This window comes from Specibacter sp. AOP5-B1-6, assembly GCF_052376555.1.
GTDB lineage: Bacteria > Actinomycetota > Actinomycetes > Actinomycetales > Micrococcaceae > Specibacter.
Genome location: NZ_JBQSVT010000016.1, coordinates 1 through 57,671 on the forward strand (window position 1 = coordinate 1; position 57,671 = coordinate 57,671).

General features: G+C 62.9%; 42 protein-coding genes and 1 pseudogene (1 of these 43 running past the window's edge). 27 read left to right on the plus strand and 16 right to left on the minus strand.

The annotated features are described in order from the left end of the window. Positions 1-56: 56 nt before the first annotated feature. Together ACT3TS_RS10015 and ACT3TS_RS10020 are read right to left on the minus strand one after the other, a co-directional pair. Positions 57-635: an Rv3235 family protein gene (locus tag ACT3TS_RS10015; protein WP_444531366.1), complete on the minus strand. Its 579-nt coding sequence runs from the start codon at positions 633-635 to the stop codon at positions 57-59. Positions 636-721: 86 nt separating this feature from the next. Beyond that, positions 722-1,528, minus strand: coding sequence for a LysM peptidoglycan-binding domain-containing protein (locus ACT3TS_RS10020; RefSeq protein ID WP_444531367.1), 807 nt, complete (start codon positions 1,526-1,528; stop codon positions 722-724). Positions 1,529-1,703: 175 nt separating this feature from the next. On the opposite strand from ACT3TS_RS10020, the gene ACT3TS_RS10025 reads away from it, so the two are divergent. Continuing rightward, a complete protein-coding gene (locus ACT3TS_RS10025; protein ID WP_444531368.1) occupies positions 1,704-2,264 on the plus strand; it encodes a hypothetical protein in 561 nt (186 codons plus the stop codon). Between the two features lie 140 nt (positions 2,265-2,404). Here the strand turns inward: ACT3TS_RS10025 and ACT3TS_RS10030 are convergent, their stop codons facing one another. Beyond that, complete coding sequence (locus tag ACT3TS_RS10030; RefSeq protein WP_444531369.1) at positions 2,405-2,623, minus strand: helix-turn-helix domain-containing protein; 219 nt, start codon at positions 2,621-2,623, stop codon at positions 2,405-2,407. Positions 2,624-3,112: 489 nt separating this feature from the next. Between ACT3TS_RS10030 and ACT3TS_RS10035 the strand changes: the two genes are divergently transcribed. The 4 genes from ACT3TS_RS10035 (at position 3,113) to ACT3TS_RS10050 (ending at position 12,099) form a co-directional block, all read left to right on the plus strand. Then, complete coding sequence (locus ACT3TS_RS10035; protein ID WP_444531370.1) at positions 3,113-3,754, plus strand: hypothetical protein; 642 nt, start codon at positions 3,113-3,115, stop codon at positions 3,752-3,754. Further along, complete coding sequence (locus ACT3TS_RS10040) at positions 3,751-5,586, plus strand: AAA family ATPase (protein ID WP_444531371.1); 1,836 nt, start codon at positions 3,751-3,753, stop codon at positions 5,584-5,586. Before ACT3TS_RS10035 ends, ACT3TS_RS10040 begins: the two co-directional genes overlap by 4 nt. 57 nt (positions 5,587-5,643) lie before the next feature. Next, a complete protein-coding gene (locus ACT3TS_RS10045) occupies positions 5,644-10,512 on the plus strand; it encodes an NAD-glutamate dehydrogenase (protein ID WP_444531372.1) in 4,869 nt (1,622 codons plus the stop codon). A gap of 108 nt (positions 10,513-10,620) precedes the next feature. Beyond that, positions 10,621-12,099, plus strand: a complete 1,479-nt coding sequence (locus ACT3TS_RS10050) for a sensor histidine kinase (protein WP_444531373.1) — start codon at positions 10,621-10,623, stop codon at positions 12,097-12,099. A gap of 158 nt (positions 12,100-12,257) precedes the next feature. On the opposite strand, the gene ACT3TS_RS10055 is transcribed toward ACT3TS_RS10050, so the two are convergent. Beyond that, entirely contained in the window at positions 12,258-12,506 is a 249-nt protein-coding gene (locus tag ACT3TS_RS10055; protein ID WP_038469266.1) for a WhiB family transcriptional regulator, read from the minus strand. A 267-nt stretch (positions 12,507-12,773) separates the two neighbouring features. Here ACT3TS_RS10055 and ACT3TS_RS10060 point away from each other — a divergent pair, with 267 nt between their 5' ends. Then, positions 12,774-13,253, plus strand: coding sequence for a hypothetical protein (locus ACT3TS_RS10060; protein ID WP_444531374.1), 480 nt, complete (start codon positions 12,774-12,776; stop codon positions 13,251-13,253). 11 nt (positions 13,254-13,264) lie between these two features. Here the strand turns inward: ACT3TS_RS10060 and ACT3TS_RS10065 are convergent, their stop codons facing one another. Beyond that, entirely contained in the window at positions 13,265-17,629 is a 4,365-nt protein-coding gene (locus ACT3TS_RS10065) for an FtsK/SpoIIIE domain-containing protein (protein ID WP_444531375.1), read from the minus strand. Between the two features lie 316 nt (positions 17,630-17,945). On the opposite strand from ACT3TS_RS10065, the pseudogene glf reads away from it, so the two are divergent. The 5 genes and pseudogenes from glf to ACT3TS_RS10090 form a co-directional block, all read left to right on the plus strand. Continuing rightward, positions 17,946-19,133 (plus strand): annotated as a pseudogene (glf, locus tag ACT3TS_RS10070) (UDP-galactopyranose mutase); the annotation flags it as partial. Beyond that, entirely contained in the window at positions 19,130-21,121 is a 1,992-nt protein-coding gene (locus tag ACT3TS_RS10075; RefSeq protein WP_444531376.1) for a glycosyltransferase, read from the plus strand. The pseudogene glf and the gene ACT3TS_RS10075, both read left to right, overlap by 4 nt. Beyond that, positions 21,122-21,991, plus strand: a complete 870-nt coding sequence (locus tag ACT3TS_RS10080) for an ABC transporter permease (protein ID WP_444531377.1) — start codon at positions 21,122-21,124, stop codon at positions 21,989-21,991. 1 nt (position 21,992) lies between these two features. After that, complete coding sequence (locus ACT3TS_RS10085; RefSeq protein ID WP_444531378.1) at positions 21,993-22,757, plus strand: ABC transporter ATP-binding protein; 765 nt, start codon at positions 21,993-21,995, stop codon at positions 22,755-22,757. 186 nt (positions 22,758-22,943) lie between these two features. Next, positions 22,944-24,866 (plus strand): DUF6541 family protein, encoded by a 1,923-nt coding sequence (locus ACT3TS_RS10090; protein WP_444531379.1) that lies wholly within the window; start codon positions 22,944-22,946, stop codon positions 24,864-24,866. Positions 24,867-24,983: 117 nt separating this feature from the next. Here the strand turns inward: ACT3TS_RS10090 and rfbA are convergent, their stop codons facing one another. Continuing rightward, entirely contained in the window at positions 24,984-25,847 is an 864-nt protein-coding gene (gene rfbA / locus ACT3TS_RS10095; protein WP_444531380.1) for a glucose-1-phosphate thymidylyltransferase RfbA, read from the minus strand. Between the two features lie 142 nt (positions 25,848-25,989). Between rfbA and ACT3TS_RS10100 the strand changes: the two genes are divergently transcribed. The 3 genes from ACT3TS_RS10100 to ACT3TS_RS10110 all read left to right on the plus strand — a co-directional run bounded on the left by ACT3TS_RS10100 (position 25,990) and on the right by ACT3TS_RS10110 (position 31,373). Beyond that, positions 25,990-27,168 carry an acyltransferase family protein gene (locus ACT3TS_RS10100; RefSeq protein ID WP_444531381.1) on the plus strand — a complete coding sequence of 393 codons (1,179 nt, stop codon included), beginning with the start codon at positions 25,990-25,992 and terminating at the stop codon, positions 27,166-27,168. A gap of 481 nt (positions 27,169-27,649) precedes the next feature. Then, positions 27,650-29,143, plus strand: a complete 1,494-nt coding sequence (locus ACT3TS_RS10105; protein WP_444531382.1) for a hypothetical protein — start codon at positions 27,650-27,652, stop codon at positions 29,141-29,143. Between the two features lie 550 nt (positions 29,144-29,693). Then, the gene (locus tag ACT3TS_RS10110) at positions 29,694-31,373 is read left to right on the plus strand and encodes an acyltransferase family protein (protein WP_444531383.1); all 1,680 of its coding nucleotides are present in this window, start codon (positions 29,694-29,696) and stop codon (positions 31,371-31,373) included. A 78-nt stretch (positions 31,374-31,451) separates the two neighbouring features. Here the strand turns inward: ACT3TS_RS10110 and ACT3TS_RS10115 are convergent, their stop codons facing one another. The 7 genes from ACT3TS_RS10115 to ACT3TS_RS10145 all read right to left on the minus strand — a co-directional run bounded on the left by ACT3TS_RS10115 (position 31,452) and on the right by ACT3TS_RS10145 (position 37,536). Next, positions 31,452-32,540, minus strand: coding sequence for an NAD-dependent epimerase/dehydratase family protein (locus ACT3TS_RS10115; protein WP_444531384.1), 1,089 nt, complete (start codon positions 32,538-32,540; stop codon positions 31,452-31,454). 52 nt (positions 32,541-32,592) lie between these two features. Continuing rightward, entirely contained in the window at positions 32,593-33,480 is an 888-nt protein-coding gene (locus ACT3TS_RS10120; protein ID WP_444531385.1) for a glycosyltransferase family 2 protein, read from the minus strand. Positions 33,481-33,530: 50 nt separating this feature from the next. Next, complete coding sequence (locus tag ACT3TS_RS10125; RefSeq protein ID WP_444531386.1) at positions 33,531-33,953, minus strand: DUF2304 domain-containing protein; 423 nt, start codon at positions 33,951-33,953, stop codon at positions 33,531-33,533. A 3-nt stretch (positions 33,954-33,956) separates the two neighbouring features. Further along, a complete protein-coding gene (locus ACT3TS_RS10130; RefSeq protein WP_444531387.1) occupies positions 33,957-34,706 on the minus strand; it encodes a glycosyltransferase family 2 protein in 750 nt (249 codons plus the stop codon). A 76-nt stretch (positions 34,707-34,782) separates the two neighbouring features. Further along, positions 34,783-35,778: a glycosyltransferase family 2 protein gene (locus ACT3TS_RS10135; RefSeq protein ID WP_444531388.1), complete on the minus strand. Its 996-nt coding sequence runs from the start codon at positions 35,776-35,778 to the stop codon at positions 34,783-34,785. Further along, positions 35,771-37,006 (minus strand): hypothetical protein, encoded by a 1,236-nt coding sequence (locus ACT3TS_RS10140; protein WP_444531389.1) that lies wholly within the window; start codon positions 37,004-37,006, stop codon positions 35,771-35,773. The genes ACT3TS_RS10135 and ACT3TS_RS10140 overlap by 8 nt, the downstream gene beginning before the upstream one ends. A gap of 44 nt (positions 37,007-37,050) precedes the next feature. Next, positions 37,051-37,536 carry a hypothetical protein gene (locus ACT3TS_RS10145; RefSeq protein WP_444531390.1) on the minus strand — a complete coding sequence of 162 codons (486 nt, stop codon included), beginning with the start codon at positions 37,534-37,536 and terminating at the stop codon, positions 37,051-37,053. Between the two features lie 336 nt (positions 37,537-37,872). On the opposite strand from ACT3TS_RS10145, the gene rfbB reads away from it, so the two are divergent. The 9 genes from rfbB (at position 37,873) to ACT3TS_RS10190 (ending at position 48,863) form a co-directional block, all read left to right on the plus strand. Beyond that, complete coding sequence (rfbB, locus tag ACT3TS_RS10150; RefSeq protein WP_444531391.1) at positions 37,873-38,871, plus strand: dTDP-glucose 4,6-dehydratase; 999 nt, start codon at positions 37,873-37,875, stop codon at positions 38,869-38,871. A 2-nt stretch (positions 38,872-38,873) separates the two neighbouring features. Continuing rightward, positions 38,874-40,283 (plus strand): sugar nucleotide-binding protein, encoded by a 1,410-nt coding sequence (locus ACT3TS_RS10155; RefSeq protein ID WP_444531392.1) that lies wholly within the window; start codon positions 38,874-38,876, stop codon positions 40,281-40,283. 11 nt (positions 40,284-40,294) lie between these two features. Further along, positions 40,295-41,314: a UDP-glucose 4-epimerase GalE gene (gene galE, locus ACT3TS_RS10160; RefSeq protein ID WP_444531393.1), complete on the plus strand. Its 1,020-nt coding sequence runs from the start codon at positions 40,295-40,297 to the stop codon at positions 41,312-41,314. Positions 41,315-41,523: 209 nt separating this feature from the next. After that, positions 41,524-43,491 carry a DUF6541 family protein gene (locus ACT3TS_RS10165; RefSeq protein WP_444531394.1) on the plus strand — a complete coding sequence of 656 codons (1,968 nt, stop codon included), beginning with the start codon at positions 41,524-41,526 and terminating at the stop codon, positions 43,489-43,491. Positions 43,492-43,636: 145 nt separating this feature from the next. Continuing rightward, positions 43,637-44,926, plus strand: coding sequence for a nucleotide sugar dehydrogenase (locus tag ACT3TS_RS10170; protein ID WP_444531395.1), 1,290 nt, complete (start codon positions 43,637-43,639; stop codon positions 44,924-44,926). A gap of 43 nt (positions 44,927-44,969) precedes the next feature. Next, positions 44,970-45,581 carry an acyltransferase gene (locus ACT3TS_RS10175; RefSeq protein WP_444531396.1) on the plus strand — a complete coding sequence of 204 codons (612 nt, stop codon included), beginning with the start codon at positions 44,970-44,972 and terminating at the stop codon, positions 45,579-45,581. Beyond that, positions 45,578-46,669, plus strand: coding sequence for a DegT/DnrJ/EryC1/StrS family aminotransferase (locus ACT3TS_RS10180; RefSeq protein ID WP_444531397.1), 1,092 nt, complete (start codon positions 45,578-45,580; stop codon positions 46,667-46,669). The genes ACT3TS_RS10175 and ACT3TS_RS10180 overlap by 4 nt, the downstream gene beginning before the upstream one ends. A gap of 2 nt (positions 46,670-46,671) precedes the next feature. Then, positions 46,672-47,664: a Gfo/Idh/MocA family oxidoreductase gene (locus ACT3TS_RS10185; RefSeq protein WP_444531398.1), complete on the plus strand. Its 993-nt coding sequence runs from the start codon at positions 46,672-46,674 to the stop codon at positions 47,662-47,664. Beyond that, a complete protein-coding gene (locus tag ACT3TS_RS10190) occupies positions 47,664-48,863 on the plus strand; it encodes a glycosyltransferase family 4 protein (protein WP_444531399.1) in 1,200 nt (399 codons plus the stop codon). The genes ACT3TS_RS10185 and ACT3TS_RS10190 overlap by 1 nt, the downstream gene beginning before the upstream one ends. 79 nt (positions 48,864-48,942) lie before the next feature. On the opposite strand, the gene wecB is transcribed toward ACT3TS_RS10190, so the two are convergent. Continuing rightward, positions 48,943-50,007, minus strand: a complete 1,065-nt coding sequence (wecB, locus tag ACT3TS_RS10195) for a non-hydrolyzing UDP-N-acetylglucosamine 2-epimerase (RefSeq protein WP_444531400.1) — start codon at positions 50,005-50,007, stop codon at positions 48,943-48,945. 9 nt (positions 50,008-50,016) lie between these two features. Further along, positions 50,017-51,171: a glycosyltransferase family 2 protein gene (locus ACT3TS_RS10200; RefSeq protein WP_444531401.1), complete on the minus strand. Its 1,155-nt coding sequence runs from the start codon at positions 51,169-51,171 to the stop codon at positions 50,017-50,019. A gap of 69 nt (positions 51,172-51,240) precedes the next feature. Here ACT3TS_RS10200 and ACT3TS_RS10205 point away from each other — a divergent pair, with 69 nt between their 5' ends. From ACT3TS_RS10205 to ACT3TS_RS10215, 3 genes are all read left to right on the plus strand, one after another. Further along, positions 51,241-52,350, plus strand: coding sequence for a glycosyltransferase (locus ACT3TS_RS10205; RefSeq protein ID WP_444531402.1), 1,110 nt, complete (start codon positions 51,241-51,243; stop codon positions 52,348-52,350). A gap of 60 nt (positions 52,351-52,410) precedes the next feature. Next, on the plus strand, positions 52,411-53,532 hold the full coding sequence (locus ACT3TS_RS10210) for a glycosyltransferase (protein ID WP_444531403.1): 1,122 nt from the start codon (positions 52,411-52,413) through the stop codon (positions 53,530-53,532). Positions 53,533-53,625: 93 nt separating this feature from the next. Continuing rightward, complete coding sequence (locus tag ACT3TS_RS10215) at positions 53,626-54,876, plus strand: glycosyltransferase (protein WP_444531404.1); 1,251 nt, start codon at positions 53,626-53,628, stop codon at positions 54,874-54,876. Here the strand turns inward: ACT3TS_RS10215 and ACT3TS_RS10220 are convergent, their stop codons facing one another. Then, positions 54,877-56,697, minus strand: coding sequence for an ABC transporter ATP-binding protein (locus tag ACT3TS_RS10220; protein ID WP_444531405.1), 1,821 nt, complete (start codon positions 56,695-56,697; stop codon positions 54,877-54,879). A gap of 161 nt (positions 56,698-56,858) precedes the next feature. On the opposite strand from ACT3TS_RS10220, the gene ACT3TS_RS10225 reads away from it, so the two are divergent. After that, positions 56,859-57,671 carry the 5' portion of a hypothetical protein gene (locus ACT3TS_RS10225; protein WP_444531406.1) on the plus strand. The gene runs 153 nt beyond the window's last position, so the window shows 813 of its 966 coding nt (coding positions 1-813); its start codon is at positions 56,859-56,861; the stop codon falls past the right edge of the window.

Below are 57,671 nucleotides of genomic sequence, written 5' to 3' on the forward strand. Positions count from 1 at the left end.
GGGACTGGACCGGAACAAATCCGGTGTGTTGGACCGGAAAGCCCGCGAGACAGGATCTACCCAATTTGCAGGGCCGTGACTTTCCAGAGACCGCCGTTGAGTTCAAAGCGCATGGCGATGGCGCGGAAACGTGTCTTGTCCGCAATCACCACTGCGGCCTCAAAAATCCCAGGGGCGACTGCGCTGCAATGAACTGAGTGGATTTGGGGCTGGTGGTGCAGGGTGCGTACATTGTCGGCACTGGGATCGTGGCTGCGGCGACGGAATTCAGCCTTGTACGCCTCGGCGTGCAGGCGCGCGCGAGTGGTCAGGGCGCTCAGACACATGGTGTCCAGCCATCGGGCCAGCTGCTGCACCGAGCGGGCCCCGCTGAGCACTTCAAGGACGGCCTGGGCCACCTTGCACGACATCGACCCCACCACCGCACGCTCTGCAGCCTCTGGATCCAAGACGCCAACGGTGCCAGACACGGCATTGCTGCGATCCGGTCGCTGGCGCTTCACGCGTTCGTTTCGACCGGGCAGCTTCACGACGTCTCCGCCATGGGCGGTTTCAAATCCGGGGCCCGCGGGTTGGACGGGCTTGACCACCAGCAGGGTGGGGGTGCCTGCTGCAGAAATGGCGGGGGTGCTCATTGGGTGCTCCTTTGCGTTCCTAAAACGTTCTTGCCGGCCGAACGGAGACCAAGCTCGTGCCGCTCCGCGGTTCCGGAATCATTCAGCTATCGGCCTGCCGGTGCGTGGAGGATTTGGCCTGGCAGGATGAAGTTGGGGTTTGCCCCGATCGTCTCCCGATTCGCCTTGTACCAGCCCGGCCAGGCCAGTGCGACGTCGACATCGCTTGAGTACGGTCCCAGGGCAGCGGCCACGATGCTCCACAGGCTGTCACCTTTTTTCACAACCACGTCCGTCGGACCGCTGCCGCCGCCAGCTGCGGTGGGGTTCGGACCGGACCGTGTGGAAGGGCGGAGAACAAGGTCGGGAGCAATGTCAGGTGCGTGTGGGATCCACTGCGGCTCCACCGGCGCGGAGGGAACGGCCGGCAGGACGTCCTGCGTGGCGCCCCCGTTGCCGGTGGGCAGGCTTTGGGCGCCGCTTGATTCGGTGCCGGCAACTTTTGCCGGGGCCGTGGCCACGGAATCGGCGTGCCACTGCGGGTCAATGCCGGGCCCCTCAGCGGCGCCGGCCAACGGAGCAGCCAGCAGGTTCAGCCCCAGCACGGCCGTGACCACCCGCCGCATGAAGGCTGGCGACCAAGCCTCGGCGAATGCGGCAAGCCGGACAGCCCCCAAAGACTGCGCCGCGCCTGAGATGCAGGCACAGGCAAAGGCCAGCAACCACCAGCTGAGCAGTCCGATTCCTGCACCTGCAGCAGTCACACCCAGCAATTCAGGCAGGTTGAGCCCGGGAGATGCTCCGGTGCCGCTCCAGCTCAGACGCAATACGGAGGAGCCGCTGAAGACCAGCGAAGCGCCAAGGAAAAGGATCGCGGCCGCCATGCCCACATCTGCACGAGTTTGCCGTTTCATCTGCATCTCCTTTGAACGATTTAGAGATTATTTGACATCGATTGTATCTGTATAACCTATTTTGAACCCGTTGAGTGAGCCCTGTCCATAGCCTTGCGAAAGATTGTGGACAGCTCGTGGCAGCGCCCCAACGCCGCCGCTTGACTGGGCGGCTGCCCGCGCCTAGCGTGACGCCATGCGATGGGATCTGCTCTTTGGCGACTTGGAAGCCCAGATGCATGCCGCCACGCAGCAGGAACTGGAACGTCAGATCAACGAGCTGGCCAGAATGGAAGCCTCTCAACTGACCTTGGCCCAGGCATTGCGCGGTGCCGTGGGCGGGCAGCTTTCACTTGTCATGTGCAATGGCACGGCGTTTCATGGTGAGGTTCGCAGGGTGGAACCGCAGTGGGTGCTGGTGAATGAAAGCAACCGTTCAGTCCTGCTGCCCCTGACAATGATCCTGCGAGTACAGGGCTTGGGTGCCCAACGGGCCACGGCGGCGTCGAAAGTCCCTTACACGCTCGCGGCAGCACTGCGAATTCTCGCCCGCAACAGGTCGATGGTCGTCCTCGATTTGGACAGCTCCCGCCCGGCCACCTTGCGCGGAGTGCTTGACCAGGTGGGTGCCGATTACGTGCAATTGATGCAATTGGCCGACGGCGTCAGCCGGGACCGCGAAAACCGGCAGGGCAGCGTTGTGGTCCCCATGAATCAACTGGTGTCAGTGGCATCTTCGACGGACAACGAGTTCTGAACCCTGCTGGAACGACGCAAGCCGCACGGGCTGCCGGCAACCCTGAAACCATTTCACGCCGGCACCAATTCACGCCGGCACCAATGGGCAGCGCCGATGGACCAACCGCTCGGACCAACTGCCCGACTTGACTGCGCGGCTTAACTGCGTGGCGTCGGGCTCTCGGCGGCCAGCATTGCCCTGGCCACTGCGTGACGGTCGTCAATGAACTGCTCAAACTTTGCTTCATCCACGCGCCACTGGCCGCGGCCGCCGATTTGGAAGGCGGGCAGCTCACCGCTGTGCACAAGCGCATAGCATGCTGCGGCTGAGATTTGCAGCTGTTCGGCAACGTCGGCCAATGTCAGAAATCGAGGCATGCAATCATTATCTCCCTTTTGAGCTCATTTGACGAGCTTTGTCGTGCATATCCACAGCCTCCACGCGATCGAGGCTGCAGACACTCGAGCCAGCCGCAGATGCTCGCTCAGTTGAGGGGCTGTTTTGGCGACGCGTCGCTCGGATACGGGCCACCGGGGGCGTTTCATTTCGCCGTAATTGCCCTGAGCCGCGAGACCCCGTCAAGGGCCGGAGCGCTGCAAAGGTCTCAAGCTTGCTCCGGACACTGCATGTGCGGCACCAGCTCAAATATGATGGGCCGCAACACAGCACTTGTCCACAGATTCGGCCCATTTCGGTCCAAAGGCTATCAACCCGGGGCGATCAGCGGTAGAACTGGAAGACGGCAGCAACGACACGTGGCTGCCCACACTGGACGCGGGGCTGGCCGCCCCAAAGCTGCCGGCCGGCACCACTCGGACGATGCCGGCCGGCACCACGTGGCGGCGGGTTCCCAAAGTGGAGGAACTATGGCTATGGATGCGCAGGGGCCTGCCCCTCGATTAAGCAAGCCGTCGTGGAAGGACCCGCGGCTCTTGATCGGCATCCTGCTTGTCCTTGCCGCCGTCGCGGGGGTGGTGGCCCTGGTTGGAAGTGCGGGCAAGACCATGCCCGCCTATGTGGCCAAGGATGCCTTGGTGGTCGGCCAAAAGATCACCGCCGACTCATTGACTGTGGTCCAAGTCCAGCTGGGGGACGCGGACGGCAAGTATCTCGACCCCAACGACCCCCTTGACGACACGGCCGTGGCCATCCGCATCGTGCCCAAGGGCGAGCTTGTAGCCCGCTCCAGTGTGGGAAAAACCGACGCCCTGGACCGCAAGCCCGCATCGGTCAGCATCGACGAAGCCCTGCCCAAGGAAGTTGTTGTTGGTTCCCATGTCGACGTGTGGGTTGCCTTGCCGGACGAGCGCAACGGCTATCAGGTGCCGATCCTCATGCTGCCCGGCGCGGAGGTTGCTGCGCTGAACGTTTCCGCCTCATCGCTGGGATCGGGCAAGAACATGCAGCTGATGGTTCTCGTCACCGACACGCAAATGCCCAAATTTCTTGGTGCCGTCGCCAACAAAGCCAAAGTCTCGGTGGTGTGGAATCCCGGAGCTGCGCCGTGAAGCAAATAACGGTTGTTTCGGTGGGGGACACGGCAACTGGCGTCATTGCGGCGCTCGCGCAGCAGCCCGGGGAGCTGCGGATTGTGCGCCGCTGCCCGGCGCTGGCGGACCTTCTTGCCGCCTGCCAAAGCGGTCTGGCACAGATGGCATTCGTCGCCGACGACGCCGGTGACCTGACGGCGACACTCGTCGACAGGCTTGCCGCGGTGGGCGTCAGTGTTGTGGCCGTGGCGGGTTCCCCGGCCGAGGCGCAAAGGCTGCGTGGCATCGGGGCATCCGCTGTCACCGGGTCCGTCACGGCTGAGGCGCTGGGCGTGGTGGTCCGCGCGGCCGTCGAAGGGCGCAGGCACCCGCGGCAGGCCGGGTTTTCCGTCCCTTCCCCCGGCGCCCGTTCCGTGGAGCAGGATCCGTTGCTGAAGTTCGACGCCGGAGCCGGCCTTTCGCCCGAAACCGGCACCTCCGCTGCCCGCCCGGCAGGGGATGACCAAGGCGCCGCCCCGGCGGCGGCCGGAAGCGGCGGCACAGACGCCTCCGGGAGTCCGGCGGCAGGAGTTGCCGGTTCCCCGAAGCAGAGGTCCTTGAAGCGTGCACCTTTGAAACGGACACCAAGACAGGGAAAAGCCGCTTCTGCTGCCGCGTCTGCTGCCGGGCCCATTGCTGCCGTGGCTTCAGCAACAGCAGCTTCAGATGCCGGCGGCAGCGGGTTGGCGAAGCCAACCGTGAAGAACGACGTTGCGGCTGGGAACGCAGCTGCCTCCGGCGGGACAGCGGCAGGAATGCCCGGCCAGCAGCTGCGCACGGGGAAACCAGTGGGCCTGCGGGCAAAGATTGCAAGCAGCCTGCATCCGGGACGCGATACGGCCCCTGCACGCGGCCGTGCCAAACGGCCAAAGTCCAAGAACGCCGCCACGGCCAGTGGGCATCAGCTGCCGGCCGGATACGCTCCCGGCCATGTTCCCGCGGACGGCGGCGGGCCCGGCACCCTTGTGGCGGTGTGGGGGCCCATCGGCTCACCGGGACGGACCACACTGTCAATCAACCTTGCAGCCGAACAAGCTGCCGCGGGCCGAACGGTCATGTTGATTGACGCGGACAGCTACGGCGCGAGCGTTGCGGCGGCCCTGGGCCTGCTTGACGAGGCGGCGTCATTTGCCCAAGCGTGCCGGGCCGCAGACCAGGGCGCCCTCACCGTTGCACAGTTGGCGAAAACTGCGACCCAGGTGGTGTTTGACGGCGGCACCTTCTCGCTGCTCACCGGATTGACGAGGGCGGACAGGTGGCCGGAATTGCGGGCAGCCGCCGTCGAACGAGTCCTTGGCCTGGCCCGGGAGCTGGCTGGACTGGTCATTGTGGATTGCGGCTTCGCCCTGGAAAATGACGAAGAGCTCAGCTACGACACGGTGGCGCCGCGGCGCAACGCAGCAACCCTGACGGTCCTGGCCCAGGCGGACATCGTGTACGCCGTGGGCAACAGCGATCCCATCGGAATCCCGCGGCTGATTCGCGGGTTGGGCGAACTGCACCAGGCCGTCCCCGCGGCTGCGGTCCGCGTGGTTGTCAACAAGGTGCGGCGCAAGGCTGTGGGCGGTGCCCCGGAGAAGTCCCTGGCACAGGCGTGGGAGCGCTTTGGGCCGGCCCAGGGCATCAGCCATTTTCTGCCTTGGGACCCCGACCTCACCGACAAGGCACTGCTGGAGGGGCGGCTTTTGCTGGAGATAGCAAGCGATGCCCCACTGCGTCGCGCCATCCGCGGGATGGATTGTGCAGGTGACCAACGAAACTCAGATACCGCTGTAACAAACGCCACAGCAAGGGTTGGACTTCAGGGCTAGGCTCAATTGAAGGATCGCAAAGAAGCGGTCGTAAGTCTTTCACGGAGGCGTTAATTCATGTCATTGCACTCACCCAGCCACCAGCCAGTCCGGGACCAGAGCCGGTATGGCGGCCAGTCGTTCCTGAATGACTACTTTGTGCAACTGTCCGAGGAGGACGCTGCGCTTTATGATCCGGAGTTGTTGAATGCCCGGGCACATGCGCACCAGGAGCTGGCGGGCAACCGCACCCCCGGCGAGGCCAATGTGGAAGTTCGCGACGAGCGCGACGCCAGCGTGGTTTTCATCATCACCGACGACATGCCGTTTTTGGTTGACTCCGTCAGCGCTGAACTGGTGCGGCAGAAGCTTGCCATCCACCTGGTCACGCACCCCGTCTTCGTGGTCTCCCGCGACAAGGCAAGCAACGACCTGACGTCCGTGACAAAGGTGCCCTCCCACGCCGGCGTCGCCAGCGGTGACACCTCGGCGATGCCAAACATTGCCCACCTTCTCGGCGACGGTGACAACAGCTCCTTCCTGGAGTCCTGGATCGCCATTGAAATCCCGAAGATTGGCGAGGCCGCCAAGGAAGAGCTGCTGGCCGGATTGGCCAAGGTGCTGGCAAACGTCCGGGCCGCCGTTGAAGACTGGCCGGCCATGCGGGAGAAAGCCCTGAGCCGGGCAGAAATTTTGGCAACAGTTTTGGCAGGGGAGTCCCTGATCGACCTCCGCGAAGCCGAAGATCTGCTGCACTGGATGGAAGCCGACAACTTCACCTTCCTTGGCTACCGGGAATACGATCTGCACAAGCGCGACGGCGAAGACGTCCTGGTGAACCGCGAAGGCAGCGGCCTGGGCCTGCTGCGCGACGGGTCGAGCCACCCCACTGTGCAGCACCTGACGACGACGGGCCGACGCAAGGCCCGTGAGAAGCGGGTCCTCGTCATCACCAAGGCCAACTCCCGCTCCACGGTGCACCGCGGGGCCTACCTTGACTACATTGGCATCAAGTCCTTTGATTCCCAAGGCAACGTCAATGGTGAGCAGCGCTTTATCGGCTTGTTCTCCTCGGCTGTCTACACCGGCTCGGTCCGCAACATCCCGGTGGTGCGTGAAAAGGTCGACGCCGTCCTGCGCCACTTCGGCTACCCGCCCAACTCCCACTCGGGCAAGGACCTGTTCGCAGTCCTTGAGACCTACCCTCGCGACGAGCTGTTCCAGATCGAGGTTGCGGAGCTGATCGAGATCGCCAACGGCATCCTGCGGCTGGCCGAACGCCGTCGTACGCGGTTGTTCCTGCGCCCCGACATTTACGGCAGGTTCATGTCGGCGCTGGTCTACATCCCCCGCGATCGCTACACCACGGCCGTGCGACACCGCATCGAGGAAGAACTCACCCGCACCTTCAACGCCAGCTCCATCGACTTTGAAGCACGCATGAGCGAATCGGCACTGGCCCGCTTGTTTTTCCGCATCCGCCTGTCCAAGGACTTCAAGGTTCCGGCCGACCTGCAGGTGTCCGAACTGGAACAGCGGCTGGTTCGCGCGGCCCGCTCGTGGCCCGAGGGCATTGCCCGGGTGCTGCGCGACTCACACCCGCTGGACGCAGCCGACCGCCTGGTGGCCAAATGGTCCGATGCCTTCCCGGCAAGCTACCGGGTTGATTTTGAGGTGGAGGACGCCCTGGCCGACATCACCCGCTTTGAGGACTTCGACGCCGAGTACAAGGCAGCCATTGCGGCCGGGCTGACACCGGACAGGTGCGCTCCCGGCATGCATGTCTACCTGCCGGCCGGCACGGAGCTGGATGAAGACGCCCGCGTGAAGCTGTACATGGCCCACCCGCAGAGCCTCAGCAAGATCCTGCCGTTCTTCCACAACCTCGGCATCGAAGTTCTCGATGAACGCCCCTTTGAGATTGAAACCGCCGACAAGCGTGACTTCTTCCTTTATGACTTGGGCCTGAAATACCCGGCCGGCGTTGACCCGCTGGCCACCGCGGCATTGCTCACCGACGCCTTTGGCGCTGCCATCACCGGGCTCAGCGAATCGGACAACTTTGACCGCCTGGTGCTGACGGAGGGCATGCACTGGCGCCAGATCGTCATCCTCCGCGCGTACGCCAAGTACCTGCGCCAAATGGGCAATACGAATTCGTTTGGGTTCATCGCGGACACGCTGCTGCACAACGTGGCCGTGACCCGCGGTCTCGTCGAGCTGTTTGAGGCCCGTTTCAACCCGGCTGTTGACGAGGCGGACCGCGCAAAGCTGCAGGATGAGGTTCACGGCCGCCTCAACGAAGCGCTTGAGGGCGTGCCCACCCTTGACGCCGACAGGGTCCTGCGCACCTTTGCCAACCTTGTCGACTCGACACTGCGGACCAACCACTACCGCGGCCGCGAGTACCTGAGCCTGAAGCTGGACCCGTCAACCATCGAGGGGCTGCCGGAGCCGAAGCCCATGTTTGAGATTTGGGTGTATTCCCCCCGTGTTGAGGGCACGCACCTGCGCTTTGGCAAGGTGGCACGCGGCGGCTTGCGCTGGTCTGACCGCCGTGAAGATTTCCGCACCGAGGTGCTGGGCCTGGTCAAGGCACAAACCGTCAAGAACGCCGTCATTGTTCCCACCGGTGCCAAGGGCGGCTTCTTCGCCAAGCAGCTGCCCAACCCGGCCGTTGACCGCGGCGCCTGGATGGCGGAGGGCAGGGAGAGCTACAAGACGTTCATCCGCGGCCTGCTCGACGTCACGGACAACCTGGTGGCCTCCGCCGACGGTGAAGTCGTGGTGCCGCCGGAAAACGTGGTGCGCCACGACTCGGAAGACACGTACCTCGTGGTGGCTGCGGACAAGGGCACGGCCTCCTTCTCTGACACGGCCAATGCCATTTCCGCGGACTACAACTTCTGGCTCGGCGACGCGTTCGCCTCAGGTGGCTCGGTCGGCTATGACCACAAGGCCATGGGCATCACCGCCCGGGGCGCGTGGGAGTCGGTGAAGCGGCACTTCAGCGAGTTCGACGTCGACACCCAGACCCAGGAGTTCACGGCAGTTGGTGTGGGGGACATGTCGGGGGACGTGTTTGGCAACGGCCTGCTCCGGACCCGCCACGTGCGCCTGGTTGCGGCCTTTGACCACAGGGACATTTTCCTTGATCCCACACCGGAAGCCGGCCCGGCCTTTGACGAGCGCCAGCGCCTGTACGACCTGCCCCGCTCGTCCTGGCAGGACTACAACAGGGAGCTCATCAGCGAAGGCGGCGGCGTGTACCCGCGCTCGTTGAAGTCAATTCCGATTTCAGCACAGGTGCGCACGGCACTTGGCCTGCCCGAGGGAACCGTGAAGCTCAGCCCGCCGGAACTGCTCCGTGCAGTGCTGCTGGCCCCCACCGACCTGCTGTACAACGGCGGCATCGGCACCTACATCAAGGCGAGCACCGAAAGCAACGCCTCAGTGGGGGACAAGACCAATGACCCCATCCGTGTTGACGGTGCGGATCTGCGGGTGAAGATCATCGGTGAGGGTGGAAACCTTGGCATGACCCAGCGGGGCCGCGTCGAGGCTGCCCTGCACGGGGTCATCCTGAACACCGACGCCATCGACAACTCGGCCGGCGTCGACTGCTCGGACCATGAAGTGAACATCAAGATCTTCGTTGACCGCATGGTTGCCGCAGGCAAGCTGGACCCGGCTGAACGCACGGCGTTCCTGATGTCGATGACGGATGAAATCGGGCAGCTGGTGCTTGAGGACAACATCGAACAAAACATCCTGCTGCTCAACGACCGCCAGCGGGTTGTCGAGTGGAGCCCCAGCTACGAGCGTTTCATGGACTGGCTGGAAGAGCATGCGGGCCTGAACCGCGAGCTTGAGGCACTGCCCACCAATGCCGAGCTGCGTGAGCGCCTGGCCGCCGGCCAGGGACTCACCTCCCCCGAACTGGCGGTCCTGCTCGCCTACGCCAAGATGGAACTGGCCACCTCGCTGAGCAACAGTGACCTGGCCACGGACCCCTGGTTCAAGTCAACGCTGCGCCGCTACTTCCCGAAGCAGGTGGCCGAACGCTTTGACGCAGAGTTGGACACCCACCCGCTGCGCAAGGAGATCATTGCCACGGTGGTGGCCAACGACATGGTCAACCTTGGCGGCATCACCTTCGCGTTCCGCGCCATGGAGGAATCCTCGGCTGGCGAGGTCGTGGTTGCCAAGGCCTTCGTTGCCCTGCATGAGATCTTTGACTTTGCCTCCATGACGGCGGCACTGCGGGAGCTGCCGCCGTCGTTCCCCACAGAGCAGTGGTGCACCGTCCACCTGGACATGCGCCGCCTCTTGGACCGGGCGGTGCGGTGGCTGGTCAATGAAGGCATTGGCCTGCAGGGCATTGAAGAACTCGTCAACCGGTTCAAGCCGGTTGTTGGCGGGCTGAGCACGCACATGGGCGACTTTTTCCAGGGCGTCGACGTGGAACGCGTGGAGGCGTGGTCCGGCCGGGCCGCCTCCTTTGACATGCCGCCGTCGCTGGCCAGCCGGTGGGCTGAACTCTTCGAAACGTTCCCGCTGCTGGACGTGGCAAAGGTCAGCGAGTCGCTGGACGAACCGCAGGAGGCAGTCGCCAGCGTCTACTACGCGCTGTACAACCGCTACGGTGTGGATGCCCTGCTCGAACGCATTACGGCACTGCCGCGCAATGACAGGTGGCAGGCGCTCGCCCGGGCAGCATTGCGTGACGACCTTTATGCGACAACGGCGGACATGACGCGCAACGTCATGGACAGCACCGCGGACGGCACCCCCACGATGGAGCGGATCGAGGCGTGGGAAACTGCGAACCAGGAGCAGCTGGCCCGTGCAGTGCGCATGTTTGCCGAGGTCAACGAGCTTGAGGAAGACGACATGGCGTCGTTGTCTGTAGCATTGAGGCTCTTGCGTTCAATCGTGCGGCGCTAAACTCGTCGTCGTTCCGCAGTTTTTGCGGTTGCAACTGCACGGTTGCAACAGTTAGTGCGGTGCCCGTTGTCTTCAACGGGCACCGCCACCCACTTTTAAGGAGCCCGCATGGCAGTCTTTGCCGACATGATCAGGGAAAGTTCGGGTCTGGGCCCGGGCGACGCCGAATGGCTGCACTTGCTGGTCGGAGACTGGCAGATGATCGCCGATTTGTCCTTCGCGGACCTGGTGTTGTGGTTCCCGTCCAATGACGGGGAAAGTTATGTGGCCCTGGCCCATGTGCGGCCGTCGACGTCCCACACCATGTTCCATTCGGACTTTGTGGGGGATCGGATCCAGCCGCTCCTTGAGCCGTTGGTGCAGACGGCATGGAAGAGCCAGAACATAGAGCGCTCGCATGAAACAAAGGTGTGGAATTCGGATATGGCCATGCGGGTTGAGGCCATCCCCATGGTCCGCAACGGCCGCACCCTGGGAGTCATCACCACCCACATGGACCTCTCCAGCTCGCGCATGCCGTCCAGGCTCGAGCTGACCTACCGTCAATGCGCGTACGACCTGTTGAAGATGGGCACCCTGGGCCTGTGGCCCGACTTTGCCTCACCGACAGGGTCGCGGCGCGGCGCCCCCCGCGTGGGTGACGGGCTGCTGCGTCTGGACGTTGATGGGATTGTCCAGTACGCTAGCCCCAACGGGGTGTCGGCGTTCCGCCGGCTTGGTGACGGCGAATCCCTCGAGGGACGCTCGCTGGCCGAGGTCACCACGGGGCTGCTCAAGGACAGGCGCATGGTCGATGAGACGCTGCCGCTCGTTGTCACGGGCCGGATGCCGTGGCGGACCGAGATTGAGTCCCGCGGGGTGAGCTTGTCCCTGCGCGCGATTCCCCTCCGTGATGCCACCGAGCGCTTTGGTGCCCTGGTGCTGTGCCGCGATGTGTCGGAACTGCGCCGCCGGGAACAGGAATTGGTGACGAAGGACGCCACCATTCGCGAAATTCACCACAGGGTGAAAAACAACCTGCAGACAGTGGCAGCCTTGCTGCGCATGCAGTCCCGCCGCATGCACAGCGAGGAAGGCAAACAGGGCCTCGAACAGGCCATGCGCCGGGTGGCCACCATTGCCCTCGTCCATGAGACCCTGTCCCAGGGCCTGGCTCAAAACGTTGACTTTGACGAGCTCATCGACAGGCAGTTCAGGATGTCGGCCGAGGTGGCGTCCCCGTCACAGCGGGTGCACACCGAACGTGAGGGTGCCTTTGAGGAATTGCCCAGCGACTTTGCCACCCCGCTGGCGCTGGTGATCAATGAACTGGTGGCCAACGCCGTCGAGCATGGACTGCAGGACCGGGAAGGGACCGTATGGCTCACGGCGCACCGGTACAAGAACGAGTCAGGTGATGACGCACTGACGGTGACCATAGCGGACGACGGGCTGGGGCTTCCGGAAGGGAACATCACCGAGGGGCTGGGGCTGCAGATTGTCCGGACACTTGTCACCAGTGAACTGGGCGGCACCATTGAATGGTCCCCGCGGGAGGGCGGCGGCACGGTGGTCGAGCTGCAGATGGCACTGATCAGCAGGCACTAATTAGCCGGCACCAGTCCCCGAGCACTTCAACTGCACCCGCCGCACGCCGCTGCTCGCAGCGGGGCGCTCGTGGGTGTGGGCCGGAGGAGGGTGGTTGCTTTAAAAGTGGCGGCCCTGCAACAATCATCGATTGTTGCGGGGCCGCCAGGGAAGTGCAGTTAGCTGGCGCGCCGGGCGCGGGCTGCGCGACGCTTCATGGCGCGGCGTTCGTCCTCGCTCAAGCCACCCCAAACTCCCGCGTCTTGTCCGGATTCAATGGCCCACTTCAAGCAGGTGTCGATCACGGGACAGCGACGGCATACGCTCTTTGCTTCCTCGATTTGCAGCAAGGCCGGGCCCGTGTTTCCCACCGGGAAAAACAATTCCGGGTCCTTGTCGAGGCAGGCTGCGCGACTACGCCAGTCCATGCTGATCACTCACTCCTTATTAAAAACTGTAGGCAAACTGCCGCCATCTTGTGAAAAAATTCACTTTTGGCCACATAAGAAAAGGCCCTTATGGGCCCCTTTAGGTCATTGAGTTAAGCGTGTCATGTTAACTCTTCGTAAACAAGGGGTAGGGATGGAAATATTAGCGTATAACCGTGAGCGATACATCACAATGCCTGATTGTTTCGTGTCTGCTGCAGGCAAAATTCACGGCTGCCTTCCGGCAAACTCCGATAGGGTGCAGTTGTGCGAAAAGATCCCCATACTCCCGCCGAAAGACCCTCTTCAGAAGGCGCCGACGCGCTGGAAACGAACCTCCCCGCCGCAGATTTGCCCCGCCCTGCCGGTGTATATGTTGTGGCTGCCGTTGTCGGTCTTGAAGCATTGGCGATGGGCGCCATTGGTGTGTGGTCGATCTTTTCCGCTTTTCTACAGCCGCCACGTTCCATCGCCAGCGCCGTGTTCTTGACAGTCCTGCTGCTGGCCTTGGCAGCCGGTCTGGCCGCCGTGGCTGTCAACGCGTTCAGGGGATTCAGGTGGACCCGCTCGGCGGCATTCGTATGGCAGCTGTTAATGGTGGCCATTGCCATGCCCGCTTTAATGGAGGGCCATATTGCGGTGGGGCTGTTGTTGCTGCTGCCGCCGCTGGCTGCCGCGTTTTTCCTCTTCACGCCAAGAGTCGTGGCCTTCTCGCTGCGCTCCGGGGGCGAAAACAACGTCTTGTAATGCAGCCGGTGTCAAGGCCTCCCCACCTTCACGATTGCCTCCTGCATGGACTGCTGTTCAGTCGGCTCGGTGACATCCGGGAACTGAAACCAGGAGAGTCGGCCGCGGTCAATCAGGACCCCGCGCCCCTGCGGCTCGGCACCCGCTGTATCAAGCCGGACACCGAACAAGTCGGCGTCGCTTGGGCGCTGCGGCCTGAGCACTACTCCTTGCTGGGGTGATCGGAGTCCCCACTCCAGCGGCAGCATCGACAACGCCGGACCGGGGTAGGGGAACACCGCCACTATTGCCGCCCCGGAGGCCAGGCTGCGAGTTGCCTGCTGCAACTCCTCGGGTTTGAGGGAGGCAGCGTCATCCAGCCACACGATTCCGTCTGTCCGTGCCCCTGACTGTTCCGCTGAGCCCGGCGGAAAACGGCCAGTGAAACCGTCGTTAAGAAATGCCATGGCCCGGATAAAGCTAGATTTACCTGTCCCCGGCCCGCCAACCACCGGCAGCACAGTCCCCGGTGCCAAGTTGGTTTCCACCAGCTGCAGACCGTCGCCGCCCACACCCACAACCACTGGTCGTCGTGGTGCTGCCTTGGCAGCGACGGGGAAGCGGCGGCCAGCAGCCAGCTGTAGCATCTGCGCCATGGAGAGGCTCCGCGGCAGGGGAGCGACGTGCAGGGTGTCGGCCGCGCAGCCTGGGGCAGCCCGAGCCGCGCCGGCATCGTTCAGTGTGGATGTGCCGAGTTGGGCGATGTGCATGGTTTCGGCATCCCCGGACGCAGCCTCGGCATTGATGGGCCCGGCAATGGCGGCTCTGCCGGGCATTGGCATGAATCTGGGCAGCCTCGGCCATAGCATTGTGGCTTCCGCGCTGCTTCCGCAGCTGAGAAAAATCCTGTTGGGAATGGCCGCCTGGAATGTGGCCGTGAGGAGCTCGCGGCCGCCGCCAACGGCCACCACCAGGTTTGGCGGACTGAATCGGACCAGCTCGGAAATGGTCTCCTCGGCGTCGTGCCACGGGCCGGACCGGAACGCTGTCACCCAGCGGCCCCAGTCGGTAATGCAGAGGACCAACGTTGCTGTGCCGCTTCTAGCAGTCTCGGCGAGCCGGTGCGCCAGGTGCGCGGCCGTCCGCAGGTGTTCCGGCGTCAGGGAACTGCCCACCCATGGGCTGCCGGCGAATGAACCGAGCGACCCGTCGCCGTCGAGCAGGTACAACAGGCGCGGGACGGACTTTGGCGAGCCGGCGGTATTTGCGTTGGCACCCAGGAGTTGGCCCACCATCAGGGCAATGGCAGCCGACGTCTCCGCTGCGGTGCCAAAGCAGGCCAGATGCGAATGCAGCTCCGGATGCCATGGCAGACGCTCAAGGGACTGGCGTTGGGGAACGTCGGCGAACCCCAGAAGGACGGTGCCCCCGGCGCTACCCACTTGGCTCAGTGCCATGTCGGCAGGCAGTTCGGGGGCAACGACCACCGGGGCGGCGCCAGGCAGCGCGCCGGAGCCAACTGCCTGGCGCCAGGCAACGGCCATGAGATCGGCCACGGCCCCTCCATCGCTTGCGGAAAGCCGGGGGTCTTCTTGGGCCACGGAATCGGCGGCGAGCCGTTCAGCGGCAAGTTCCACGAGCGGCAGCCCGCCATCCGCAACGACGGGGAGGCGGAGGGTGGCGCTTTGGAATTCTTCAGGGGGCGATGCTGCGCGGCTGATGTAGGCGCGGCCGGGGGTGGCCACGCTGATGCTTGCGGCCACGCCGGTGCCAATGACATCCGTGGAGTCGAAGGCCGATTGCACGCGCAGGCAGATGGAGCTCGTGACGTTGGCACGGATGTCAGCATTCAAGGCGCCTTGCGGGCGTTGTGTCGCCATCACCAGATGAATGCCCAGCGACCTTCCCACGGCGGCAATGCGCATCAACTCGGCCAAGGCGTCGGGGAACTGGTCAACCAAAACCCTGAACTCATCAACGACGACCACCAGGTGGGCCATTGCATGCCCGCCAGCGAAGGCCCCGCTTTGACGGGCGCAGGCGCGGTAGGCATCACTGTCGGAGGCCTCCATGGCTGCCAGTGCAGCCTCCCGGCTGTGCAACTCCGTGCGCAGGGACGCCAGGGTTCGGTCCATTCCGTGGCCGCCCAGATCGGTAATGAGTGAGCTTGTATGGGGGAGCTTCCCCAAGACACCCAGCCCTGCGCCACCCTTGAAATCGATGAAGACAAACTGCAGGTCGGCCGGGGAATGAACCGCAGCCAGGCTGCCAACCAGGGTTCGCAGAAACTCTGACTTGCCCGACCCCGTGGTGCCGCCCACCAGCAGGTGCGGACCGTCGTGGCGAAAGTCAAACATGGTGGGGCCGGAGCCGGACTGGCCCAGGGGAATGGGGCGCAGTGGCCCCCCGGCGGCGAGTTTCCATTGCCGCAGCAAGGCGGCGGCGGTCCCCTGCTCCGGCAAGGGCAGTGAATTGGCTGCCAGGGAACCCTGCCCGGCCGGACCGGGGGCCGCAGTGGTGCCGGCCCGTCGTCGTGCGTAGCTGTCGAAGACCGCGGCGGGCACACCATCAGGGGTAAAGGTCCGGCCGCCAAATTTTCCCTCCACGTGATTTCCCGCGGACTGGATCCTGACCCGGGCCGACACTGCATTTGTCGTGGAGGGGGGAACTGTGGTGGCTGAAACGGCGCCCGCAGGCAGGGAACGGGACGTGTGCGGGCCTGCAGCTGGCCCGGGGGATCCTGGTGCCCCGCCCTCATTCTCCGTGGCAGTTGCGGGCAGCTCCGGATTGCGCATGACAAAGCGCAGGATGCACAATCCGGGCGTTGAGAAGGTCAGCGGGTCGGTGGATTCATCGACCATGACCAGGACAACCGGCGGACTTCCGGCGTCCGCGGCTGTGCCCGGACGCAGCCCGGCGAGTGCCCGGACTGCGCCCTGAACAGTGCTCGCAAGTACAGTCCGGGGCAGAAACCTGGCCGCCAGCGGAAGGCTCCCTGCCGGCCCGAAGAGCACCGCCTGCAAACCGGCGGCGTCCAACTGCATCAAGGCGTAGCGGACAAGTCCCAGCACGGCCGCAGGAGGTCCGTTCACGATGACCGGCTGCGAACCCAACGGCACGCTGAAGGGAAGGCCAGGCAACACCGGCGCTGAAAAGGCCGGATTGTCGGGGGTCAAGAGAATGGCGGACGGCTGGGACGCCGTGCCGATGCGCAGCTCAGCAGCCATGTCGAACGGTCTTGCCCGTGGTATCACGGTGCTGGCACGGGCGGCCATTGCCAACGTGCCCGCATCCGGAAACGTGTGTGAGCGTCTGTCGGCATCCTGACTTGCGGCCCACTGCACGGCGGCCAGGAGGCCCTTGCGGCGCCTGGAGCCACCAAGGAGCGGGACCAGCACCGTCATGGCACCCATGGCGGAAAAGGCAAGGAACATCCACGATCCCGTCAGCAGAGCCAACACCACGCCCAGCACCAGGGGCAGGCAGCCAGCAATCACCATGGGCCCCCGGTTTCGGGCCGCTCCCGAAGGGTTGGCGACAACAAGCGGCTCAAGCGCCGCAGGGTTCAACGGCCACAGGACGGACCCGGCGGGAACCGCGCCACCGGCACCCGTTGAGCCTCCAAAGGGAGAGGCCGGGACTGCGGGTCCGGACACCGGCGTGATGTGTGCAGTGGCGCGGCTGGATGCGTCCTCCGAGAAGCCCGGATCGCTGAATCTGAGCTCAACGGTGCTGCTGCCGCATGAAATCGACTGGCCCGTTTCAAGAAAAGCTGTTCCCTTGACGGGTACGGCGCTCGCGGTGGGGGATCCGCAAAGACTTCGAAGCGAAAAACCGCTGGAACCGGGCGCGGCAGCAAGCGAAATGCTGTGGGCTCCCACAACCAGCGTGCCATGATGCCGTGACAGTGCCGGGTCGGCTATTGAGATGCGGCATTGACCGCGGCCGATCGTGTAGGTGCCGCGGTGCAAGGCAAAGACAGCCCCGGCTCCTGGCCCGGAGCACACCGCCAGAACAGCGGCAATTCCTTCCTCAGCCGCGGGCACGCCCCTTGCTGCCCGGGTGGCACCGGTACCTGCCGACGCGCCGGCAGACGGTTCCGCCCAGGCAACCACGACGGCGCCGTTCACCAGCGGGGCCGTGCCGGCGTGCAACATTTCAAGCGGCAGGTTCGCGACGGTGAAGGCGCAACCCGGCCAGTGTTTCGCCAGGGCACGTTGGAGCGACAACCCCGAACAGGCTGCCCGCTGCACGGCCGCCGGCCATGTGATGCTCAGCTCGGTGGGCTGAAATGACGCGGCTGTAAGCCCCAGCAGGCTTGGACCCGCAGCGGCCCCTCCCAGTCCTCCGTCTCCAGCCGGGCGCACCCCCGCCACCACTGTGACCTCAAGCAACATGGCACCCTCCTTCCAGCAGCCCGTCTGTCCAACCTGACCGCAGCCGCAGTCCCGGCCCAACACGGCCAAGCGGGCCACAGCAGCTCCCTGTTTTCGAGCCTAGGCCCGATGAAAGTGTTGGCGGTGTCCGGCGTCGTGCTTTGTCAACAAACTGGCAGCCAGCATGCCCTGTGGAGGAATCAGCAGGCAGCACCGCGCACCCGATGGTGTGAGGAGGGCCACCCGGGCCAAAGCAATGGATAACGTTCGGGTAACCTAGGAAGATAGTCCGTGGCACTGCTGTGCCCGGAAATCACTAACAAGCAACACAGGAGAGTTTGTGAACGCTGACCTGGTCGTCGTCGGTTCGGGCTTCTTTGGCCTGACCATCGCAGAACGAGCCGCCACCGAGTTGGGGTTGAAAGTGGCAGTCCTTGACCGCCGCCACCACATCGGCGGCAACGCCTACAGCGAGAACGAGGCCCAGACGGGCATCGAGGTGCACCGCTACGGGGCGCACCTTTTCCACACGTCCAATGAGCGCGTGTGGGAGTACGTGAACCGGTTTACGGCGTTCACCAACTACCAGCACAAGGTGTACACCTCACACAACGGCGAGGTGTACCAGATGCCCATCAACCTGGGCACCATCAACCAGTTCTTCCGCTCGTCCATGGGCCCGGGCGAGGCGCGTGCGCTGATCCAGGAGCAGGCCGGCGAGCTGGCGGGCACGGATCCCACCAACTTGAATGACAAGGGCATCCAGCTTATCGGGCGGCCGCTGTATGAGGCGTTCATCAAGCACTACACGGGCAAGCAGTGGCATACGGATCCCAAGGACCTGCCGGCGTCGATCATTTCCCGACTGCCCGTGCGCTACAACTACGACAACCGCTACTTCTCCGACACCCACGAGGGCCTGCCGGTTGATGGTTACACGGCGTGGATCGAGCGCATGGCCGACCACCCTAACATTGAAGTGGTGCTGAACACCGACTTCTTCGACGACGGCGAATACTCACGCAAGGCTGTCACCGGCCAGGTCCCAGTCATCTACACCGGCCCGGTTGACCGCTACTTTGACTACGCGGAGGGCGACCTCTCCTGGCGCACCATCGACCTGGAGCAGGAAGTGCTGCCCATCGAGGACTTCCAGGGCTGTGCCGTCATGAACTACCCGGATGAGGCGCAGAAGTACACGCGCATCCACGAGTTCCGCCATTTCCACCCGGAGCGCAGCTACACCAAGGATGCGACCGTCATCATGCGCGAGTTCAGCCGCTTCGCAGAAAAGGGCGACGAGCCGTACTACCCCGTCAACACCAGCGATGACCGCAGCAAGCTGCTGGCCTACCGCGACCTTGCCCGCGGCGAGCAGGACGTGCTGTTTGGCGGCCGCCTGGGCACCTACAAGTACCTTGACATGCACATGGCCATCGGTTCGGCCCTGAACATGTTCGACAACAAGATCAAGCCGCACTTCACCGGCGGGGCAAAGCTGCAAAGCGGAGGAGTTGACGCGTGAGCGTAGTCGAAGCGGAACACAAACTGGCAGTGCTTCAAAGAGTTGTCCTGCCCACCGAGTCCCAGGTGGACACGCTGCCGCTGTATGTCGATGCCGGCTCCGCCAGTGGCATTCGGTTGCGTGAAGACGACGAACTGGCCCGCACCCCCAAACTGCCCGAAGACAAGCTTCAGCTCTTCAGCTCCGGCGGGCCCGGGGTTCACTTTGACGACATCCTCTCGCGCCGCTCCATGAATGTGCGCCCCGGAGAGCAGGTCTCCTTTGGCACCTATTTCAACGCTTTTCCCGCAAGCTACTGGCGGCGCTGGACGGATGTTCGCACCGTCAGGCTCGAAGTTGCCACCCAGGGCGGCGGCACAGTAACGGTCAGCAAGTCCAACGCCCGGGGATCGATCCAGCATGTGGAAAGTGTCAGCGTAAACGGCACTGAAACCGCAATTTTTGAGTTGACCCTGATGCCGTTTGGCGACGGCGGCTGGTACTGGTTTGACCTGGCCGCAGGCCATGACGGGCTGACGCTGGAAGGTGCACAGTGGACCCTGCTGGAGGCCCCGCGGGCAAATGGCCAGGTGACCTTGGAAATCACCACCATGAACAAGCCGGATTACTGCTTGAACAACGCCCGGCTCCTGGCCGCCAATCCGGAAGCGCTGGAGAACGTCAAGGAAATTTTGATCGTCGACCAGGGCACCAAGAAGGTGCGCGATGAGCCAGGCTTTGCCGAGGTCAGCGCCGCCTTGGGCGGCAAGCTGCGCATCATCGACCAGGGCAACCTGGGCGGCTCGGGCGGTTTTGCCCGTGGCATGTACGAAGCCGTGGAGAATGGCAGCGACTATGCGCTGTTGTTGGATGACGACGTCGTCGTGGAACCCGAGAGCATCCTGCGCATGCTGGCATTCTCCGACCGTTGCAAAAAGCCCACAATCGTGGGCGGACACATGTTCGACCTGCACAACCGCAGCGTGCTGCACACCTTTGGCGAGGTCGTGGATCCGCACCGCATCGTGCCGGCCATTCCGCACGCCGACATGGACATGCGCCATGACTTCAGCATCGCCAACCTGCGCCAAACCTCCTGGCTGCACCGCCGTGTCGACGTGGACTACAACGGCTGGTGGATGTGCATGATCCCCACCGCCGTCATCCGCGAAATTGGCCTGTCCCTTCCGCTGTTCATTAAATGGGACGACGCCGAGTACGGCCTGCGTGCGCGTGCAGCCGGCTTCGCCACGGTGTCCCTGCCGGGGGCGGCCGTGTGGCATGTCTCCTGGCTGGACAAGGACGACATGGTGGGCTGGCAGTCCTACTTCCACGAACGCAACCGCTTGATCACCACCTTGATCCACAGCCCCTACCCCAAGGGCGGCCGGGTCCTGCGCGAATCGGTGCAGGCCGACGTCAAGCACCTGGTGTCCATGCAGTACTTCACCGAGCACGGCCGCTTGGAGGCGCTCAAGGACATTTTCAAGGGTCCCGAGCAGCTCCACGAGGTGTTGTCAACGAAGCTGCCCGAGATCAATGCCCTGCGTGCCCGGTACGCTGACGCGCAACTGCAGGAAAACGTTGACGATTTCCCGTCGCCCATGCTGGGCCGGGGACCGATGGGCGGCGCGCCGATAGGCCTGCCCAACAAGAAGGACCTCGTTTCCTGGGGCATCAAGACAGTTGCCCGGCAGCTCGTCAAGACCCCCGCCCCCGAATCGGCGGTGCGCCCGCAGGGCGTGCTGGCGCACCGGGACAGCCGCTGGTTCCGTCTGGCCCACTACGATTCCGTGGTGGTGACGAACGCTGAAGGCACCGGCATGTCCTGGTACAAGCGCGATCCCAAACTGCTGCGCTCCATGCTGGCAGAGTCTGCCCGCCTCCACGTCCGCCTCGTGAAGGAATGGGACGAGCTGGCCGGACGCTACCGGGGCGCGGTGGCAGAAATAACGTCCATGGCCGCATGGAAGAAGACCTTTGACGAGCATTCAGTGGACGGCCGGTAGATGGCTGATGTTACCAATGAGCTGACCACGCCCGGAAGCGGACGCGGCCTGCTTGGCGTTTACTCCAACCGGTTCCTGCTGAAGCTGCTGGTGCGCAAGGAAATCAAGGTGCGCTACCGCGGATCGGTGCTTGGACTTCTGTGGTCGTATGTGAAGCCGTTGATGCAGTTCATGATCTACTTCGTGGCACTGGGTATTTTCCTCAACCTGCAAAAAGAAACACCCAATTACGCCATCTACCTGTTTTCCGGGATTGTGCTGGTCAACTTCTTCACCGAAACACTCGGAAATGCCACCCGGTCGATCGTCGACAACAGGGACTTGATCCGCAAGATCTACCTGCCCCGGGAACTCTTCCCGGTGGCAACCGTCTGGGTTTCGGCGGCTCACTTCCTGCCCCAAGTGGTGATACTTGTGGCGGCCAGCCTCCTCGTGGGGTGGCAGCCGTCGGCGTACCAGCTGCTGGCAGCTGTTGCGGCGTTCATCGTTGTGGCCATTTTGGCGATGGGTCTTGGGCTGCTGTTCGGCGCCGTCAACGTCTACTTCAGGGACTCCGAAAACATTGTGGACATGATCCTCATGGTTGTCACCTGGGCCTCGCCCGTGCTGTACGTGTGGACGATGGCCAGGGACGCACTTGGCTCATGGTTCTTCATTTATCAGGCGAATCCGATGACGGTTGCCGTGGAGATTTTCCACTGGGCGTTTTGGCACCCAACGCTGTCAACCGAGCAGCTCGGCATGGTTGAACTGCCGCCGAACCTTATTGCCTTCTGGCTGCCTGTTTCATTGCTGGTGTCGTTGGCCGTCTTGTTCATCGGCCAGCTCGTGTTCCGCCGACTTGCCGTCCATTTTGCCCAGGAGCTTTAAAATGCCCGTAGCTGAGACCGTCGCCGACAACATCGCCATCACCTGCCGCAACCTGCGCAAGGTATTTGTGCTGCGCAATACACGCTCCATGAAGGAGTCGATCGTCTGGCTCGTGAAGGGGCGCAAGGGTGATTTGTCCAAGCGTTTTGACGCGCTGCAGGACATTTCCCTGGACGTCGTGCAAGGCGAAACAGTCGCGCTGCTGGGCTTGAACGGTTCGGGCAAGTCAACGTTGTTAAAATTGATCTCAGGAGTATTGCAGCCCGACGGCGGAACGGTTCAGACCCGCGGGCGGGTGGCAGGGCTCATCGAGGTGGGTGCCGGGTTCCACCACGACCTGAGCGGACGGGACAACGTCTACCTCAACGGGGCCATTTTGGGCATGACCGAGAAACAGATCGACACGATGTTCGACTCGATCGTGGAGTTCTCCGAAATTGGGGAGTTCATTGACACCGAAGTGAAATTTTATTCCTCCGGCATGTATCTGAAACTCGCGTTCTCCATTGCCGTCCACACGGACCCCGAAGTTTTCTTGATCGATGAAATCCTGGCTGTGGGCGATGAACCGTTCCAGCGCAAGTGCATCAAGAAGATCAAGGAGCTGGCAGCTGCGGGAAAAACACTCTTTGTGGTGAGCCACGACCTTGACCTGGTATCCACGGTTTGCGAACGCGGTGTGCTCCTGGAACACGGCAGGGTTGTCATGGACGACGCGGTTGACGTTGTCGTCAGGGAATTGCGGCAACGGTCCGAGGCTGCGTAGCCGCCCGGGCCAGGGTGACATGCGGTGTGCTGAATCAACCATGTGCCGCTTTGGTTTGTGTTGAAGTGAATTTGTAGGCTGCCCGGACATGCGGTCCGGCAGGATTTGAGTTTGTTAGAAAGCGGTGCTGGAGTGACTTGGTGGGAAGCTGTACCTTTAGTTTTGTTGGCGGGTGCAATCCTTGTTGTGCCTGGTCTGGTATTTTCCCTTGCCGTCCGGATCCGCGGGCTGGCCAGCCTGTTGCTCGCACCCGTCTTTAGCGTTGCCATGGCCAGTGTGCTTTCGCTGGTGCTTCCCATTCTTCACGTCTCGTGGACCCCTGCGAGCTTCGGTGTTGGTGCGCTGGTGATTTCGGCGATCGCGTTCGGCATCAAGAAAGCATTGTCACGCAAATGGCCGGAGCCGGCCTGGCAGGCCGACCGCAAGCCTGTTGTCATCGCCTCTGCGGTTGGCCTGGTGGGTGCCGCCGCGTTGATCGCCCTGCAAATGGGTACGGCGTTCCAAACGCCGGAGAACATCTCCCAAACCTTTGACAATGTCTTCCATCTCAACGCCGTGCGGTGGGCCATTGATTCCGGCAATGCTTCGCCGCTGAATTTGGGAGCCTTTACCGGAATCAGCGCCTACCCGTCGGCGTGGCACACAATGACAAGCCTTGTTGCCATCGCCTCGGGTGCGAGCATTCCGGTGGCCGTGAACGTCACGAACATTGCCATCGGGGCCATCGTGTGGCCGCTTGGCTGCCTGTATCTCGTGCAACGCATGGCGGGCCAACGCGTTGTTTCCACCGTCATGGCCTTAATCTTCATTCCAGCTTTCACAGGATTCCCGCTGCTCATGGTGGACTGGGGCGTTTTGTATCCGAACTTGTTGTCCATTGCCCTGCTGCCCGCCGCCATGGGACTCGCGTTCAGCGCCTTGGGTGTGGCCAAGGGACACCGCCCCAGCACGCCCGTTGCCTGGCTCTTGGTACTCGTCTCGGTGCCGGCCGTGGCCGTGTCCCACCCAAGCACATTGATGGCGCTGGTCGTCTTCGTCTTGCCGGCCGTGCTGTTCATTGGCTACGGACGGGCCGTGCAAATGCTGCCCGCCAACACACCCGAACGACGACGGCGCCTGTGGACACTTATTGCGGTTGCGGTTGCCGGCGCCGTGGTGCTTGCCATCGTGTGGCGCACCTTCAGGCCCCCCGCAGGAGCAGCCTCCTGGGGTGCCGTGGAGAGCGCCCCGCAAGCCATCGGGGAAATTCTGCTCGGCGGGGCCATGGGACGTCCTGCGGCCGCCATTGTTGCTCTCTGCATGATTGCCGGCATCTACAGGCTGCTGGCAACCAGGCGCCAACTCTGGATTCTGGGCACATTCTTAGTTGCGGGCGTGCTCTTCTTCTACGCCGCCGGGCTGGACTTCAGTCCGCGGTGGTTCCTGACAGGTGTTTGGTACTACGACAGCAACCGGCTGGCGGCGCTGCTGCCCGTGGCGATGATTGGGCCCGCCGTGATTGGCGCCAGCTACCTCTGGGACGCGGCCCACCGCCGGACCACGGCCAAACGCATGAGGGCTTCGAGTCAGGGGCCTGCCCTCGCGGCTGTGCGGCCCCGCCGGCGGGTGACAGCGTACACGGCAGGAATCCTGGTTCTCGTCCTGGCCACCCAAATGGGCGTCATGACCTGGGCCGTGGAGCGGGCCCATTGGGCGTATTCCACCACCGCCGCGTCACCACTGCTGACGCCCGACGAGACGGCGCTGCTTAACCGCTTGGCGGATGAGGTGGAGCCCGGGGCCGTCATTGCGGGCCTGCCCAGCAGCGGCGCTGCCTTGGCATACGCATTCTCCGGCCGGGAAGTTCTCCAGCCTCATATCCTCACGACGCACGGGGACGATGTGGACATCATCAATGCCGGGCTGAAAAGCGCGAAGGAATTCCCCTGGGTGTGTGACTCGGTCCGCAAGCTCAACGTCAAGTATCTGCTGGATTTCGGCACCAGAACCGTAACAGGAACCATGCCGGGATACGGCGGGCTTCTGGACGTCTCATCATCACCGGCGCTGGAACTCATCGACCATGAAGGCGGCGCAGCCAAATTCTACAAGGTGACAGCCTGCTGGTAGCAGTTCCCGAGGGGTCCCGAAGGGGCACGCCGGCTGGCTCACGGTCGCCATGCACACAAAAACCCCGGTCCATCTGGACCGGGGTTTTTGTGTGCGTTAAAGTGTCGGCTTCAGGCTTCAGGCCTCAAGCAGCGACAACAGGTAGGCGCCGTAGCCGCTCTTCACGAGTGGCTCGGCCCTGCGGCGAAGGTCGTCATCCGTCAGGAACCCCTGCCGCCAGGCGATCTCCTCAGGTGCACCAATCTTCAGCCCCTGCCGGCTCTCAACCGTCCGGACAAAGTTTGAGGCGTTGTTGAGGTCCTCGAAGGTGCCCGTGTCCAACCATGCGGTGCCCCGTGGGAGGATTTCAACCTGGAGTTTGCCTTCTTCAAGGTAGTGCCGGTTGATGTCGGTGATTTCCAATTCACCGCGAGGGGAGGGCTTGAGCCCCTTCGATATTTCGACAACGTCATTGTCGTAAAAATACAGGCCCGGCACCGCATAGTGGCTCTTGGGAACCTCTGGCTTTTCCTCGAGGGAAATCGCGGTTCCGTCGTCGTCAAATTCCACGACGCCATAGGACTTTGCATCCTTGACCCAATAGCCAAAGACGGCACCGCCGTCGATGTCGGCATGCCTGCGCAGCTGCGTCCCCATGCCGGGGCCGTAGAAGATGTTGTCCCCCAGCACCAGTGCCACTGTTTCATCGCCGATGTGGTCTTCGCCGAGAATGAAGGCCTGGGCGAGCCCGTCGGGTGATTCCTGCTTGACATAGGTGATTGAAACGCCAAATTGGGATCCGTCACCCAGCAACCGCCTGAACTGCTCGGCATCGTGTGGTGTTGTGACCACCAAAATATCCCTGATCCCGGCAAGAATCAGGGTTGACAGGGGGTAATAGATCATGGGTTTGTCATAGACCGGCACCAGTTGCTTGCTGATACCATGAGTAATTGGATGCAGTCTCGAGCCAGTTCCGCCCGCAAGGATAATTCCGCGCATACGGTAATCATCGCCGTAAAAGTCGGCAGATGGCAAACGGGGGTCCAATTCTGCCCGGCGGCACCTCGGATTTGGTAGCGTGCAGCGCAGCAGCTGAAGGCTGACTATTGTTCACGTTGCAAGTTGGAAGATTAGGAACTCATTGAGCAGCAAACGACGGGTGTGCGACCCTGCCCGAGGGCCTTGGTTTGGCATTTTGCTGGATCCACGACACAACAGCCTTAACCTGATTAGGCTGGCCCTTGCTTTCGCTGTACTGGTGCACCATAGCTGGCCCTTGACCGGGCAACCCGATGAACTCCGATTCGCAGGGGACACGCTCGGTGGCTGGGCAGTCGCAGGTTTCTTTGGGATTAGCGGCTATCTGATTACTTCCAGCCGATGGTCAAACGCCCTTGGCCCTTATCTGGTGAACCGAATTGCTCGTCTCATGCCCGCATTCTGGGTTTGTTTGGGGCTCATGGCGCTGCTCTTTGCGCCGATTGGTTATCTGGCGGCCAAAGGAACTCTCGATGGATATCTCACTTCGGCACATTCGCCACTGAATTTCCTGATCTCGAACGGCATGCTGCAAATGCGGTTTTATGACATCGCAGGGACCCCGCTGGATGTCCCGTACGCGGGAGCGTGGAACGGGTCGTTGTGGAGCCTGTACTACGAGTTCCTCTGCTACCTCATTGTCGCGGCGCTCGGAACATTCGCCATCGTCCGCCGTTCCCCGTGGCCCATGACTCTGGGATTCGTTGTGGCGGTTTTTGCGCAAGCAAACATAGACCGGATCAATAGACTCACCAATGACAATTTTGATGTTGTCCTCATGCTCAAATTATTGCCGTTCTTTCTTGGTGGAGCGGTCATATTCATGTGGAAGGACAGGGTTGGGTTCCACTGGATTCCGGGATCACTCTCACTTATCGCCGCCTTTGCCATTGCTTCCCTTGTCCCTGGTTGGGGCGTGCAGGCGTCGGCCCTCTTTGTAGCATATGGAGTCATCTGGCTCTCCACTGTGGTAAGGCAGCCGCAGCTGATAGCGAAGAACGATATTTCCTACGGGATCTATATATATGCATTTGCCGTTCAACAGCTGTTGGCCGTTTTCGGCGCCCACGAGTGGGGCCTTTTGTGGTTCAGTCTCGCAGCAGCGGTCATAACGGTGCCGTTCGCTGCGGCGAGTTGGCTGTTCGTCGAACGTCCGGTAATGCGACGGGTGCGAGGAAAGAAAAAGTTGAACACGGCTTTGCAGCGTGGAAAATTGGCAGAGGCAAGAGCAAGCGACCAAGCAGAAACCCTGAATCTGGCGACGGAGAAACGTGCGCACTGAATTGGGGCGTTCGATTGGCGTGCTATTGCCAAAAATATTTTCGGCAATACCCCGCCGAGGGCGTCTTGCAGGTTCGGCAGCACTGGCTGTCCTGGCCTTCGCACTAGTTTTGCTGCTTCGCTCTTCGGGCCACCTGTACGGTATGTGGGTGCTCGGTGCGGTCGGGCTGCTCCTCGTGCTGGTTCCCGTCTCCAAGCATCTTTCCGGTCGAATACTCTGGGCCTTGGCAGTGGTCTTTGGGTTCGTGCCACTTCTCTGGTGGATGCCGCTGGACTGGCCGCCCAACTTTCGATCCACGGTCCTGCTGGCATTGCTGGTGGCTCTGGCCGTCTTTTGCGGCGCATGGCACGCCACCACGCCTGGCGGCCTGCGTCGGCTGCTTCCGCGCTTTGCGGTCATCGACTTTGTTCCGCTGCTTGCTGCGGCAGGTGCCCTGTTCATCAACATGCCCGGATTCCTGGTCCGGCGCGTTGAGGACGCCATGGCCTTGATGTTGATGTCGTGGGACAACGCGTCACATTTTGATATTTTCCAGATGCAGCGGACCCGTGGCACCGTAGTGCCCTTGGCGGGCCTGGCCCCTGATGAGAGCCGGTGGTCCTTCGCAGACTATCCCCAGGGGTTTCACAGCGTTTTGGTCATGGTCAGCGAGTTGGCACGCCCCACTGACACAGCGGCCTGGGAATCAGGTGTGGTGGCCTTTGTAAACTTCAACGCGGTCATGAATATCTTGATTGCAGTATTGGTCGTCGCCTCGGTATGCGCCTTGCCAGCCTTGCGAAAGAACCCGATTATTGGCGTCCCCACGGCGGTTTTTGTGGGAAGTGGATGGATATTCGGGCCCGGGGCTTTGGCCTCCATGCATGGATACTCCAACTTCCTGTTCACGACGGCAATGGTCGCGGCTGCAGTAGTTCTGTGCCAGTCCATGACTCGCGTATTGGACCCGCTCCCGTTGGTCGCTGTTGGTGCTTGCGTTTCGGCGGTCATGCAAAATTGGGTCCTGCTGGGTGTATTGCTTGTTCCGGGTATCTTGGCCGTACTTCTTGTGACGCCGAGAGGCCGCTGGAAGTCGAGCCGCAGGGACGCGATCATTGCCTCCGCTGTGGTAGTTCTGGTTTTGATTGCAACGCTAACAGCAGCGAGTCAACTGCTCACCGTCAAGGCCGAAGGGATTCTCTTTGCAACGGGTGGGCTCCCGCCGCTTGATTTCGGCCTGCTCATTGCGCTTCTGTGCATGCTTGCCGGCGTTTCACTCTTTCTCAGCAATCGGAGGTCATTTGAGCGACCGTCCGCAGTGCGGAGCAACTGGAGTATGGCAACCGTGTGGTTGGGATTGGTCGTAGTAGTGGGCATGGCGGTGGCCCAGCTGGCCAAGACAGGCACACTCAGCTACTACATGCAGAAATTCTCCATAGCCTTGACCCTGATAACACTCATTGGCTTGGCAGTGGCCGTCAATCAATTAGTCATGCGCCGCAGCGACGCCGGCCATGACCTGGCGAGGATTTCACGATCCTGGCGTTTGGTGGCAGCCAGTATTGTTGTCTCCTTGGGACTCACACAGGCTTTTGGTTTGGTGCTGCCCCTTCGCGAGGTTGGGCTACCCCCCACCTCTGAATCCGGCGTTCAACTGGAGAACCAGGGAGATGCCCTGACAGCTGGATCCGGAGCGGGCGAACGGGTACTTCAAGCCGTCAGACGCAGCATGGATTTGAGAGGGCCCGTCATGTACTTGACGACCAACGCGAACGATGTGGATCCAATTTTGGCGCAGCAGTGGTTTGACGGCCTTCGGGGGAACTACTCAGAACACAATTGGAAGCTGTCGCTGAACATGTTTCCCCTCAGTAGCGGTCCCGACAGCCTGCCTGAGGTCGTCCACGCCATAAAGGTGGCGGATCCCCGCGCCCAGATAATCGTCGATCCCGAGAACCAGCCCGCACTCGATCGGATCCTGGCTGATCTTCCATAATTTGATCGTGAAGGGAACGCGCCTCCGATCCTTGGCCTGCCTTGTGTGTGTGATATTCAACCCAATAGGTGAATGTTTGATAACGAATTGGTAAACTCTCCGGGGGGATCCGTGCCGCATCGCCGGCAACGACATCATCTAGAGGTAACAATTTATGACGCAAGGCACCACCACGCGGCTGCAGGCCACCGGACGAAGAGCAGCCTGTGAAGCAGCCCGCAGCTTCACAGGCTGCTGCACGCAAGTATCCACCTGAGGTACAGGGTCTGAGAGCCCTGGCTGTACTCATGGTGGTTGCCTACCACGTCTGGTTTGGCAGAATTTCAGGTGGCGTGGACATCTTCCTGCTCATCTCAGCCTTTCTGCTGACGGGCCAGTTCACCCGAAAGCTGGAAGCCGGGCGGCCCCTTGACCTGCTGAAGTACTGGGTGCATTTGTTCAAGCGGCTGCTGCCGCTCATCGCAGTCACCCTTTGGCCACCCTGGGGGCCACTCGGCTATTCCTGCCCGAGGAACGGTGGGCAGGAATATTTGGCGAAACCTGGGCTTCCTTGTTTTATTACCAGAACTGGTTCCTGGCTTCCGAGTCCGTGAATTATTATGCGGCTGAGCACAGTGTGGCCAGCCCGCTGCAGCACTTCTGGTCGTTGTCCATCCAGGGACAGATATTCATCCTGTGGCCCTTGATCTTTGCGTTGGCGGCCGTATTGGCTCGTCTGGGCAGGCTGCGCATCAGACCGCTGTTGATTTTGCTGTTTGGCACCGTCTTCGCAGTGTCCTTGGTCTTCTCGATCATCACCACTGCCAACAACCAGGCCTTCGCCTACTTTGACACACGCACGCGGCTGTGGGAGTTCGCGCTTGGTTCACTTTTGGCCTTGGTTCTGCCCTATCTGAAGTTCAGCCGCCCAACCCGCATTGTCCTCGGTTGGTTGGGCATCGCCGCCATGCTCTCCTGTGGCATTGTCTTGCAGGTTGACCAGCAATTCCCGGGCTACATGGCATTGTGGCCGACGTTGGCGGCTGCTTGCGTGATTGTGGCCGGAGCCACCGACAGCAATGTTGGCGCGGACCGTTTCCTCAGTTGGAAGCCGCTGGTCAAGCTGGGCGACAGCTCCTATGCGCTGTACTTGTTCCATTGGCCCCTGCTGGTGACCTATTTGGTGGTGTCGGGGCGTGCCCAGGCCGGTCCCGTTGCGGGTCTGGGGATAATCCTGGCATCCATTGCAGCGGCGTGGTTGGCGACGAGATTCATCGATGCGCCGCTGCGGCGCAACAAGCTGATGGAGCAAAAGCGGGGCAGGGCGCTGGCCGTTGTTCTCGTGTGCGCCACACTCGTGGGCGTTCCCCTGGCTGGCTGGCAGCTGCAAGGCCACCTCCAGAACCAGGCACTGCTGGCCCAAGCCGCAAAGAACAATCCCGGGGCCGCTTCCCTGTCTCCCGACTTCGTGGACCGTGCCGACCCCGGGGCTCCGGTTCTTCCCACCAAGACAGCGCTCCCTGACGATTGGCCAAATTTTGACGGCGGGAACTGCAAGACAGACGGAAAGGAACTGTTGAACCTGTGCAACAACGGTGTTGAGGACGGCAGGAAATCCATCGTTGACATGGGCAGCTCGCATGCACATGTCCTGAATACCCCGTTGCTGGAAATGGCGAAGAAGAACGACTGGAGCATCACGTCGCTGACCAAGGGATATTGCCCCCTGGGCGAGGACACCTCGACCGGGATCACCGACAGCTGCGCTGAATTCAACAAGGCCACGATGGCCAAGGTCCTGACCATGAAACCTGATCTTGTGGTCACGACCATCACCCGCACCAATGTGCTCTGGGGCGTACCGGAAGAGCTCGACAATTCGTGGGTCGACGCCGTGCAGACACTGAATTCGGCTGGCATCGAGGTGGTGGCCGTGCGGGACACGCCGCGAATTCCCCAAAACGTGCCCGAGTGCCTTGCTGAGTCGCCCGGCGACGACGTCGGCTGCGGCGCCAAGAAGGTGGATGTCTTCAATGACGCCTCACCGACGGAGGCCGTTGCCGCCAGCCTGCCCGACACGAAGTTCCTGGACTTCACCGACTACTTGTGCGACGACAAGAACTGCCCCGCCATCATTGGCAATGTGATTGTTTACAAGGACGACAACCACATCACCAGGACCTACATGGAAAGCCTCACACCGGTTTTTCAACGTGAGTTCAAGGCAGCCACAGGCTGGAACGTGAAATAGCAGCCAAAGCCGGCTGACACCAAAGCTGAAGGCCCCGCACCCAACAGGGGCGGGGCCTTCAATGGCACGTGGCGTGAACTATGCCGGTTTCACATCCGGCTGGACGTCGATCCAGTCGGCCAGACGGGCGATTCCCTGCTGCAGGTTGTAACGCGGTTCCCAACCCAGGACGGCCTTGGCATCGGAAATGTCGGCCCAGGCGTGGCGGACGTCGCCCTGGCGGTACTGGCCGGTCACATGGGGCGCAGGGGCGCCGTAGCGTGCGGCGATGGTCTCGGCAGCCGTGCCGATCGTCTGGAATTCGCCGGAGCCGATGTCCAGGGGTGTGGGGTGGGTCTGTGCAGATATGGCGCCGGCCACTACCGCAGAGGCGACGTCGTCGATCAAGATGAAGTCGCGACGGACCTCGCCGTCCTCGTACAAGGGGATGGAGCGCGAGCCCATGGCCATGCGGCAGAAGAGGCTCATGATGCCCGTGTAGGGGTTGATCAGTGACTGGCCGGGCCCGTACACGTTCTGGAGGCGCAGGATGGCCGTCTCCACACCGTAGGACTTGGCCCAGGCCTGCAGGATGTTTTCCTGTGCCAGCTTGGTGGCCCCGTACACGCTCACGGGTGCCGGGAAGACCTCGGCGGCCCTCATGGCGGTGGGCTCGGCGTCCGGGAAATCCCATTCGGACTTGTCCAGGGTCTCGCTGGTCCGTTGCCCGGGGTAGAACAGGGCCCCGCCGGCCTTGCGCCAGGCGCCTTCGCCGTACACTGCGCGGCTGGACGTCAGTACGATGCGGCGGGGGAGGGCCTTGTTTCGGAGCAAGCCGTCCAGGAGCTGTGAGGTGCCCACAACGTTGGCGAGGGTGTGGCGGGTTGACTCCGCGAGTGACTGCGCGGTCCCTGTCTCCGCTGCCAGGTGGATGACGACATCAGGTTTAACGTCGGCAAGGACCTTGTCCCACGTTGCTGCCTCGGTAATGTCCGCGACGACCAATTCAACACCGTCGGCGAGTTCGTTCGGGCGTTCACCGGATTCGTGAATTTGGGGGTGGAGATTGTCCACCACCACCACCCGGTTGAAGGCCTGGAGCAGGGATGCGGAAATGGCGCATCCAATGAATCCCGCGCCGCCGGTGACGAGGACGGTTTCCGTCCGTTGTTCAGGGGAAATGTTCATTGTAGGTTTCTTTCTCCAAATGATGATGAAGCCGAAAAGAAGGGAAGTTTAGTTATGAGCCGAAGGCGTGGCGTGCCAAGGTTCCAGCAGCTTTCCTGTCCCGGCCAAGCAGGGCCTTGGGCACGAGGGCAAGTGCGTGGGCCCTGGACGTCAGACGCAACTTGGCGGCCCGCTCTGCCTTTGTCCACCCGATGTCGCCGGCCTGGCCGGCGGCAACGGCGAAATAATCCCGCTCCCCAACGAATCGTGAGCCATCGATCAATTTCGACGACGAGGCGCTGTTTGAGTGGCGCCGGTAGGAGAAGCACACCGTGGGCTCGATCAGCAGTTGGTCGCCGGCATAAATCATGTCCATGATCAAGGCAAGATCTTGAATGATGGGGAAGCCGTCACGGAAATCAACGGCACGCATCCTGTCGGTGCGGAACGCCAGGGACGGCCAGTAAAGCCAGTCGCCATGCATCAAGTTGGCGGCGATGGATTCGCCGGAGACAAGCTGCGGACCATTGCCGTGCGGACGGACTACCCGCTGCTTGATCGTGTCAACGATGGTTTTGACGACCACACTGTTTTCGTCAATGACCTGCACGCCGGGCTGGATGATCGCCGCGTTGGGGAATCGCTCGTGCGCTGCTGAGATTGTTTCCACATAGTTGGGGAGCAGGACGTCGTCACAGCCAAGAATGACCATGACCTCTTCCGTGGCAAGCTCCACGCACGTGCGATAGTTCGCTGTGATGCCGCCGTTGTGCTCCTTGCGGATGTATTTGATGCGGTCATTCTTGAGGCCCGTGACGAATTCTTGAATTTCAAGATTCGGATAGGCGTCATCCACCACCGTCAACAGCCAGTTGTCACTGGTCTGGGCCAGGACGCTGTTGAGAGTTTCTTTCATGTAACCGGGATCTCCCCAGTACGGAATGAAGATGTCCAAAGGCATTGTGGGTACGTCTCTTTCTCCCCGGAAACAGGGGGCAAAGCCTGGTGGGCTTATTCTTCGTGGTGCGGCGAATCGTCGGGCAGCGACGGATTCCCCTGGCTGGCAGGGCTGGAATGGCTGGTCAAGACGCTGATTCTTTGCTCGAGTTTGTCCAGTTGGGCCCGCAGAATTGCAGCTTCCTCGGCCAAGACCCGTGTTTCATCTTCGACCACGGAGATTTCCCAGGAAAGATGGAGACAGACGCCAAGAGCCAGCACAATGCTCATTGCGAAAAGCAGGTTCGACGGGACCTGGACGTTGAGAATGTCCGCAACAAACTCGAGCAGCCGGGGAAAAGCTGCGAGGACAAGCATGGACAAGCCCACGACAAGCCACAGGGCAGCATACTTTTCGCGAATTTTCTTTCGTCGCAGCATGTCAAAAACAAGCAGGACGATGAGAAGGGAAAGTATAAAAGCGGCGATAACCGACATTGCCTAATTCACCTTAACTTCAGCTTCGGCGTGGAAGAGGGTAGAGGGTTTCCTCGTCAGGGCAAACAGGAAGGCAAAAATGCTCCGGCCCAGGTACATGGCCGCCTTGGCCGGGTTGTGGCTGGGCGTGCCGGCCTGGCGTGCCCGCATTTCAACAGGAACCTGGGTGACTATGCAGCCCGATCGAATCGCCACCACCAACGAGTCAATGGTGTCTCCCAGATACTCTGCCGGGTAGTGGTCCAAGTATTGGGCGATGCCCCGGGAGTTGGCGGCACGGAATCCCGAGGTGACATCCGTCAGCCGGGTGCCGGCAAGGGCGGAGATGGTCCGGGCAAGAAAAATCATGGCCCACTTTCGCGGACCGGAGACTGTATAAGTTCCCTTGTCGGCGAACCGGGCACCGATGGAGATGTCGGCGTTGGCGAGTCCCTGGAGCACAACGGCAATGTCCTTGGGATCATGTTGGCCGTCAGCGTCAACCTGGATGACTGCGTCGTAGTGGTTTCGGCTTGCGTATTTAAAGCCGGCGCGCATGGCACCGCCGACGCCGAGGTTGAAGGGCAGATGAAGCACCGTGGCTCCTGCCGCGGCTGCAATCCGCGCCGTGTCATCCGTCGATCCGTCGTCGACGACGAGGATGTCGTATTTTTCCGGGCGTGCCAAGACTTCCCGGACAGTGTCACCGACAGCCAGACCCTCGTTCCAAGCCGGCATGATGACGAGGACGCGTTGTAGGAATGGTTGGGTCATGGTTTCCAATCTATACCAATCGTGTTCGGGGGAATGGGTTTGCGGGCGCGGTCCGGCCCGTGCTGTCCTCTGATGGCTAGTCCAAACCGTAGCTGCTCGCCGAATGCCGCAGATAGATCTTCGCGAATGTGTTTGGTGCCACCTTCAGCATGAGGGCTGCGGCGGCAAACTGGGGTTTGACGATTGCGGCCGCCACAATCCAGGACAGCGGAAGCGAGCGGCGGCAGTCGTCGATGGTCGCACGGGCTTCCGGCTGGTGGGCAAGCTTCATGATGGCGCTTTGGGCGATGATCATGGTGATGAGCAGCCTCATCGTTGCATACGGCTTGGCGAAGCGTCCCTTGCGCAATTCCTCGGGGAGGTGGGCGTGGAGGTCAGCCAGGGCCAGGTCGGAATCGCTCCGTGCCGGAATTTTGCCCCAGGTCAAGGACTCGGAGGAGATGTAGTAGCGGTTCAACGGCACTGCCGCACTGGTGACAGTGCGCGCCCGGGAATCCAGCAGAATGTTGATCGTCATGTCCTCGAACCTTGTCGATCCCTCGGGGAAGCGGACGCCGTCGAAAAGAGTGCGCCGGTAAACCTTGTCCCAGGCAAACGGCAGGATGTTGTCCAGCATGGCGGCGCGCATGGCTTCCAACCCGGTGCCTTGGCCAAGGAATTGGCTGTGCCGCGGCGTTTCGCTGCCGTCGGGCCGGACCACAAAATGGCCGGCAATGGAAATGTCCACCTCGTCGCCCAGGGCTGCCACGTGGTGGTCAAGGAATGCGGGGAGAAATTCGTCGTCGGAATCCAGGAAGGCCACGAAGGTTCCGGACGCGGCACGCAGGGCTTCGTTGCGCACACCGGAGGGACCAACGTTCACCGGCATGTCGATGAGGTGCACCCGGGTGTCGGCGGTGGCGGAAATTACCGCCTTGACCACATCAACCGTGTTGTCGGTGGAGGCGTCATTGACGACTATCAGCTCAAAGTCGGTGCAGCTTTGACTCAGGACGCTGCCGATGGCCCGTTCCACTGTGGCGGCGGCGTTGAAGCAGGGCATGATGATTGAGACGCGGGGGCTGTTAGCCATCGATGGAATCCTTGGGGGTTGACGGGACCAGGGACGTCTTGGTTCCGGTGCGGAGCACGCCGGCGGCGTGGACCAGGGCACCGAGAATGGGGCCGGCGAAAAGGCTGGCCACAACGGTTTGATCCAGCGGGGCGGGCACGAAGAGTATCGCCACCGACACAACTGTTGCGAGGACCCAGCCGGCAAGGTAGAGGCGGTGCCGGCCCAGGGCCATTGCTGCCGTGCCGGTGAGTGTGAGGATCGCCATGAATGCAGCGGCGAGTGTCAATGCCCCCAGCAGCCACCCGTCAACGGAGTAGTCGGGGCCGAAGATGAGCATGATGTAGGGGCCGACAATGGCTGCCAGCACACCGCCGACCAGGCCCAGGGCGACGATGGCGGCAAACGGTTTTGCCAGCACATGGTGGGCCGGGCGCTGTGAATGGATCAAGGCGGTCATGACCACGCCCTGAAACGACTGCAGCGGAATCATGATGGGCGCCCGGGTCAGGGAGATGGCGAGCAGGAGCGGGGCTGCCAGGGCAAAGTCGGCAGGGTCGGCGGCGATTTTAATCACGGCGGGCAGGCCGGTGACAAGGACAGCGGTGGCGGCGGCGGTGGCCATGGCCAGTCCGCAGCGAACTATGTAGGGGAGCACCCCCACATCGGCTCGTGCGCGCAGTCCGGCACGGCCCCCTTTGCTCAGGAAGGCGAAGTAGAGCCAGACAAGTGTGCCGCTCAAGGCACCAAATTCGAGGCCGGCCAGGCTGCCACCCAGGAAAGCGGCAAGAGCCATGACCAGCAGCCTGAAGACGGCCTCGGTGGCAGCCAGTGAAGAATAGGTGCCCCAACGCTCCAAACCGGCTGTTGCACCTGCCAGCCCAATGTGGCCGGCATACAGCAGGACGGCAAGTGCGATGCCCAGCCACAGCAGGGGCGGGGCATTTGGGATCAAGGCAGGCATCCAGAAGGGGCTGCAAAGCGCGACGACGAGGGCTGCGGCGGCGCCGATCATGAGTGAAACAGGCAGGACCGGGGCGCCGGGTGTGTCGGGGCCGTGCTGACGCATGGAGCGGGACTTCACCGCCCGTGTGGCTTCCGCCATCAAGCCGGTAAGCACCCCGAACATGCCCAGCAGCACACCCCAAAAAGCCAGGAAGTTGGCGTTTTCAGCGGGTGTCAGGCTGCGCGAGGCGACGATGAGCACCAGGTAGCCACTAGCCGCGGCGACAAGGGATGAGAGCCCCACTGAGGACAGGCTTTTGCCCTTGCCGGATGCCGACGGCGACACGTCTAGCCAAGTCCAATGAGAGGTGTCAGGCTGTCCCAGACCTTGGCGTTGCACAGATTGTCCCGCAAATACGAAACACGTACGTGGTTGCCTTGTGATTCACCAAAGACGTCAGCCACGACCTGGTTTCCCGTGCCGGTGCATTTCTTGTCGTCTGTCGGCCTGGGCTCAGCTTTAAACAAGTCCGCGGAGGTTTCCACCACGGCGCAGGCAGCATCGGCGTCGGGAAGGTTTGTGGGGCTGACGGCTGTTGATCCGGAGCAAAACAGCTGATGGGTGGTGATGCCCAGGCCGTTGCCCTCCAGAACCGTCACCACAAGCCGGGTATCCACGTCCGCGGTCGCTTCGGGGTAGTCCATGGCTGCCGGTTCGGTGGCGGTGCCGTCCACAGCGATGGGGGCGGGAGCTTCCTTGTCCACGATCGTGCAGCCGGAAACTGCTGTGACCAAGGCTGTTGCCAGGGCGATGCTCGCCCAGAATTTCTTCAAAGTGCTCCTCCGTATGTTGCGTAGTCAGCTTACCCCACGGCGCCACGCCGACAGCTCTGTTGTCTTGGCATGAAACGCCTGTCCACCATGGGGTGCGCCGTGGCCTGCGGCACGTCCGTTCGTGCCTGGTCGTGCTGTTTCCCGCCCACCCGCCAGGCGGCGGCAGACCGCGGAAGGTGCGCGCCGTCGTCGTCCTTCGGTGATCAGGCCAACCAACATCGAGGCAGCCGGTGTTGGACGGACCAAGGCACGGGAATCCGTTGCGCTGCACGCTGCAGCCCGCCTAGAGCCTATCCGCTCCGGCTGGGACTGGGTGCGTTCCCGTATGCTGGATCCATGCGAAAACTCCTTGTGACCGGTGGTGCCGGGTTCATTGGCTCCAACTTTGTCCATTACGTCCTTGAAAATACCGGCATGCATGTGACGGTGTTGGACAAACTCACCTATGCCGGAAATTTGGTCTCCCTGGAGGGCCTGCCTGCCGATCGTTTTGCTTTTGTGCAGGGCGATATTTGTGATGCGGAACTCGTTGACGGTCTGGTGGCTGCCGCCGACGCGGTGGTCCATTACGCGGCCGAGTCGCACAACGACAATTCACTGCATGATCCGCGCCCGTTCGTGGACACGAACATCATTGGTACGTACACGCTCATTGAGGCTGCCCGCAAGCACGGCACCCGTTTCCACCACATCTCCACGGACGAGGTGTATGGCGACCTGGCCCTGGATGAGCCGCAGCGGTTCACGGAGGAGACGGCGTATGCCCCCTCGAGCCCTTATTCCTCCACGAAGGCCGGCTCGGACATGCTGGTGCGTGCCTGGGTGCGTTCCTTCGGCTTGGCGGCCACCATCAGCAACTGCTCCAACAACTACGGCCCGTACCAGCACGTGGAAAAGTTCATCCCGCGCCAAATCACCAATGTGATCGACGGGATCCGTCCCAAGCTGTATGGCAAGGGCGAGAACGTCCGTGACTGGATCCACGCCGACGATCACTCCTCGGCCGTGCTGGCCATCCTGGAAAAGGGCCGCATCGGGGAAACCTACTTGATCGGTGCCGACGGTGAGAAAAACAACAAGGACGTCATTGAGCTGATCCTCACCCACATGGGCCAAGCCCCCGACGCCTATGACCATGTCATCGACCGGCCAGGCCACGACCTGCGGTACGCCATCGAGTCCGAGAAGCTGCGCACCGAGCTGGGCTGGGCCCCGTCGTTTGCCAACTTTGAGGCCGGGCTCGAAGACACCATCAAGTGGTACCGGGACAATGAAGCCTGGTGGCGTCCGCAAAAGGCGGCAACCGAAGCTAAATACAAGGAACAGGGCCAGTAGCGATGACGTTGGAGTTCGCCAAGAAGCTCACGGCCACCGAAACCCCCATTCCCGGCGTCGTGCTGTATGACCTGCCCGTGCACGGTGACAACAGGGGCTGGTTCAAGGAAAACTGGCAGCGCGAGAAGATGCTGGCGCTGGGGCTGCCGGACTTCACCCCGGTACAAAACAATATTTCCTTCAATGAAAAGGCCGGCACCACCCGCGGCATCCATGCCGAGCCGTGGGACAAGTTCATCTCCGTGGCGACCGGAAAGATCTTCGGAGTCTGGGTGGACCTGCGCGAGGGCGACTCCTTTGGTGCCGTGTTCACCACCGAAATGGACCCCTCTCAGGCCATCTTCATTCCCCGCGGTGTTGGCAACGCCTTCCAAACCCTGGAGGACAACACGGCCTACACCTACCTGGTCAACGACCACTGGTCCGCCGACGCCCAGGGCCGGTACACCTTCTTGAACCTTGCGGATGAGAGCGCCGCGATCGCCTGGCCGATCCCGCTGGATCAAGCCGAGCTCTCCGAGAAGGACAAGGCCCACCCGCGGTTGGCCGAGGTGGCCCCGATGCCGCCGAAAAAAACGCTGGTGCTCGGTGCCGACGGGCAGCTTGGCAAGGCGTTGCGGGCCGCGTACGACGGCGATGCAAGCGTCGAGTTTGCCGCCCGCGCCGACTTTGACCTCACTGCCGATGCCTCCCATGCGGTCCGGGACTGGAAAAACTACGCCACCATCATCAATGCTGCCGCGTACACCGCCGTGGACACGGCCGAAACGCCCGAGGGGCGCCGCGCCGCCTGGGCCATCAACGCCACGGCCGTCGCGAAGCTGGCCACAACGGCCACCGCGCACGGGATCACCCTGGTCCATGTCTCCAGCGACTATGTTTTTGACGGCACCGCCGCAAGCCACGGCGAAGACGAGGCCTTCACCCCGCTCGGCGTGTACGGCCAGTCCAAGGCCGCCGGCGACGCTGTGGCGGCCACCGTTCCCCGGCACTACATTGTGCGCACCAGCTGGGTCATCGGCGAGGGCGGCAACTTTGTGCGCACCATGGCGTCGCTGGCCGGCCGGGGCATCGCACCGAGCGTCGTCAATGACCAGATCGGCCGGCTCAGCTTCACCGAGGACATCGCCGCCGGCATCGTGCACCTGCTCGGCTCCGGCGCGGAGTACGGTGTGTACAACCTCAGCAACGACGGCGACCCCCAGTCCTGGGCCGACGTCGCCGCCGACGTCTACGAAATCTCCGGGCACAGCCGCGACGCCGTCACGGGTGTGAGCACCGAAGAGTACTTCAAGGGCAAGGAAGCAGCACCCAGGCCGCTGAACAGCGTCCTCGACCTGGCCCGCATCAAATCCACAGGCTTCACGCCGGCATCCGCGCAAGCGCGCCTGGCCGAATACCTGGCGAAATAGAAATGGAAACCATGAAAGTTTTGGTCACAGGTGGAGCCGGCTACATCGGTTCGCACATGGTTCTGAGCCTGCTCGAAGCCGGGCACGACGTCGTCGTCCTTGACAACCTGGCGAACTCCTCGGCGGAGTCCCTGCGGCGGGTGGAGGAACTGACGGGGCGGCATCCGGAGTTTGTTGAACTTGACCTGCTCGACGCCGCAGGCGTGGATGCGCTGTTTGCCGCCACAGGCTTTGACTCGGTCATCCACTTCGCCGGCCTGAAAGCGGTGGGGGAGTCGGTGGCCGAGCCGCTGCGCTACTACCAAAACAACATTGTGGGCACGCTGAACCTGCTGGCCTCCATGGACCGGCACGGCGTCCGCTCGCTCGTGTTCAGCTCCTCCGCAACGGTATACGGTGCCAGCGAGGAAGTGCCGCTCATCGAGAAGATGCCGCTGGATGCGACCAACCCCTACGGGCGCACCAAGGAACAGGTTGAGGACATTCTCACCGACCTGGGCGCCGCGGATCCGACCTGGCGGGTGGCCCTGCTGCGCTACTTCAACCCGGTGGGCGCCCACGAGTCCGGCCGCATTGGCGAAGATCCCACCGGCATTCCCAACAACCTGCTGCCGTTCGTGGCCCAGGTTGCCGTTGGCCGCCGCGAAAAGGTCATGGTGTTCGGCAACGACTACCCGACCCCCGACGGCACCGGCGTGCGGGACTACATCCACGTCATGGACCTCGCCGCCGGACACCTGGCCGCCCTGGACTACCTGACCAGCCACGAAGGCGTCTTCACCTGGAACCTTGGCACCGGCAACGGCTCCTCGGTGCTGGAGGTCATCTCCGCCTTTGGTGACGCGGCAGGCAAGCCCGTTCCCTTTGAATTTGCCGCGCGCCGGGCCGGCGATGCGGCCGTCAGCTACGCCGACCCGTCGGCCGCGCTGGCGGATCTGGGCTGGTCGGCACACCGCAACCTGGCCCAAATGTGCGCCGACCACTGGCGCTGGCAGTCGGAGAACCCGAATGGCTACGCAAGCATTCAGTAGCACGGGGCTTCTTGGCCACCAGGGTGCGCTCTTGCGGGGTGATGTTGATCATCACCCCACGTCCTTGGGTTGCGGAGGACCGCTGTCATGCAGTCCCGTAGTCTGTTAAAGGGTCTGTCCGGCTGGCGGAGTGCCGCTTTGCGGAGACCCGTCCCCACAATGCACGACAACGATGAGCCCCAAGGCTTCCAGGAGATGACGGTAGTTGCATGACTTGGTTTGAGACGGTTCCGACTTTTTTAGCTGCCGCCCTGATCATCTTCGTCCCGGGTGCCATCCTCGCTCGTGCCCTCGGCGCGCGTGGCCTGACGTGGCTGGCCCTTGCCGCCCCGCTGTCAGTGTCACTCGCGGTACTCGGTCCGATTGCCGCGAACTTTGTACACCTTCGCTGGAATCCCCTGGTTCTGGCAGTCCTGACGTTGGGTGTTTCGGCGATGGCTTGGGGCCTGCGGCGATCTACGTCGAAGCAGGGGCGGCGGACCGCCAAGGCGTCATGGAGCCGTTCATCAACCGCCATGCTCTTCGGAGCGCTCGGAGGTCTGCTATTTGGCGGGACCGTCATCGCCGTCCGATTCATGCGGATATTCGGTGCCCCGGAGAACATCTCCCAGACGTACGACAATGTTTTCCATCTGAACGCCATACGATTCATCATGGATACCGGGAACGGGTCGTCTGTGGCCATGGGAAATTTGGATCTCGATGATCCTTCAGGGACCTACCCGTTCGCATGGCATAATTTGGTGGCATTGGTGGCGGAACTCAGCAGCTCCCCCATTCCGGTTGCTGTCAACTCGGTTAATGTGGTCATTGGCGCACTGGTCTGGATCATCTCTTCGATGTACCTCGCTTCGAGGTTGGCCGGTCCCCGTCCAGCGATTCTCTTGATGACTGGGATCCTGGCAGGAGCCTTTGGCGCTTTCCCCTACTGGGCCGTGGGCTGGGGTGTGCTGTATCCCAACTTCCTGGCGATTGCCCTGCTTCCCGCTTTCATCGGACTGGCCGCTGATCTCCTCAGGCTTTCAGCTTCGCCCCGCCTCCCCATAATCCAGACGATTGTGCTACTGGCCATAGCCGTGCCTGGGTTGGCACTCGCCCATCCAAATATGCTCATGACCCTGGGGGCCTTTGTGGCCCCGATGTTGCTTTTCTGGTTCGCTCGGTGCGTGGACTTCAGGCGGCAAAGAAACCGTCCTTGGCGCCTGGTTGCCTTTGCGGGATTGGCGGTTGCCCTCTACCTGGCACTCTTCCTGGTGGCGTGGGACCGGATTCGTCCCAGCGTGGCCGGTTCCAGCTGGCCTCCGTTCTTCACGATGCCCGTTGCTTTGGTTCAGGCACTTACTACGTCTCCCCTCGACATTCCGTTGTCGTGGCCGATTCTGGTACTGACTATTTTTGGGCTTGTCTCAGTGTGCATAAAGCGGCACCAGTTGTGGGCCTTGGGGCCGTATCTGGTGGGCATCATGTTCTACATCGTGGTTTCAAGTTTCCCTGCCGGTGCCTTTCGCCACGCCATCACGGGTGTTTTTTTTAACGACAGCAACCGCCTGGCGGCGTTGCTTCCAGTCATGGCGCTGCCCTTGACGGCCATGGGTGCGGTTTGGGCATTCGACCTGGTGATGGCGCGAATTCCGCATTCCGTCCTGTCGAGGCGCCCACTGTTTGTTGTTGCGGTCTCAATTGGAATGCTGGCCGGTGTCGCCGTCGGAGTTGCGGCACAGAACAATGCCGTGACGTCCACGCAGACCCGGACAAATGAGTATTACGTTTATTCGCCCGCGTCGTGGCTGCTGACAAGTGACGAAGCAGCCCTCATCTCGCGTCTGCCCACCACGGTTCCGCCTGATGCGACAGTCATTGGGAATCCGGCCGCTGGCGGTGCGTCACTTGCCTATGCTCTGGCGGATCGGCGGGTGGCTTTGATGGCGATATCTTCGTACCAAAGCGCTCTGCTCAAGACCATCAACCAACACCTGCCGGACATGGCGGAAAATCCAGCGGTATGCCAGGCGGCCCGTGAACTGGGGACGTTCCATCTCTTGGACTTTGGCCGCCGGGAGGTCCGTGGCATAGACCCGTCCCTTCCCACCTCGGACGACCTGGCCAACACTCCGGGGCTGACACTTCTTGACCATGAGGGGCTGGCCAGGCTTTATCGGATTGATGGTTGCCAGTAACGTTTGAATTCCAAGGGTCTTTCTGTGGGCTGGCTCTCAGCTGACACCGGAGGGCTGCAAAGCTCTATATTCTAATAGTCAAGGCAACAGCCTGGCCTGGTTCGCCGGCGGTCAACAAATTTCGAGAGATTAGGTTACAAACAACGTGAAGATTGCAGTTATTGCACTCGGCAAGATCGGCCTTCCGCTGGCTGTCCAGTTCGCCTCCAAGGGCCATGAGGTTGTTGGCGTGGACGTCAACCAGGCCGTCGTGGACCTGGTGAATGCCGCCAAGGAGCCGTTCCCCGGCGAAGCCCAGCTGCAGGAGAAGCTCTCCGAACTGGTGCCCGCCGGCAAGCTGCGGGCGACGACGAACTACGCCGAGGCGGTCCCGGGGGCCGACGCCGTGGTCCTGGTTGTGCCATTGTTTGTTGACTCCGAGGCCAACCCCGACTTTGGCTGGATGGACGCGGCAACCGCTGAACTGGGCAAGCACCTGACCCCGGGCACGCTGGTTTCCTACGAGACCACACTGCCCGTCGGCACCACCCGCACCCGCTGGAAGCCCGCCCTTGAGGCTGCATCCGGCCTGACCGAGGGCACCGACTTCCACCTGGTGTTTTCCCCCGAGCGGGTCCTGACCGGCCGCGTCTTTGCAGACCTGCGCAAATACCCCAAGCTGGTGGGCGGCTTGTCCGACGCCGGTGCCGCCAAGGCCATTGAATTTTACGAGGCCGTGCTGGACTTCAACGAGCGCCCCGACCTTGATCGCGCCAACGGCGTGTGGGACCTTGGCTCCGCCGAGGCGTCCGAGCTGGCCAAACTGGCCGAGACAACCTACCGGGACGTCAACATTGGCCTGGCCAACCAGTTTGCCCGCTTCGCCGCGAAGACCGGCATCGACATCTACCAGGTCATTGCCGCCTCCAACTCGCAGCCGTTCAGCCACATCCACCAGCCCGGCATCGCCGTGGGCGGGCACTGCATCCCCGTCTACCCGCGCCTCTACCTGTGGAACGACCCCGAAGCAACAGTCGTCCGGGCAGCCCGGGCCGCCAACGCGGCCATGCCCGACTACACCATCGGCCTTCTGGAAGGTGCCTACGGGGACCTGACCGGGGCACGCGTCGTCGTGCTGGGGGCTGCGTACCGCGGCGGTGTGAAGGAGACCGCGTTCTCCGGCGTGTTTGACGCAGTGGAGTCCATCTCCCGCCGCGGCGGCACAGCCCTGGTCCACGACCCCATGTACACGGATGCGGAGCTGGCCAAGCTCGGCTTCGCCGCCTACCACCTCGGCGAGCCCGTGGACGCTGCCGTGGTGCAGGCCGACCACGCCGAATACCGTGAACTGTCCCCGGCGGACCTCCCCGGCGTGAAAGCATTCATTGACGGGCGCCGGGTAAGCTCGGCTGAGAACTGGCCCGGCGTCACCTACCGCGTCATTGGCAAGGCCTGAGGGTTTTCCCCGGCCCCATCCAATCTCGATCAGGAGGATCAGCATGACTTACATTGCCCCCAGCGCCGACGTTGCGGACGAGGCTGTCCTTGGTGACGGCACGAAAATCTGGCATCTGGCCCAGGTGCGGGAGGACGCCGTCCTTGGCGAGAACTGCATCGTGGGCCGCGGAGCCTACGTTGGCAACGGCGTGCACATCGGCGCCAACTCCAAGATCCAGAACTACGCCCTGGTGTATGAGCCGGCAGTGCTGGGCCACGGGGTCTTCATCGGCCCTGCCGTCGTGCTGACCAACGACACCTACCCGCGCGCCGTCAGCCCCGACGGCTCGCTCAAAAGCGCACACGACTGGACGCCTGTCGGCGTCACGATTGAGGACGGCGCCTCCATTGGCGCCCGCGCCGTGTGCATTGCGCCACTGAGAATTGGCCGCTGGGCCACCATCGCGGCAGGGTCCGTGGTGACAAAGGACGTGCCCCCGTTTGCCCTCATGGCAGGGGTGCCGGCGCGGCGCCTGGGCTGGGTCGGCAAGGCCGGCTTCCCGCTCGCCGAGGATAGCGGTTTCTGGGTGTGCCCGGAGACCGGAGCACAATACATTGAAGATGGAGCTCTCCTGAAGGAGTACTCCCCGAATGCCGTAGAGGACAACGCATGAGCCACGACTTCATTCCCGCAGCAAAACCAATCATCGGTGCCGAGGAACGAGCAGCCGTCGACGCCGTCATGGCGTCAGGCATGTTGGCGCAGGGCAGGGAGGTGGCCGCCTTTGAAACGGAATTCTCCGGCGTCCTGCTCGATGGCCGGGCCAGCGTTGCCGTGAACTCCGGCACCTCGGGACTGCACTTGGGCCTGCTGGCCTCCGGCGTCGGCCCGGGCGACGAGGTCATCGTCCCGTCGTTCACTTTTGCGGCAACCGGCAACTCGGTGGCCCTGACGGGTGCAACGCCCGTCTTTGCCGACATTGAGCTGGACCACTACGCCCTTGACGTGGCGCATGTGGAGTCACTCATCACGGATAAGACCAAGGGCATCATGCCCGTGCACCTGTACGGGCACCCCTTTGCGGCGGAGGCCTTTGCCGCGCTTGCCGACAAGCACGGGATCGATCTGTACGAAGATGCGGCCCAGGCCCACGGCGCCGCGCTCAACGGCAAGAAGGTCGGTACGTTCGGCAAGTTTGGCATGTTCAGCCTGTACCCCACGAAGAACATGACCTCCGGCGAGGGCGGCATGGTCTCCACCTCCGACGCCACGGTTGAGCGGAACCTGCGGTTGCTGCGCAACCAGGGCATGGAAACCCAGTATGAAAACGAACTGGTGGGCTTCAACAACCGCATGACAGACCTGCACGCGGCCATTGGCCGGGTCCAGCTGACCAAGATCACGGCCTGGACGAAGCAGCGCCAGGACAACGCAGCCTTCCTCACCGCCAACCTCGAAGGCGTGGGAACACCCAAGGTGGCCCCCGGCGCCGAGCACGTGTACCACCAGTACACGATCCGCGTGCCCGAGGGACGTGACGAGCTGCACGAGCGGCTGCGCTCCGAGTTCAATATTGGCTCCGGCGTGTACTACCCGGTCCCGAACCACCGACTGCCGTCCTTCAACCGTGTTGAGGACCTGCCCAACACGGAAATTGCGGCCAAGGAAGTCCTGTCGCTGCCGGTTCATCCCTCGCTGTCCCAGGATGACCTGGAACGCATCGTCACGGCTGTCAACACCATCGTGAAGGCTGGTGCCTGAGCATGGCGAACCTTCGCGCAGGACTCATCGGCCTGGGCATGATGGGCCGCCACCATGCCCGGGTCATCCGGGAAGTTGAGGGTGTTGACCTGGTCGCCGTTGCCGACGCGTACGGCGACCCGCACGGCGTCGCCAAGGACCTGCCCGTCCTGAACAGTGTTGAAGAACTTATCGCCGCCGGCATCGACATGGCCGTTGCGGCCGTGCCCACGGGCATGCATGAGGAAGTGGGCCTTGCCCTGGCCGACGCCGGGGTCCACACCCTCGTGGAGAAGCCCATTGCGGCCAGCACCGCCGCGGGCAAGCGCCTCCTTGATGCCTTCACGGCGAGGGGGCTTGTGGGCGCCGTCGGGCATATTGAGCGGTTCAACCCGGCCCTGCAGTCGCTGCGCAAGCGCATTGCCGACGGTGAGCTTGGTGCCGTGTACCAGATCGCCACGCGCCGGCAGGGGCCGTTCCCGTCCAGGATTGCCGACGTCGGCGTGGTCAAGGACCTGGGCACGCACGACATCGACCTGACGGCGTGGCTGGCCCAGAGCCACTACGAGTCGATTTTTGCCCAGACCACCACGCGCAGCGGCCGCCCGCACGAGGACATGGTCTCGGCCACCGGCAAGCTGGAAAACGGCATCATCACCAACCACCTCGTCAACTGGCTGTCCCCGATGAAGGAACGCCTGACGGTTGTCACGGGTGAAAAGGGCGCGTTTGTGGCCGACACCGTTACGGCGGACCTGACGTTTTTCGAGAACGGCACGGTGGCCACCGAGTGGGACTCCATTGGCGCGTTCCGGGGCGTGTCCGAGGGCAACGTCACCCGGTTGGCGATCGCCAAGCCGGAGCCGCTGCGCACCGAGCATGAGGCGTTCCGGGATGCCGTTCTGGGGCTGCGCAGCGACGTGGTCACCATGGCGGAAGGCCTTGAAACGTTGGTTGTTGCAGAAGCCGTGCTGGAATCCTGCCGCACCGGCCAAAGCGTGAGGATCACGATTTAGTGGCTGTGCAAAAACCGTTGAAAGTCGTCGTCGCCACCAGGCTCTATGCGCCTGAGGTGGGGGCGGCGGCTTTCCGCTTAAAAGCACTCGTTGACGGTCTCGTGGCACAAGGCGCCGACGTCACCGTCCTGACAACCACGCTTCCCGCCGGCGGTGCGGTGTTCAAGCCGCCCTACACGCTTAAACGCTGGCCCGTGCTGCGGGACGCGGGCGGGTACGTGCGCGGCTACGTGCAGTACCTCAGTTTCGACATCCCCGTCTTCTTCCGTCTGCTGGCGACGCCGGCGGACGTGGTCGTGTCCGAGCCGCCGCCCACCACGGGCGTGGTCGTGGCGCTGTCGTCGCTGCTGCGCCGTCGTCCGTATGTTTACTACGCGGCCGACATCTGGAGCGAGGCACTCTCGGCGATGGACGTCTCACCCATCGTGAAAAAGGTGCTCGGCGCGGTTGAAGGATTTGTGCTGCGCCGCGCCGCCAAGGTCATCGCCGTCTCGGAACCGGTGGCCGAGCAAGTCGCCAGGTTCAAGGTCCCGGCGGAGCGCATTGTGGTGGTGGGCAATGGTGTGGACACCAACATTTTCACGCCCACCGGCACAGCAGCTTCCACCGACCGGCCCTATTTCATTTACACCGGGACCATGAGCGAATGGCAGGGCGCCGACATTTTCGTCCAGGCACTGCCGCTGGTCCGCGAACAGTTCCCGGATGCTGAGATCCGCTTCTTTGGCCAGGGCACGGATGAACCGCACCTGCAGGAAGTGGCCGGGCAGCTGGTTCCCGGCGGCGTCCACTTTGGCGGGGTCGTGGCGCCGGCAGAAGTGGCGCAATGGATCCGCGGCGCTGCCGGGGCGCTGGTCAGCATCAAGCCCGGCCAAGGCTATGACTTTGCCAAGCCCACCAAGATTTACGCCGCAGCGGGATGTGGTGTGCCGGTGGTTTTTGCCGGCCAGGGCGACGGCGCCGCAATAGTTGAAGCGGGCGGGCTGGGCGTTGCAGCCCCATATGATGCGCACAGCGTTGCCGAGGCCATGATCGAACTCCTCTCGACGCCGGCCACAGCCGCCGCTGGGGCGCATGGTGCCGGTTCCGCATCTACAGCGGAGCAGCTGCGCGCAGCGCGGGTCGGCTGGGTGGAGGAGAACGCGTCCTTGGCTGCCTCCGGCAAGGTCGCGGCGCAGACTGTCATGGGACCCTTGTAGGCCACAGGCTCACCGGCAGGCAGGGTTGGCCGATGCGGGTTCCGGATGATCGTCCGGAACCCGCTGCGGTTGATTTCGGTTACTTCGCGAAGGCGCTCAGCAAGGCATCCACCGTGCGCACCGCGGCATGCCCGTCGCCATACGGCGCGGCATCTGTGGGGGCCGGGACCGGGCGCTCAACGGCACCCGCAAGCCGGCCAAGATCGTCGTTGACGAGCACGTTCCAACCCAGGGCCACAGTTTCCACCCACTCTGTTTCCGGGCGGATCGTGGTGCAGGGCACGCGCAGCAGAAACGCTTCCTTCTGCAGCCCGCCGGAGTCGGTCACGACGCCGGCACTGTTAGCCACAGCATTCACCAGCTGCGGGTAGGCCAGCGGCTCGCTGAGCACCAGCGATCCCGCCGCCAGATCGATTCCGTGGTTTTCCGCCAATGCCTTCAACCGCGGGTGCGCCAGCAGCAGCACCGGCTTGCTGAGTGCGGCCAGTGAGTCCACAATGGCCCGCAGTCTGGCGGGGTCATCCGTATTGTCAGGTCGGTGGATCGTGCACACGTAGTATCCGCCGGCCTCCAGGCCGGCAGGGATTGGCTCATTGCCGGCCGACAGCTGTTCGCGGACGCTGTACAACACGTCGGTCATGACATCGCCCACCATCACAGCACGCTCAGCCAGACCTTCGTTGGCGAGGTGGTCCATGCCGACCTCGGTGGGGGAGAGCAGCAGGTCCGCGGCGTGGTCGGTCAGGACACGGTTGTGTTCCTCCGGCATGCGACGGTTGAAAGAGCGCAGCCCGGCCTCCAGGTGCGCCACCGGAATGTGCATTTTAACGGCGGCCAAGGCTGCCGCCAGGGTTGAATTCGTGTCGCCATAGACCAGGACCACATCGGGCTTGGCCTGCTCAAAAACACCCTCCAAGCCTGCCAGCATGGCCCCGGTCTGCTCCCCGTGCTTGCCGGAGCCCACGCCCAGGTTGTAGTCCGGGGCGGGAATGCCAAGGTCCTGAAAAAACACGTCCGACATCAGCTCGTCGTAGTGCTGGCCCGTGTGCACAATGATGTGCTCCGTCCGGCCCTCCATGGCCCGGGCGATTGGGGCAAGCTTTACAAACTGGGGGCGTGCGCCCACAACACTCAAAATTCGCATGCTTCAAGCCTAACGGAGGGAGAACACTCCGTTTTTCGCCCGCAACTGTTCGTTGAGGTAATGGCGCAGCACCGATTCCCGCGACAGCAGCGCCAGTGGGTTGTCGGTCGTGAGCTCGCCTGTCCGCCCAGCCTGTGAATGACGCACGACGGCGGCCCGCAGCTCCTCGACACTGCCCGCCTTTGCTGCCTGCCGGGACAGCAGCGCATCCTTGCGGCTCAGGGCAGGCAGTTCCCCGCCGGCCATGTTCTGGAGGTGCCGGCTGATTTTCTGCCAGGCAGCCTGCTCGGCGGGAGACCACACCTCACCTGCGCCGGTGCCTGGCCGTTGGCCGTTGTCCGTCGGCCGGCCGCGGCGCAGCAGCGCCCCGATGCCGTGGATCCGCATGAGCTTCAACGCAATGCTGCGCCGTTCCCGCAGGGACGCTTCACGCAGCCAAGGCGCTTGGACCATGGCGTCCAGCCACTGGAACTCCTCGGCGAGCGGGCGCAGCGTGCTGGTGACCCGCTCCGGGCCCGAATCGTCCGTTTGGCAGTATGCCGGCGCCCCGTAGGGGTACACGATGCGGCCGCCGCGGAACCACAACTTCAACGTGGTTTCCAGGTCCTCTCCGATCGGAATGCGCTCGGCATAAGCAAAGCCGCACGCCAGCAGTGCCGCACGGCGCAGCAGGCCAAAGGGCAGGCTGCGGTAGGCCAGCCCGTCACGCACCGGGTCCAGCACGGCAGGCTTGCCCGGGCGGATCCGCGGGGTGCGCAGGATGGCACCTTCCGGTGTGCGCAACGGTGCGATGACGGCGGCTGCATCGTGGTCCCTTGCCGCAAACCACCACGCTGACAGCGAGCCGGGCTCGAGATAATCGTCGGAGTCCAGGAAGCACAGGAACGTCGCGGCACTGGCCCCAAGCGCTGCGTTGCGCGGGCCGGCCGGAGACTTGCTGCCGTCATGGCACTCCAGCCAGGTGACGCCGTCGTCCGCTGCTTGGTTGGGAGTTGCGGAGCCCTTGATCTCCCCGGCGGAAATGTTGTGGCACACCACCGTGACGCGAAGCTCGACGCCGAGCCGGGCAAGTTGGGGCTGCTGCCCCAGGACCGAGTCCAGGGCGCGGGCCAGCGGGCGGGCGGGGTCGTGCACGGGGATGACGACTTCGATGCTCTGGCTCATGGCGGCTCCTGCTCTGGGCGGTTTCGGGGTGTCAGGATTGTTCCGAAGGTTCCGCGATAACCTTACGGGGTGGAGAACGTAAATATGGATTCAGTGCTGGTGGATGTGGTCATTGCGGTGCACACGCCCGACCGGCCCATCGAGCGCACCGTTGCATCCCTCATGGAGTCGGGACTGCCCACCGCGGAGTCCTCTGCCGGGCGGCTGCGCGTCACGGTGGTGTGCCACAACACGGCGGCCGGGCCCATTCGCGGCCGGGTGGCGCCGGAGCACCGGGAGCGCGTTCGCTTTGTGGAGTACGCTGACGGCATCAAGAGCCCTGCCGGTCCGTTCAACCACGGTATTTCCCTGGCCACGGGCGCCTGGGTGTCGATCATGGGCAGCGACGATTCGCTGGAACCCGGCGCCCTGGCCCAGTGGGTGCAGCGGGCTGAGGGCGATTCTGCCGACGTACTCATCGCACCCATGGCCCACGCCGGCGGCGGGGCAATCCGCACGCCCGTGGTGCGCCGGAACCGGTCGGCTCGTTTGGATCCCGTGGCCGACAGGCTCACGTACCGCACGGCGCCGCTGGGCATCCTGCGGCTGTCACTGGTCCGCTCCCTCGAGCTGATTTTGCCCACCCGATATGCCACCGGGGAGGATCAGTCGTTCTCCGCTGCGCTGTGGTTCTCCGGCGCCCGGATCAGCTACGGACGCGGGCTTCCGCGCTATTTGGTGCACGACGACGCCGCGGTCCGGGTCACGGCGACCCCCCGCCCCGTGACGGAGGACCTCGCATTTGCCGCCGACCTCGTGGACAGCGGCTGGTTTGCCCGGCTTGCCGGTCGGGAGCGGACGGCAATTGTCACGAAGCTGCTGCGCGTGCACGTTTTTGGCCATGTCTTGCTGCGGGCCGAGGCCGGCAGCTGGTCTGCGCAGGACGCTGCGGAGATGGCGGTGGTGGCGCGGCGACTGCTGTTTGCCGCGCCGCGGGCTGCCCGGCCGCTGTCGGTGGCCGACCGCACGCTGCTTGATGCAGTGGCACGCCAAGAGGCGGATTCTTCGGTCATGAAGTCGTTGGCGACGCTGCGGCGGACGTTCAGCAATCCGCGGACGTGGCTGCCACGGGATGTGTCTGCGTTGCTGCATCCAGAAGCGCCATTGCGTTTCATGAGCGCCTCGGCCTTGGTGTCCTAGCTTGTCCCTGCTTCCCCCAGCCACACTTCCCCCATCTACCCAGACGCCGTCAAGGAACCCATGAAGATTTTGGTCATCGCCACCTGGTACCCGCACGAGGAGCGCCCGGCCGAGGCGCCGTTCAACGCCGACCATGTGGAGGCGATCCGCGGCCAGGGACACGAGGTTCGCGTGGTGCACATCCGACTTGGGACGTCGCTGGCCCTTCCGGCCGACAGCAACGGCAGCTGGGAAGGCGTCCCCGTCCGGCGCGTCGCCGCCGACCCCAAACGTCCCTTGACACTGTTGGCCTGCCAACGGCTGCTAGTGCGGGAGCTGGCCTGGGCCGATGTCGTGCACACGATGGCATTCTCCTCGATCCTGCTGACCCTGCCTGCATGGGCTGCGCGGACTTTGTTGGGGCGGGGCCGCCCGTGGGTCCACACCGAACACTGGAACGGTGTGGTGAACCCTGCCAGCGTCTCGCCGCTGTGGAAAAAGCTCTCCGGACTGCGGCGTGGGCTGAGATTCCCGCATGTCGTCACGGGCGTGACCGGCCAGCTGGCCGCCGAGATGCAGCGCTTCGCCCGGCCCGACGCGGCCCGTGTTGTGCCCTGTGTAGTCAAAGGCCGCGGCCCCGTGCTGCCCAGCAGGTTTGGCAGCCCGCTGCAGCTGGTGGCCGTGGGCGGGCTCATCCCGCGGAAACGGCCGCTGACAACCATCAAAACTGTTGCCTGGCTGCGCGAACAAGGAATTGCCGCACACCTGACCTGGGTGGGGGAGGGAGCCCAGCGCGCGGAGTGCGAGTCCCTGGTGGACGAGCTGGGGCTTGCCGGTTCCGTCACCCTGACCGGCTCCGTCCGGCCCGCCGAGGTGGCCGCGTACCTGGCTGCAGCGGACCTGTTTTTCCTGCCCACCGAGCAGGAAAACTTCTTCACTTCGGCTGCCGAAGCACTGGCGGCCGGGCGTGCCGTGGTGGCCACCCGCGTGGGCGGCTTCAGCGATTATGCCGACGCGTCGAACAGCCGGCTCGTGGACGACCCGCGCCCCGAGGTGCTCGGTGCCGCCGTCGTCGATGCCGTTGACGCCTTCAAGTCCGTTTCCGCCGAATCCATTGCCGCACCGATCAGGGAACGCTTTTCTCCGGCAACGGTTGGCGCACTTTTTGATGACGCCTACCTGGCAGCGGTTGCCCGGTCCTGACGCTCCGGGGCCGGGATCCTGTTCCGGTGCAGGGGGCCGACCCCGACGGATCCGTTGGACTCCATGGAATCTTTGAACACAAAGGAAGCAATTATGGCTGTACGTCGATTAGTCCTGCTGGCGAACCAATACCCATTCCTCAGTGGCGACCATGTTTTCGTCGCTGCCGAAATCCCCGCCCTTGCCGCCCATTTCGACGAAGTCGTGGTGTTCAACTATGCTCCCGGTGAGCCGGCGGAAATGGCGGCGCTGCCCGCGAATGTGAGCTTTGGCGGAAGCCTTTACGGAATGCCGCGGGCAGAGAAGATCAAAGCGTTGTTCTCCGCCCACAATCTCCTCCGGCTGGCCGGTGTCACGCTTTTGGAGGCCCGCAGGGGGCGCCTGACAGGGCACTTTCGCACCTTCGTGGCCGGAACAATCGCTGGTATGGGACTTGCCAACGACTCCCGGCTCAGGGCCGCGTTGTATGAACACGGAGTGGACACAACTGTGTACAGCTTCTGGGGGATGGGCATTGGCATGCTCGTGCCGTGGATCAGGGGACAGGTTGCTTCCGTGAACCTCAGGCTCCACCGCTATGACCTGTATGAAGAGGAATCCGGATACCTGCCGTTCCGTCCGGCACTTTTTGGCCGCACCGACAGGATCCTGGCGATTTCCCAGCAGTCCCGTGATTATCTTCTGGAAAAGTACCCCCGTGAACAGCTTGCGGCGAAGATTGTTGTCCGCCGGTTGGGGAGCGCGGCCCCGCTGGACGTGGTGCCGCCAGCGGATGCGGCACCACGGGGCTCGGATGCAAGGCCCGGCCAGACCATTGTCAGTTGTTCGTATGTCATTCCCGTCAAACGTGTTGACCGGATCGTGGAGGCACTGAAAAAACTTCCCCTGGACACGCCGCTGACGTGGATCCACTTCGGGGGCGGCGCGCTGGAAACTGAACTGCGCAGCAAGGTGGCGCTGCTCGACCGGCCCGGACTCTCGGTTGAAATCCGTGGGGCCACCCGGCACGAAGATATCCTTAGCTGTTACAGCACCCACAACATTGCAGCGTTCATCAACGTGAGCGCGTCCGAAGGGGTGCCTGTGAGCATCATGGAAGCCATTTCCTACGGCATCCCGGTGGTCGCAACGGACGTTGGCGGAACGGCCGAAATCGTGGGGACTGAACTTGGCACCGGCGAACTCATTCCCGCAGACTTCACGGACGATGACCTGGCCACAAAATTGGCCCACGTCCTGTCAGCAGGACCTGACGCCTACGCACCCAAGGAACTGTGGGCACGGCGCTATAATGCCGACGTCAACGCTGAAGCGACGGCGGGCCTCATCGCTGGGCGGCACTAGTCAGGAGTGTTGCTCGGGCACCGACGGCTGCGGCGTCAGTCCGGCCAGGGCTGCCTGCTGGGCGAAGCTGGGGTTGGCAGCAACCACTTCGTCAAAGGTGCCCCGGGTCTCGATGGTGCCTTCGCTCATGAAGAAAACCTGGTCGCAGTTGCGGATGGTTGACAGGCGGTGGGCCACCGAAATCACGGTGACATCACCCTGTAGTTCGCTGATTGCCGTGGCAACGGCGGCCTCCGTCGCCGTGTCCAGGGCGCTGGTTGCTTCATCCAGCACCAGCACCAAGGGGTCCATGTAGAGCGCGCGGGCAATGCCGAGGCGCTGGCGCTGGCCACCCGAGAGTGATCCGCCGCGTTCGCCCACACGCCCGTGGATGCCCTCCGGCCGGGCGTCGACCGTCTCCAGCAGCTGGGCACGGGCAAGTGAGGTGCGCACACGGTCCTCGTCCACCTCGCTGCCCCAGGACAAGGCAACGTTTTGCGCCACGGTGCCGTCAAAGATGGCAACTTCCTGGGGGACATACCCCACGCGCTTGCGCCAGTCGGCCAGCACGTCTTCCAGCGGCACGCCGTCGAGCGTCATGGAACCGCTGGAGGGCACCAGCAGGCCGAGGAAGATGTCTATCAACGTGGACTTTCCGGCCCCGGACTGTCCCACCACCCCGACAGAGGAGCCCAGCGGAAGCGTGAGGTCGATGTTGGTGATCGCGGGGGTGTCCACTCCGGGATACGTGAATTCGACGTCGCGCAGTTCAAGCATTTTCGGGTCGCCGGTGATGGGTGTCTTGCCGAGTTTTTCGGCGTTGTCGCGGAAGTCTGCGGCTTCACGGATGTCCGCCATGACAAGTTCCGTGTAGGGCAGCGTGGACTGGACCAGCGTGACCTGGCCCTGGATGGTTGTCAGCGCCGGCACCATCTTGAACCCGGCCAGGGCGAAGATGGCCACCGAGGACATCGCCGTGCCGATGCCGCCGCTGAAGAAACCAACGGTGCCGATCAAAACGAATCCGCCGATCAAGGCCATGTCGATCACAAATTTTGGAACTGTGGCGAGGAAGCGGATATTGGACCGGGACCGTGCGGCCTTTTCCCGGCTGATGTAAACCACATCGCCGACTTCATCGGCCTTGTCGCGGAGCGTGATCTCCTTCAGGGCCGCCAGCATTTCTGCGACGAGTGTCGACATCCGCATGGCAGCGTCACGGTTGACCCGGCCGGCCTCATACGACTTCCTGGACAGGTAAAGGTACAGGAATGCGGCGATGATGCCCAGATAAATCAAGGTGATCAAGGCCGTCTGCCAGGAAGCCGCCACGAGGATGACCAGCACCGACAAGAACGTCAAGCCCTGGGCGGGGAGCACCACGGCGGGGAACAACACACCTGAAATGGTGTTGGCAATGCCCACGTCGATCATCCGCACGAGTTCGCTTGTTGACCGGTTCTGGCGTGAAATCCAGGGGGCCCTGATGTAGCTCTGGAAGAGGACGGTGCCGATTTCCAATTCATAGTCGGCAAATTTTCTGGTGGAAATCCACTGCAGCCAGATGTTCAAAAATGACTTCAAGATCATGACAGCCGCGGACACAATCAAAACGATCAGCCCGGTGTTTTCAGAAATGGCGCCAACCAGCGGCAGCGACATGGTGTTGCCCGTGGACTGCGACTGCATGATCTGGTTCAGCACCAGCGCAAACACGCCCAACGCGGCAGCATCCAGCAGGACCAGCAAGGACGACAGCGACGCAAAAATGAGCAGGAACTTTCTCGCGTTGGAGGGAAGCAACGGCAACAGCTGGCCAAGTGTTCGGCGCAGATTTTTCAAGTTTTACTCCAGTACTGCAGTGGAAGAATTCATTTCATTCTACGGGCTGGCCCGCCTCAGGCAGCCAAAAGCCGGGACTCTGCCTGTGGGTGTGGCCACAAGCCTTCGAGGCCTCCGTGTGCCGTGCCGGAAGCTTTCCCCACAATGCGACAATGGAGGGCATGAGCAAGGAACTACGGGTTACGCAACTTTTTGACTGTGCCGACGTCGGCAAAAACTTTTTCCGTGAAGCCCGGCGGCAGGGACGGCCCTGGAAGATGGTCGAGGGACCTTGGACACGGGGCGGATCAAAAATCGCCTACTACGGCTTCCTCCTGGACATGGCGGCCGCCTATCCGCGTACGCAGCTGTGGCACGTCAACATGGGCGGACGGGCAAAATGGGCCCGCGGGCGTTTTGCACGTCCCTATGCGCTCACATTGCACGGAACCGACATTCGGGAGAACTACTGGCAAGAGCAGCACCATGCTGCGATCAAGGCCGACGTGGATGGTGCCGGGCACGTTTGGTACGCCACGCCGGACAACCGTGAGAAGGCCGAGCAGGCCCGGGCCGACGCAGAGTACATGCCCATCCCCGTCGACATTTCGGAGCTTCCGCCATGGGCGCCTGCAGCCAAGCCGAGGGTGTTCTTCCCGTCCCGCTGGGATGCGTCAAAGGGCGGCGACGCGTGGGTGCAGACCGCGGCCGATGTCGTCGCTGCGTTGAAGGGCATGGACGTCGACGTCGTCGGACTGGATTGGGGAGACCGGGCACCCGAGGTTGCCGCGATGGGTGTCCAACTGCTCCCGCACATGTCCAAGCCCGACTACCTGCGCGAGATGTCACGGGCCCACGTTGCCGTGGGCCAAATCGCGGGCATTCTGGCAACCAGCGAACTTGAAGCCATGGGCATGGGCATTCCGACCATTATTGCGGACCAGGATCCCGGCTATCCGTCGGACGTCGCCACCGTCTCCGTGGCGCGGGCGTCG

Bases quoted from the DNA above. Each gene is read 5' to 3' on its own strand.
- ACT3TS_RS10175 (WP_444531396.1), top strand. From the start codon at position 44,970: ATGACTTACATTGCCCCCAGCGCCGACGTTGCGGACGAGGCTGTCCTT.
- rfbA (WP_444531380.1), bottom strand. From the start codon at position 25,847: ATGCGCGGAATTATCCTTGCGGGCGGAACTGGCTCGAGACTGCATCCA.
- ACT3TS_RS10030 (WP_444531369.1), bottom strand. From the start codon at position 2,623: ATGCCTCGATTTCTGACATTGGCCGACGTTGCCGAACAGCTGCAAATC.
- ACT3TS_RS10135 (WP_444531388.1), bottom strand. From the start codon at position 35,778: ATGGCTAACAGCCCCCGCGTCTCAATCATCATGCCCTGCTTCAACGCC.
- rfbB (WP_444531391.1), top strand. From the start codon at position 37,873: ATGCGAAAACTCCTTGTGACCGGTGGTGCCGGGTTCATTGGCTCCAAC.
- ACT3TS_RS10055 (WP_038469266.1), bottom strand. From the start codon at position 12,506: ATGGACTGGCGTAGTCGCGCAGCCTGCCTCGACAAGGACCCGGAATTG.
- ACT3TS_RS10155 (WP_444531392.1), top strand. From the start codon at position 38,874: ATGACGTTGGAGTTCGCCAAGAAGCTCACGGCCACCGAAACCCCCATT.
- ACT3TS_RS10015 (WP_444531366.1), bottom strand. From the start codon at position 635: ATGAGCACCCCCGCCATTTCTGCAGCAGGCACCCCCACCCTGCTGGTG.
- ACT3TS_RS10200 (WP_444531401.1), bottom strand. From the start codon at position 51,171: ATGAGCCAGAGCATCGAAGTCGTCATCCCCGTGCACGACCCCGCCCGC.
- ACT3TS_RS10065 (WP_444531375.1), bottom strand. From the start codon at position 17,629: ATGTTGCTTGAGGTCACAGTGGTGGCGGGGGTGCGCCCGGCTGGAGAC.
- ACT3TS_RS10180 (WP_444531397.1), top strand. From the start codon at position 45,578: ATGAGCCACGACTTCATTCCCGCAGCAAAACCAATCATCGGTGCCGAG.
- ACT3TS_RS10050 (WP_444531373.1), top strand. From the start codon at position 10,621: ATGGCAGTCTTTGCCGACATGATCAGGGAAAGTTCGGGTCTGGGCCCG.
- galE (WP_444531393.1), top strand. From the start codon at position 40,295: ATGAAAGTTTTGGTCACAGGTGGAGCCGGCTACATCGGTTCGCACATG.
- ACT3TS_RS10085 (WP_444531378.1), top strand. From the start codon at position 21,993: ATGCCCGTAGCTGAGACCGTCGCCGACAACATCGCCATCACCTGCCGC.
- ACT3TS_RS10025 (WP_444531368.1), top strand. From the start codon at position 1,704: ATGCGATGGGATCTGCTCTTTGGCGACTTGGAAGCCCAGATGCATGCC.
- ACT3TS_RS10215 (WP_444531404.1), top strand. From the start codon at position 53,626: ATGGCTGTACGTCGATTAGTCCTGCTGGCGAACCAATACCCATTCCTC.
- ACT3TS_RS10125 (WP_444531386.1), bottom strand. From the start codon at position 33,953: ATGTCGGTTATCGCCGCTTTTATACTTTCCCTTCTCATCGTCCTGCTT.
- ACT3TS_RS10120 (WP_444531385.1), bottom strand. From the start codon at position 33,480: ATGCCTTTGGACATCTTCATTCCGTACTGGGGAGATCCCGGTTACATG.
- ACT3TS_RS10210 (WP_444531403.1), top strand. From the start codon at position 52,411: ATGAAGATTTTGGTCATCGCCACCTGGTACCCGCACGAGGAGCGCCCG.
- ACT3TS_RS10020 (WP_444531367.1), bottom strand. From the start codon at position 1,528: ATGAAACGGCAAACTCGTGCAGATGTGGGCATGGCGGCCGCGATCCTT.
- ACT3TS_RS10165 (WP_444531394.1), top strand. From the start codon at position 41,524: ATGACTTGGTTTGAGACGGTTCCGACTTTTTTAGCTGCCGCCCTGATC.
- wecB (WP_444531400.1), bottom strand. From the start codon at position 50,007: ATGCGAATTTTGAGTGTTGTGGGCGCACGCCCCCAGTTTGTAAAGCTT.
- ACT3TS_RS10115 (WP_444531384.1), bottom strand. From the start codon at position 32,540: ATGAACATTTCCCCTGAACAACGGACGGAAACCGTCCTCGTCACCGGC.
- ACT3TS_RS10130 (WP_444531387.1), bottom strand. From the start codon at position 34,706: ATGACCCAACCATTCCTACAACGCGTCCTCGTCATCATGCCGGCTTGG.
- ACT3TS_RS10105 (WP_444531382.1), top strand. From the start codon at position 27,650: ATGGCCTTGATGTTGATGTCGTGGGACAACGCGTCACATTTTGATATT.
- ACT3TS_RS10035 (WP_444531370.1), top strand. From the start codon at position 3,113: ATGGCTATGGATGCGCAGGGGCCTGCCCCTCGATTAAGCAAGCCGTCG.
- ACT3TS_RS10185 (WP_444531398.1), top strand. From the start codon at position 46,672: ATGGCGAACCTTCGCGCAGGACTCATCGGCCTGGGCATGATGGGCCGC.
- ACT3TS_RS10045 (WP_444531372.1), top strand. From the start codon at position 5,644: ATGTCATTGCACTCACCCAGCCACCAGCCAGTCCGGGACCAGAGCCGG.
- ACT3TS_RS10080 (WP_444531377.1), top strand. From the start codon at position 21,122: ATGGCTGATGTTACCAATGAGCTGACCACGCCCGGAAGCGGACGCGGC.